The following is a 55023-nucleotide window of genomic DNA, read 5'->3' as shown; positions in this document are numbered from 1 at the left end:
AACGAGCCCATGGAGGCGGCGAAGCCCATGCAGACTGTCGACACCGGACAGGAGATGTATTGCATGGTGTCGTAGATGGCGAAGCCGCTGGTCACCATGCCGCCGGGCGAGTTGATGTAGAGCGAGATCTCCTTGTCGGGATGGTCGGATTCCAGCGACAGCAGCTGCGCGCAGACCAGCGCCGAAACGTTGTCGTTGATCTCGCCGTTGATGAAGACGATGCGCTCGCGCAGCAGCCGCGAAAAGATATCGAAGGAACGTTCGCCGCGGCTCGATTGCTCGATCACCATCGGTACCAGATTGGCAATGCTCATGAGGGATTTCCTCTTATCAGGCCGCGTGCAGCATCATTAAGGGCGCATTGGCCGCGGTCGGGGTCTTACGCGCGTGAAGCGAGAGCCCGCAGCCGGCGCCGGCAAAGGCCAGAACAGGCCGCGCCACCGGCACGAAGCCGTCATGGACGATGCGAAGATGTGTGCCGCCGGACGATGTGCGGGCGAGCTTGAAGGTGACGATGCTGTCAAAGGCGGGAAGCTGGTCGGCATCCTTGTCGGCGGGCCGCTCGCGCCAGGAATAGCGCAGCAGCCTGCCGGGCTCGACCTCGATCACCTCGCATTCGATCGGCGCACCCGGTCCGGCAAAGGCAAAGCGGCCGCCGGCTTCAGCCTTGATGTCGTTCGGCATCATCCAGGCGGCCAGCAGTTCCGGCTCGGTCAGCGCCCGCCACACTTTCTCCGGCGGATCGGGAAGGTCGCATTCGAAGCTGAGCGGCGCCTCGGCCGCTGTCGGGTTCTCTGCCTTGGTCATTGGTCCATTCCCTTCAGAACCGTCTTCAACTTCTCGATGCGTTCCGGCCAGAAGGCGCGGTAGCGTTCGATCCAGCCGAGCAGGGGGTCGAGCCCCTGCGGATCGGCGCGGTAATAAGCGTTGCGGCCGGCGCGCCGCTCGATCACCAGGCCGGCGCCGCGCAGCACGGCAAGGTGCTGCGAGACCGCCGGCTGCGAAACGCTCATGCCGGCGCGCAGCTCGCTCACGCTCATCTCGCTGGCCGTCAGCCGCTCGTAGACGGTGCGACGGGTCGGGTCGGCGAGGGCCCGGAAAATCTCTGCTTCGATCATGTGAGAAGCATAAGTCGATACTTATTGGTTTGGCAAGTGCCGTTTTAAGGCGTCCAGCGTTTCACCGGCTCCGCGGCTCCGTCGAAGCTTGCCTCGAAGATCGGCGATGCGAGCACCGCTTGGATGTGCAGCATGCCGGAGCCGATGTTGCGAAAGCCATGCCTGCGGAGCGCCGGGACAATCAGCGAGTGGCCGGCGGCGAGCACTGTCCGTTGGTCGTCGATCCACATTTCGGCTTCTCCGGCAATCACCGTCAGCACTTCCTCGACCGAGTGCGAATGCGTCGGCGCGCCGGTTCCCGGTTCTACCCACTGCTCGAATATGCAGAGTTCGGCCGCGCCATTGGCGGCCGCAATGTGCATGCGGGTTTCCACTCCCGCCCGCCACGTTTCGCGCGGCTGATCCTTATGGGTGATGATCTTCATTGGATGTCCCCTTTGTTTCCAATGCAAGAAACACTACCTCTTGGTGACAATCCTTGACAGAAGTAGCGGTCAAGACTAGAACGAAAAGAGAACAAAAACCTTGTGGGAAAAGCCAGCCTTTACGGGCATGGGTGGCCCCAAGGCTGTAAGGTGAGCGACTTAAAATTTGTTTCGGATGAGCGCGGAGAAGTAAGATGGCGGGTAGCGTCAACAAGGTCATTCTGGTCGGCAATCTCGGGGCGGACCCGGAAATCCGCCGCCTGAATTCCGGCGATCCGGTCGTCAATATCCGCGTCGCCACCTCGGAAAGCTGGCGCGACAAGAATTCGGGCGAGCGCAAGGAAAAGACCGAGTGGCACAATGTCGTGATCTTCAACGACCAACTCGCCAAGGTGGCCGAGCAGTATTTGAAGAAGGGCATGAAGGTCTATGTCGAAGGCCAGCTGCAGACCCGCAAATGGCAGGACCAGACCGGCAATGACCGCTACACGACCGAGATCGTGCTGCAGAAATTCCGCGGCGAGCTGCAGATGCTCGACGCGCGCGGCGAGGGCGGCGGCGGCCAGGTCGGCAACTATTCCGGCGGCGGCAGCAGCCGCGGTTCCGATTTCGGCCAGTCCGGCCCGAACGAAGGTTTCAGCCGCGGCGGCGGTGGTTCCAGGGGCGGCGGTGGCGGCGGCTCGTCGCGCGAGCTGGACGACGAGATTCCGTTCTAAGCAGTTCGCAATGGTCGTTTGAGGGGGAGGCGCGATGTCGCTCGGACCGCTTCTGTCGGCGCCGCCTCCCATTCCATGGCATGCCTTTGCGGCCTTCGCCGCTTTAGCCATCGGCGGCGCGCAACTGGCGCTGCCAAAAGGTACCATGCGTCACCGTGCGCTGGGCTATACTTGGGTGGCGCTGATGCTGGTCATCGCCATTTCGAGCTTCTGGATCCAGCAGATACGGCTCATCGGTCCGTTCAGCCCGATCCATCTGTTGTCGATCCTGGTGCTGGTCACCGTGCCGCTGGCGGTCTGGCATGCGCGCAACCACCGTGTGGCGAAGCACCGCAAGGTGATGATCTCGCTCTATTTCTTCGCATTGATCGGCGCGGGCGTCTTCACGCTGCTGCCGGGGCGCATTATGCACGCCGTGGTGTTCGGCCAGTAACCTCGTAAGGAAGATCAACGTGAAAGCACGCGTCAAATGGGTCGAGGAGCGCACCTTTGTCGGCGAGTCCGGCAGCGGGCATAAGGTGGTGCTGGGCACGGCACATGGGTCGGACGGCAAGACGCCTGGACCGAGCCCGATGGAACTGGTGCTGATAGGCACCGGCGGCTGCTCTGCCTATGACGTCGTGCACATCCTCGAGAAGGGTCGCGAGGCGGTCGAGGATTGTGTGGTCGAGCTCGACGCCGACCGTGCCGAGACCGACCCGAAAGTGTTCACGCGTATCCACATGCATTTCATCGTCAAGGGCCGAGCTCTCTCGCACGACAAGGTGAAGAGGGCGATCGACCTTTCGATCGAGAAATATTGCTCGGCCTCCGCGATGATGGCGAAGACGGCGACGCTCACGCATGATTTCGAGGTGGTCGAGACGATGGTGAAGTAGGGCAGTACGTGGGCTTCGCAGCAGCTTAAGCTGCCATCAATGCCCTGACGCCGTCGGCCACGAACTGCACCGCCAAGGCTGCCAGGATGACGCCGAGCAGGCGCGTCAGGATCGAGCGGCCGGTCTGGCCGAGGATGCGGTCGATGCGTTCCGACAGCACGAAAACCAGGTAGGTGATGACGAGGCAGAGGAAGATGATGCCGACCAGGGCTGCCTGGGCGGCAAAGCCTTCGAAATGTCCCGACAAAAGCACCGTCGCCGAGATCGCGCCCGGGCCGGCGATCAGCGGGATCGCCAGCGGGAAGGCGGCGATGTTGTGGATCATGTCCTTGGTGATGGCGACGTCGCCGATCTTCTCCTTGCGGTCCTGGCGGCGCTCAAACACCATTTCGAAGGCGATGAAGAACAAGAGAAAACCGCCGGCGACGCGGAAGGCCGGCAGCGTTATGCCGAACACCGACAGGATCGAGGCGCCGGCAATCGCAAACAGCGCCATCACCAGGAAGCCGATCACCGACGCGCGCACCGAGACCTGCTGGCGCTCCTCGCGGTTCATGCCGCGCGTGACGGCGAGGAAGAGCGGCGCCAGCCCCGGCGGGTCGATGGTCACCAAGATGGTGACGAAGGCGTTGAACAGGCTGTCGAAACTCGGCATCGCTGGTCCCCTCCCGCCGGGCGAAGCCCAGCCTCTGCATTGGTAGAGCAAAGCCCGGGCGGTGGAAACAGGCGGGAGGTAAATCAGTCGGCTTGATCAGGGCGATGTCTCGTTGAATCCTGATCCGGCTCTTTCCGGCGCGGGAGGAGGGAAGCCCAGGCGCCCATCACGCCGCCGATCGAGCTGATGAGGTTTGCCGTTGTTGGTCGGATACTCCGTCAATCCGATGTCGGCCCGCACCAGCCGGGCAGGTAATCCGCATCCTTGCCTTTGGCCAGAACCAGCGCCTGTTTCATCGCCTTGTCGAAGTTCTTGGCAACCGCATCCTTGTCGATGCGCCGGCGCAGGAAATCCGCCCAGATGAATTCGCTGAACGGCGTCGTGTCCTTGGCAAAGCCACCCTGCCGGCGCAGTTCGCCCGCCATGCTCCGGTAAGGATCGTCGACCAGTTCGCCGATGGTTTTTGGAATGGCCGAATAATCGCGTCGCCGGCCGTTCTCGTCGAAGGGGTGCATCCAGCCGCGATTGTCGAGCACAAAAAGAAACGCGTCCTTGTCGAGCGCGGACAGGTCGCTGATCACGGCCACCAGCACGTCCTTGACGCCTTCCTCGAGCAGGGCGCGGGCGAGATGATGGTGATCGGTGACGTAGCTGCGGTTTTTCGGACCGAGCACCACCGGCACCATGTGTCTGCCCAGAAAGACGCCGGTCTTCTTCTTGGCGTCCTGCACCCGGATCATCTGGCGCTTCAGCGCAACCTCCCGCATGCCAACGGTGATCTGCGTCGGCCTCAATTCCTCGACCGGGACCGGGGTGACTATGGGCTCTCGGGGGTCGATCATGGCACGCTATCCTGTTTCTTGAGCTGTGGTTTCCCCGGACCAAGTGTTTTGATCGCTGCGTCGACGCTGTGGAATATGCGCTCAGCGCCGACGATGTCAGCGATGCCGAACCGCTTGAGCGCGGCCTGGGCGCGCAGCGATTCCATGCGCGCGATAGCAAAGACCGCGCCTTTGTCGCGACAATGGCGGATGGTGTCGATCAGCGCCTGGGCGGCCGTATAGTCGATCTCGACGATGTTGCTGGCCTCCAGCACCACCAGCTTCACATCCTCGCTCCTGGCGTCGATCAGGTCGCTCAGGCCGCGTTTGAAACGGTCGGCGTTGACGAAGGAGAGCGGCGCCTGGAACGCCACCACCAGCACGCCGGGATCTCGCTCGCCTGTGCTGGAACCGCTCGGGGGCCACCAGACCGAAGTGCCCGGCACCTGGGCCAGCTCGATCGGCTCCGTGCGCGTCGAGCCCCAGATGCCGTGCAGCAGCGACAGGCCGATGCCGATCGCGACGCCGGTTTCGATCGGCAGCACGACGATGGCGATCATCGTGATCACGATCAGCGCGAACTCGATCTTCGCCTGGCGCCAGACCTTGGCGAATACCTGCCAGCGCAGGATATGCTGGGCCACGAACATCAGCACGCCGGCAAGGGCCGCCTGCGGCACATTGGCCAGCAGGGTGCCGCCGAAAGCGCCGAGCGCTAGCACGATGGCCGCCGCGATAAGACCCGAAAGCTGCGAGCGGCCGCCTGTCTGGCAGACGATGGCCGTGCGCGGCGGGCTGGCGTTGACGGCAAAGGCGCCGAACAGGCCGGCCAGGATGCTGCCCGCGCCGACGCCGACGAAATCGCGGTTGACGTCGGGCGCTTCGCCATCCCGCGGCGGGAAGGAGCGGCTGGTGGCCGCCGTCTGCACCATGACGACGATGGCGATCAGCAATGCCAGCGGGACAAGGGCCCGCGCGTCCTGGAAGTCGGCGGTCGGCATGCCGGGGACCGGCAAGCCGTTCGGCAAGGCGCCGAGCACCTCGACGCCCCGGCTCTTCAAGTCGAAGGCGACAACGCCAAGCGTCGCCAGGACCATGCCGATCAACGCCGCCGGGATCCGCGCGCTGACCTGTCCGGCGGCGAAGACGATGGCGAAGACGCCGAGGCCGATTGCCAGGCTCCAGGGATTGGTGAGGTGGAGATTGGCGGCGATCTCGCCAGCGCGCCGCACCGTCTCGCCGCTTTCGGCCGGCAGGCCGAGCAAGGAGGGCAGTTGCGAGACGATGATATGGACGGAAATGCCGGCGAGGAAACCGGTCGTGACCGGCACGGACAGGAGATCGGCAATCCAGCCGAGACGGAAAATGCCGCTGAGCGCCACCAGCAGCCCCACCATCAGCGCCAGCATGGCAGCCAGCGCCAGGTAATGCAGCGAGCCGGCGGTGGCGATCAGCGCCAAGCCGCCGGCGAACAGAGGCGTGATCGTCGAATCCGCGCCCGCCGACAACTGGCGGTTGGCGCCGACCAGCGCGAAGGCGACCGAGCCGGCGACGAAGGTGAAAAAGCCGATCTCCGGCGCGAAACCGCCCAATCGCGCCGTCGCCATCTGCTCGGGAATGGCGATCGCGGCCAGTGTGACGCCGGCCGCCAGATCGCCGTTGAGGTCTTTCGTCGTCCAGCCGCTCAGCGCCCGCAAGGGCAGCCACGAGGCCAGGTTCACAGCACTTGCGGTTTTTGCCCGATCCATCGCCGACCTTGCCGCATGACGGCGAAAACGACGGTGGCCATATCGTCGCAATCAGCGGTATCCATTTGAAATTACCATCAAAATTGTCTCTGGAAAAGTCTGGCCGACGTTGGAGTTTCGGCGAGGCTTCCTATATAAGCATGCAGTGATTCCCGACTGGATTGTGACCTGATTTGACCGACCAGAAGACACCGCGCGGGCCGGACGGCGGCCCCACCGGCATCGAGCCGATTTCGATCATCGAGGAGATGCAGCGCTCCTATCTCGATTACGCCATGAGCGTGATCGTCAGCCGCGCGCTGCCCGACGTGCGCGACGGCCTGAAGCCGGTGCACCGGCGCATCCTCTACGCCATGCAGGAAGGCGGTTACCACTGGAACCGCAAGCATGTGAAATCGTCGCGCATCGTCGGTGACGTGATGGGTAAATACCATCCGCACGGCGACGCTTCGATCTACGACGCGCTGGTGCGCATGGCGCAGGACTGGTCGCTGCGCGTGCCGCTGATCGACGGGCAGGGCAATTTCGGCTCCATCGACGCCGACCCGCCCGCGGCCATGCGCTACACCGAGTCGCGGCTCACCAAGGTCGCGCACGAGCTTCTGGAGGATATCGACAAGGAAACGGTCGATTTCCAGGACAATTACGACGGCGCTGAACAAGAGCCGAAGGTACTGCCCGCGCGCTTCCCCAACCTTCTGGTCAACGGTTCGGGCGGCATCGCCGTCGGCATGGCCACCAACATTCCGCCGCACAACCTCGCCGAAGTGTGCAACGGGGCGATGGCGATCATCGACAACCCGGGCATCGACCTGCCGGCGCTGATGGAGATCGTGCCCGGCCCGGATTTCCCGACCGGCGGCATCGTGCTTGGCCGCTCCGGCATCTACAGCGCCTATTCCACCGGCCGCGGTTCGATCGTCATGCGCGGCCGCGTCGAGATCGAAAGGCGCGGCAATGACCGCGAATCCATCGTCGTCACCGAAATCCCCTATCAGGTGAACAAGGCGGCGATGATCGAGAAAATGGCCGAACTGGTGCGCGAGAAGCGCATCGACGGCATCTCCGACATCCGCGACGAGAGCGACCGCCAAGGCTACCGGGTCGTCATCGAACTGAAGCGCGAGGCCGTCGCCGACGTCATCCTCAACCAGCTTTACCGCTTCACGCCGCTGCAGACCTCGTTCGGCGCCAACATGGTGGCGCTGAACGGCGGCAAGCCGGAAGTGATGACGCTGATCGACATGCTGAAAGCCTTTGTCGGCTTCCGCGAGGAGGTGATCAGCCGCCGCACCAAATACCTGCTGCGCAAGGCGCGCGAGCGGGCCCATGTCCTTGTTGGCCTGGCGATCGCCGTCGCCAACATCGACGAGGTGATCAAGCTCATCCGCACCGCGCCCGATCCGCAGACGGCGCGCGAGCAGTTGATGGAGCGGCGCTGGCCGTCGCATGACGTCGCGCCGCTGATCAAGCTGATCGACGATCCGCGCCATCGCATCAACGAGGACGGCACCTACAATCTCTCCGAGGAACAGGCGCGCGCCATTCTCGACCTGCGCCTGCAGCGCCTGACCGCGCTCGGTCGCGACGAGATCGCCGACGAGTTGAACAAGATCGGCGCAGAGATCGTTGATTTCCTTGATATTTTGTCGTCGCGCGCACGCATCCAGCAGATCGTCAAGGACGAGCTGATCGCGGTCCGGGACGAGTTCGGCACGCCGCGCCGCACCGAGCTCTCCGAGGGCGGGGCGGACATGGAAGACGAGGACCTGATCCAGCGCGAGGACATGGTCGTCACCGTCAGCCATTCCGGCTACATCAAGCGCGTGCCGCTCTCGCTCTACCGGGCGCAGCGCCGCGGCGGCAAGGGCCGCTCCGGCATGTCGACCAAGGAAGAGGATTTCGTCACCCGGCTGTTCGTGGCCAACACGCATACGCCGGTCCTGTTCTTCTCCTCGCGCGGCATCGTCTACAAGGAAAAGGTCTGGCGGCTGCCGATCGGCAACCCGCAATCGCGCGGCAAGGCGCTGATCAACATGCTGCCGCTCGAGCAGGGTGAGCGCATCACCACGATCATGCCGCTGCCGGAGGACGAGACAAGTTGGGGCGAGCTCGACGTGATGTTCGCCACCACGCGCGGCACCGTGCGCCGCAACAAGCTGTCCGATTTCGTCCAGGTCAACCGCAACGGCAAAATCGCCATGAAGCTGGAGGAAGAGGGCGACGAGATCCTCGGAGTGGAGACCTGCACCGACAATGACGACGTGCTTCTGACGGCGAATTCCGGCCAGTGCATCCGTTTCCCGGTCTCCGACGTCCGCGTCTTCCAGAGCCGCAATTCCGTCGGCGTGCGCGGCATAAGCATGGCCGAGACCGACCGCATCATCTCGATGTCGATCATCGAGCATGTCGATGCGTCACCCGCCGAGCGCGCAGCCTACCTCAAGCGTGCGGCGGCCGAGCGCCGGCTTGCCGCCGGCGGCGCGGGCGAGGAAGAGGAGGTCGCGCTCACCAATGAGGAGGTCGGCGAGGAAGCCGAGCTTTCCGAGGAGCGTTACGAGTTCCTCAAGGCGCATGAGCAGCTCGTGCTGACGGTAACGGAATACGGCTACGGCAAGCGCTCGTCGTCCTACGACTTCCGCCTGACGGGCCGCGGCGGCAAGGGCATCCGCGCCACCGACGTGTCGAAGACGGCTGAGATCGGCCGCCTGGTCGCGACCTTCCCGGTCGGCAATGACGATCAGATCATGCTGGTTTCGGACGGCGGCACGGTGATCCGGGTGCCGGTCAACGGCATACGCTTCGCCAGCCGCGCCACCAAGGGCGTGACGATCTTCAACACGGCCGAAGGCGAAAAGGTGGTCTCGGTGGAGCGGATTTCGGAGCCGCAGTCGGACGAAGAGGCGGAAGACGTGGCCTCGAACGAGGCTGGGGCGGACGATACGGGCGGGGGCGAATAGGGTCTCGTCTGGCTCAACCGGCCCCTTGGGCCGGTTCGATCATGTTGGGATCAGTGGCGACGGTAGACGTTGCGGTGGGCGAAACCATCGAGGCGCTTGGTGTTGGCCTTGACGCGCACCCGCGCCGCTTCCTGGTGCAACCCGAACGCGGTCGCGATGAGCATCACGATGGTCATTGCTGCGGCAAGCATGTAGATCAGCATTTGCGTGTTCTCCTGCGCTTACAACGGGTGAAATGGTGATTTGGTTTCACCTCTTGAAGCGGCAACCTAGTGAACGCTGCGTGAAACGTTCGTGATTGTCGCATTCATGTGTCGTTCATGTCCGCGAAATGGTTCACGGATGCCCGCAATTAATCGGATTTGCCTTCCGTACGCTCGCCCGCTAGAAGCCTGCCATGACCGAACGCACCGCCCTTTACGCTGGCTCCTTCGACCCGCTGACCAACGGCCATCTCGATGTGCTGAAAGCCTCGCTGGCAGTGGCCGACACCGTCTATGCGGCAATCGGCATCCATCCAGGCAAGAAGCCGTTGTTTTCTTTCGAGGAACGCGTGCAACTGATCGAGGCCGCGACCAAGGCTGAATTCGGTAAGGATAGCGGTCGTATCAAGGTCGTTTCCTTCGACGGGCTGGTCATCGACGCGGCCCGCAAGCACGGCGCCTCGATCATCATCCGGGGACTGCGCGACGGCACCGACCTCGACTACGAGATGCAGATGGCCGGCATGAACGAGACGATGGCGCCGGAACTGCAGACGGTCTTTCTCCCCGCCAGCCCGTCGGTGCGCACCATTACCGCCACACTCGTGCGCCAGATTGCCTCGATGGGCGGCGACATCCGCCCATTCGTGCCGGCGGCCGTTGCCGGCGCGCTCAACGCCAAGTTCACCAAATAGGCTTTCCCGGAGATCCCCATGCAGCTGAAGAAGCTTGCTTCGTTCCTCGTCGTGCTTGCCGGCCTTTTCGCGGCATCCCTTTTTGCAGCATCCGGGCCGGCCGTCGCCGCCGACAAGGAAAACACCATGATCATCACTCTCAAGGATGGCGACGTGACGATTGCGCTGCGCCCCGACCTGGCGCCCAAGCATGTCGCGCAGATCAAGAAGCTGGTGCGCGACGGAGCCTATGACAATGTCGCCTTCCACCGCGTCATCGACGGCTTCATGGCGCAGACCGGCGACGTCAAGTTCGGCAACATGAAGAAGGGCTTCAACCCGCAAGCCGTCGGCACCGGCGGTTCCGATTTGCCCGACCTGCCGGCCGAATTCTCGCAGAGCGAGCAGTTCACCCGCGGCGTGGTCGGCATGGCCCGTTCGCAGGACCCGAATTCGGCCAACTCGCAGTTCTTCATCATGTTTGCGCCGGCGCCGAACCTCGATGGCCAGTACACGATCGTCGGCAAGGTGGCGAGCGGCATGGACCTCGTCGACAAGATCAAGAAGGGCGACGAGGCCGATAACGGCACGGTCACCGACCCGGACCGCATGATCAAGGTTCGCATCGCCGCCGACAGCAAATAAACCCCTCAATTTTCAAAAAGGATTTCTGACATGGCTGAGATCAAGGATCGCGAGAACGCGCTCATCATGGAAACGACCAAGGGCAAGGTCGTCATCGAAATGTATCCCGAACTGGCCCCCGGCCACGTCGCCCGCATCAAGGAGCTGGCGCGTGAGGGCGCCTATGACGGCGTCGTCTTCCACCGCGTCATCGACGGTTTCATGGCGCAGACCGGCGACGTCAAGTTCGGCAATTCCTCGAAGCCCACGTATGCGCCGTCCCGCGCCGGCATGGGCGGGTCCGACAAGCCGGACCTCAAGGCCGAGTTCTCCAACGCCAATCATGGCCGCGGCGCTTGCTCGATGGCGCGCGCCCAGAACCCGAATTCGGCGAATTCGCAGTTCTTCATCTGCTTCGACGACGCCGCCTTCCTCAACCGCCAGTACACGGTGTGGGGCCAGGTCATCGAAGGCATGGAGAATGTCGACAAGATCAAGCGCGGCGAGCCGGTGCAAGATCCGGACAAGATCGTGTCGCTGAAGGTCGCGGCCGACGTCAAGTAAGGGAATAACGATGATGGGCGCAGTCTGGTCCCTGCTTGGCATCCTGTCCGGCGCCTTCATCGCCATCCAGGCGCCGATCAACTCGCAACTGGCGCGCGGCCTCGGCCTTCCCGTGGCCGCCGCCGCGTTCTCCTTCCTGTCGGGCGCGATCGTGCTCGGCATCATTGCCTTCGCGGTGGTGAGGCTGCAGGGCATCTCGCTCGACTGGAAGGCGCCGGCGCCCTGGCTGTTCATCGCCGGCGGCATGCTCGGCGGCTTCTATGTCACGTTGTCGACCATCCTCACGCCGCGCATCGGCGCGGCGGCGCTCATGGCCTTCCTGGTCGCCGGGCAGTTGCTCGCCGGCATGTTGATCGACCGCGCCGGCTTCCTTGGCGTGGCGGTGCGCGAAATCTCGCTCGGCCGCGTCGCCGGCGCGGTAATGCTGCTCGCCGGGGCGCTGCTCATCCGGCTTTTCTGATGCGTGTCGACATGTTCGACTTCGACCTGCCGGAGGAGCGCATAGCGCTTCGTCCGGCGGAACCGCGTGACGGCGCCAGGCTGCTGATCGTCAAACCGGGCGAAACGCTGCAGGATTGCGTCGTCCGCGATCTGCCGTCGCTGCTTCGCGAAGGCGATGTGCTGGTGTTCAACGACACCAAGGTCATCCCGGCGCAGCTCAAAGGCATGCGCAAGCGCGGCGAGGCCGTGGCGCAGGTCGAGGCGACGCTGCATATGCGGGTTGCGCCGGACCGCTGGCAGGCGTTCATGCGTCCTGGCAAACGCATCGCCGCCGGCGACCGCATCCATTTCGGCCATGACGGCAATTCCTGCTTCCTCGGCCAGCTCGACGCGACGGTGATCGAAAAAGGCGAGGCAGGCGAGGCGCTGCTCGGCTTCGACCTTTCCGGGCCGTTTCTCGACGAGGCGCTGCATGCCGTCGGCCACATTCCGCTGCCGCCTTATATCGCCTCGAAGCGCGACGACGACGAGCGCGACCGCGCCGACTACCAGACCATCTACGCCAGGGAAGAGGGCGCAGTCGCTGCCCCTACCGCCGGGCTGCATTTCACGCCGGAGCTGTTTGCCGCGCTCGACGCCAGGGGCATCGAGCGCCGCTTCGTCACGCTGCATGTCGGCGCCGGCACCTTCCTGCCGGTGAAGGCCGACGACACCGCCGACCACAAGATGCATGCAGAGACCGGCTCGGTAAGTGCCGAGACGGCGGCGGCGCTCAACGCGGCCAGGGCGCGAGGAGGGCGAATCATCTGTGTCGGCACGACGTCACTGCGGCTTCTGGAAAGCGCGGCGCGTGAGGACGGCAGGATCGAGCCCTGGTCCGGACCGACCGACATCTTCATCACGCCAGGCTATCGCTTCCGCACCGCCGATATGCTGATGACCAATTTCCATCTGCCGCGCTCGACGCTGTTCATGCTGGTCTCGGCCTTCAGCGGGCTGGAGACGATGCGTGCGGCCTATGCGCATGCCATCGAGAACCGCTACAGGTTCTACTCCTATGGGGACGCCAGCCTGCTTTACCGGGCGGAGACGAGCGATGGACGATGATCTCGACGGCATGGACCGCGACACGCTGATCGCGGAAGTAAGGAAGCTGCGCGCCGGCATCCGCGTGCATCGCGATACGACCGGGCATGATCTGTGCTGGCATCACCCCGATCTCTGGGGTCTTTTGCCGGAAAAGACCGAGCCGTCGATCGCCGTGCCGCCCTGGCCGAAATTCATGCGCGGCTGCATCCGCTACCGGCAGTCGCTCGACGAGCAGGCGTTCGATGCGCCGGTGCACGACAAGGAATTCAATGGCTGAGACTTTTTCCTTCAAGGTGCTTGCCAGCGACGGCAAGGCCAGGCGCGGTCTTGTCTCGATGCCGCGCGGCGAAATCCGCACGCCGGCCTTCATGCCGGTCGGCACCGGCGGCACCGTCAAGGCCATGTATATGGACCAGGTGCGCGGCGTCGGCGCCGATATCATATTGGGCAACACTTACCATCTGATGCTGCGGCCCGGCGCCGAGCGCGTGGCCAGGCTTGGCGGCCTGCACGAGTTCGCACGCTGGCCGCATCCGATCCTGACCGACAGCGGCGGCTTCCAGGTCATGTCGCTGTCGAAGCTCCGGAAATTGACCGAACAGGGCGTCACCTTCCGCTCGCATATCGACGGCGCGCCTTACGAAATGTCACCCGAGCGGTCGATCGAGATCCAGGGACTGCTCGATTCCGACATCCAGATGCAGCTCGACGAGTGCACCGCGCTTCCGGCCAAGCCCAAGGAGATCGAACGCGCCATGGAATTGTCGCTGCGCTGGGCCGAGCGCTGCAAGATTGCGTTCGGCGACCAGCCGGGCAAGGCGATGTTCGGCATCGTCCAGGGCGGCGACAGCGCGCCTATGCGCGTGCGTTCGGCGCAGGCGCTTAAGGCGATGGACCTGAAAGGCTATGCCGTCGGCGGGCTGGCGGTCGGCGAGCCGCAGTCGGTGATGCTGGAGATGCTCGACATCACCTGCCCGGAACTGCCGGCCGACAAGCCGCGCTACCTGATGGGCGTCGGCACGCCGGACGATATCTTGAAATCGGTGGCGCGCGGCATCGACATGTTCGACTGCGTGATGCCGACGCGCGCCGGCCGCCACGGCCTTGCCTATACGCGCCGCGGCAAGGTGAATCTCCGGAATGCCCGCCATGCCGACGATCCGCGGCCGCTCGACGAGGAGAGCGACTGCCCGGCGGCGCGCGACTATTCGCGCGCTTATCTGCATCACCTGGTGCGCTCGCAGGAGTCGCTCGGCGCGATGCTTTTGACCTGGAACAACCTGTCCTACTATCAGAAGCTGATGCAGGACATCCGGGCGGCTATCGAGGCGCAGGCTTTTGAAGCGCGCGCCGCCGGGATCACGGAAGGCTGGGCCAGGGGCGATATCCCGGCGATCTAGCTGTTGGTCCTGTCGATTGACGGACGTTCTGCTGGAGAGCAGAGTCACGTCTCGGGGATCAGCCATGGCTGTGACATTCGACTTTGCCGGCAAGACGGCGATCGTGACCGGTGGATCGAGGGGCATCGGCAAGGCCGTGGCCACGCAGCTGGCGCGGTCGGGCTGCGACGTCTGGATATGGGATGCCGATCCAGCACCACTCGACGGAACCTGCAGCCAGACGGTCGATGTAACCAAGGCAGGCGATATCAGAAATGCGCTGAGCGAGGTGATCGCCGGGAGCGGCCGGGTCGATATTCTCGTCAACAACGCGGGCTATCTTGGCCCATATCGAAGCTTCGAAGCGTTCGAGCCGACCGAGTGGCAGCGCATCATCGGGATCAATCTCATCGGGACGTTCGAGGTCACGCACCAGGTTTTGCCGGTGATGCGCAAGGCCGGCACCGGCCGTATCGTCAATATGGGGTCGTTGGCGGGCAAGGAGGGGTTACCCAAGCTGGCCGCCTACTCCGCGGCGAGCGCGGGCATCATCTCCTTCACCAAAGCCTTGTCGCGCGAAGTGAACGACACCGATATCCGCGTCAATTGTGTCGCGCCCGGGCCGATCGACACCGACCTCATCAGGCGGCTTGGCAATGAAGTCGTCAGCGACATGATCGGTGCCAGTCCGCTCAAGCGCCTTGGGGCCGTCGACGAGGTCGCGGCGCTGGTGCTTTGGCTTTGCTCGGACGCCGTCAGTTTCAACACAGGGGCGGTGTTCGACATGTCGGGCGGCAGGGCACGCTACTGAAAGCTGCTCTATGTGCTCACTGAAGTCGAGGCGCGCAGGCTGCAGCCGGTGATCTTGAAACTGCCGTCCGCCTGCTGCTGCAGCGTATAGACCGCCTCGTAGTCCTTGCCGTCGGGTCCGACGATCAGCACCTGCTGGACGATTGAACCAGGGCCCGTCTGCTCGGCCCTGCCGAAGGAATAGGATTGGGGCTTTCGCACCGGCGCGTAGCCGTTCGTCACCATGTTCATGAAGGTGTCGACGGTCGGAAAGATCTGTTTCACGTTCGGTGCGGCGAAACTATAGGCGGCGGCGCCGTCATTGGCGATGAAGGCCTTCAGCTGGCTGTCGATAACCGTCTGCGCGGCCTTGACCTCCGCATCTCCGGCGAAGGCAAGCGAGGTCATCAACATCGGAACAAGAGCTATTGCGAACAATGCGCGGCGCATGGCTGCCTCCCGGGAAATCGCCTGGCGAACGACTCTAACATACGCGTCGCGGCAGGGCTCGGTTTCACCGACCTGCGAAGATTTCGTCATTTCGGCGTCGGGGGGGTGGGATCAGGTGCTCTTTGAGCTGCTCGGCGCGTGAAGCTTGAAAGCCGGGCGGCAGTCTGCCACAAGGGCCGCTTATTCATGATGCAGGCGGCAGGACCGGGCAATGAAGGCATTTTTCGTGCAGATTAAATGCGATCTGGGCAAGGCCTATGAGGTCGCCAGCGCGCTTGCCGACGCCGAGATCGCCTCCGAAATCTACTCGACCGCCGGCAATTACGACCTACTCGCCAAATTCTACGTCGACGACGAGGAGGATATCGGCCACTTCGTCAATGAGCGGGTGCAGATCCTTCCCGGAATCAAGGACACCTTCACCATCGTCACCTTTCGGGCGTTCTGACCGGCCAGGCGATGCCCGGGCTGGAAGCAGGAGCTGACCCGGTCCTGCTGCTCGTGCCTTAAAATTAGGCAATTTCCATAGAGCGGCCCTCATCGCTTCTTAAATCACCGATTGCGCTTGATTTTCTCCGGCTAGGCCAGTGAAATGGTTCTCAGAGGGGAGTACGCGATTGGCAGCGTTTGACGAAATGCTTCCGGAAGTTTCCGGACTGAGAAGACCTTATGAGGCTTACGATCGCTGGCTGAAGGAGCAGGACCCGGCCAGGCTTACCCAGAAGATGCAGGACGCGGAGCGCGTCTTCCGCAAGACCGGCATCACCTTTGCCGTCTATGGCGAGCAGGAAGCTTCCGAACGGCTGATCCCTTTCGACATCGTGCCGCGCATCCTCTCCGGCCAGGAATGGCGCCGGCTGACGCAAGGCATCGAGCAGCGCGTGCAGGCGCTGAACGCCTTTCTCGACGATATCTATCACCGCCAGGAGATCCTGCGGGCCGGGCGCGTGCCGAGGGAGCTTGTCGCGAAGAACGAGGCCTTCCTGCCCGAGATGATCGGGGTGAGGCCGCCGGCGGGCGTCTACACCCATATTATCGGCGTCGACATCGTCCGCATATCGGAGAACGAGTTCTACGTGCTGGAGGACAATGCCCGCACGCCGTCCGGCGTCTCCTACATGCTGGAGAATCGCGAGACGATGATGCAGCTCTTTCCGGAGCTGTTCCAGAAGATCAAGGTGCGGCCGGTCGAGAACTATCCGCAGCTCCTGCGCCAGTCGCTGGCGGCGGTGCGACCGCAAAGCACCAAGGGCGCGCCGACCATCGCCGTGCTGACGCCCGGTTCCTACAACTCGGCCTATTTCGAGCACGCCTTCCTCGCCGACCAGATGGGCGTGCAGCTGGTCGAAGGGCAGGATCTGCGCGTCGTCGACGGCCACGTAGCGATGCGCACGACCGAAGGCTACAAGCAGATCGATGTGCTTTACCGGCGCGTCGACGACGCTTTCCTCGATCCGCTGACTTTCCGCCCGGACTCCGCGCTCGGCGTGCCGGGCATCATGGATGTCTACCGCGCCGGCAACATCACCATCGCCAATGCGCCGGGCACCGGCATCGCCGACGACAAGGCGATCTATTCCTACATGCCGGAGATCGTCGAGTTCTACACCGGCCGCAAGGCGATTCTCGGCAATATCCCGACCTGGCGCTGCTCGGAGCCGGACAGCCTCAAATATGTGCTCGAGCACATCAGCGAGCTGGTGATCAAGGAAGTGCACGGCTCCGGCGGCTACGGCATGCTGGTCGGCCCGGCCGCGACCAAGAAGGAATGCCAGGAGTTCGCCAAGAAGCTGCAGGCGAAGCCGTCGAACTACATCGCCCAGCCGACGCTGGCGCTGTCGACTTGCCCGATCCTGACCGAAAAAGGACTGTCGCCGCGCCATGTCGATCTGAGGCCTTATGTGCTGGTTTCCGATCGTATCCAGATCGTGCCGGGCGGCTTGACCCGCGTCGCGCTGAAGCAGGGCTCGCTGGTGGTCAATTCCTCGCAAGGCGGCGGCACCAAGGACACCTGGGTGTTGGATGACTGAGGCGGGTAGGGGGACGCAGAAGTTATGAAACGTATTCTTCCCTATTCGCTACTCGCTATTCGCTACTCGCTCGACACCGGAGCAAGCTGAGATGCTTTTGGGCCGCACCGCAAACGGTCTCTACTGGATGAACCGCTATATCGAGCGGGCCGAAAACATGGCGCGTCTCGTCGATGCCGGCCTGCGCATGGCGCTGACGCGCACGCAGAACGCGTCGGAGGAATGGAATTCGGTGCTGCTCAGCGCCGGCTCCGACTATGCGTTCTCGCAGAAATACCAGGACTACACCGCCGCCAACGTGTCCGACTTCCTGCTGCGCGACACTTCGAACCCGTCGAGCACGATGTCGTCGATCGAGACGGCACGCAACAATGCCCGCATGGTGCGAACGGCGCTGACGCGCGAGACCTGGGAAAGCATCAACGAAGCGTGGATGTCGCTGAAGCGCATGCTGGCGAGGCCGATCGACGAGCGCGACCTGCCGACGGTGCTCGATGCCATCAAGCGCGAGACGGCGCTGATCCGCGGTTCGTTCTACGGCACGATGCTGCGCAACGAGATTTTCGACTTCTCGCAGCTCGGCACCTATGTCGAGCGCGCCGACAACACGGCGCGCATCCTCGATGTGAAATATTATGTGCTCCTGCCTTCGCTGTCCTGGGTCGGCTCGACGCTGGACAACTACCAGTGGGAGTCGATCCTGCGCTCGGTGTCGGCGCATCGCTCCTATCGCTGGGTCTATGAGGCCGACTACAAGCCGACGAATATTGCGGACTATCTGATCCTGAATGTGCGCATGCCGCGCTCGCTGACCTTTTGCTATCGCTTCCTCGGCGAGCACCTGAAATTCCTCGCCGACGACTATGGTGAGCGTCATGCCTGCCACGCCACGGCCGAGAAGATCCAGGCGTTGCTCAAGAGGGGCTCGATCAAGGACATATTCGATCACGGCCTGCACGAGTTCCTGGCCGAGTTCATTCGCGACAACACCAGGCTGGGCGACGAGATCGCCCAGGATTACCGGTTCTATTGAGCGGGCTGAGGGCGGGCATCATGCGGCTCAAGATCACCCATCGCACCGAGTACCGCTACGATGCGCCGGTGCAATATCTGCTGCAGCGGCTGCGCCTGCTGCCCCTGAGCGGACGTACGCAGACCGTCGGCTCCTGGGCGATCAAGGTCGAAGGCGCGCGCGAGGAGGTGCGCTTTACCGATCATTTCGGCAACGACACGCGGCTGGTGAGCGCCGAGAGCGGCCACAGCGCTATCACCGTTGAGGCGGCGGGAGAGGTGACCACGCATGACACGGCTGGCGTGACGGGCCCGCATCAGGGCTTCGCGCCGCTCTGGCTGTTCGGGCAGCAGACACCGCTCACCACCGCGGGTGAGGGCATACGCCAGCTGGCGGGCGCGGTCGGGCACGGCACCGAGATCGAGCGGCTGCACGGGTTGATGGCCGCTATCCGCGAACGGGTCGCCTACAAGCCCGGCACGACCAGCGTCGTGACGCCGGCGGAAGAGGCCCTGGCGCTCAAATCCGGCGTTTGCCAGGATCACAGCCATATCTTCATCGCCGCGGCCGTCGCCCTTGGCTTTCCGGCTCGCTATGTCAGCGGCTACCTGATGATGGATGCGGCCGTGGAGCAGGCTGCAAGCCATGCCTGGGCCGAGGCCTATGTCGTGGGGCTCGGATGGGTAGCCTTCGACCCGGCCAACGGTATCTCTCCCGACGAACGCTATGTGCGGGTGGCGACGGGGCGCGACTATCGCGACGCCTCGCCGGTGTCGGGGATACTGCTGGGGCAGGCGCAAGAGAAGCTTGCCGTCACCGTCACGGTAGAGCAGTAATTTCCGACGAGATTCGCTGTTAAAGAAGAATCATGACTTATTGCGTCGGCCTCAAGATCGATCGCGGGCTCGTGTTCATGTCGGACACGCGCACCAATGCCGGCATGGATTCGATCTCGACCTTCAAGAAAATGCACATCTGGGAAGAGCCGGGCGAGCGCGTCATCGTGCTGATGTCTGCAGGCAACCTTGCCACCACGCAAGCCGTGGTCAGCCTGCTCGACGAACGCAACAAGACAGTAGGTGACCGCCATCCCAAGCTGCTCGAGACGCCGTCCATGTACCAGACGGTGCGGCTGGTCGGCGACACCGTCAAGGAAGTCATCGAACATGCCTCGCCGAACGGCGACAAGGCGGATTCCTACTTCAATGCCTCCTTTATCCTGGGCGGCCAGATCAAGGGCAGCCCGCCCAGGCTGTTCATGATCTACCCGGAAGGCAATTTCATCGAATCGACCGATGACACGCCCTTCTTCCAGATCGGCGAGACGAAATACGGCAAGCCGATCATCATCCGCGCCTATGACCGGACAATGGGCCTGGCCGAAACGGTGAAGCTGCTTCTGGTGTCGTTCGACTCGACGCTGAAATCCAACCTTTCGGTCGGGCTGCCGCTCGATCTGCTGTTCCTGGAGAAGGATAGCTTCAAGGTCGGGCTCAACAGGCGGATTGCCCAGGACGATCCCTATTACCGCACCATCTCCGACGGCTGGTCGAACGCCTTGAAGGCGGCCTTTGCCAGCCTGCCGGACTTCCCCGGCTAGGGTCCGCACTTCGCGGCCGGTTGCGCATTGATATTTAACATGTTAATCAATATCGAGGCTGGCCTACCGGCTGCATTGCGGCTGGGCCCGGGAGGATAGATGGAAAACGAGACATTCCGCGACTGGTCGAGGCGAGCGGCCGATTGGGGCGTCGATTACCGCGCCGGCCTGCGCGACCGTCCGGTGCGGCCGGCAATCGCGCCGGGCGAGATCTTCAGGAGCATTGAGGCTTCGCCACCCGAAATGCCCGAACCGATGGAGAAGATCTTCGCCGATTTCGAAGCCAAGATCGTGCCGGGCATGACGCATTGGCAGCATCCGCGCTTCTTCGCCTATTTCCCTGCCAATGCGGCGCCGGTCTCGGTCGTGGCGGAGTATCTGGTCTCGGCGATGGCCGCGCAATGCATGCTGTGGCAGACCTCGCCGGCGGCGACCGAGCTCGAAATGCGTATCGTCGACTGGATGCGCCAGGCGCTTGGCCTACCCGAGGGCTTTTCCGGCGTCATCCAGGATTCGGCCTCGTCGGCGACGCTTGCGGCGGTGCTCACCATGCGCGAGCGGGCGCTCGACTGGCAAGGCAACAAAAAGGGGCTGGCCGGACAGGGCAAGCTGCGCGTCTATTCCTCCGACCAGGTCCATACCTCGATCGACCGCGCTATCTGGGTCTCAGGCATCGGCGAGGAGAACCTCGTCCGCATCCCGGTCTCAGGACGCTTTCGCGCCATGGATACGGCCGCGCTTGAGGCCGCGATCGTCGCCGATCGAGAGGCTGGCCTCCTGCCCGCAGGTATCATCGCTTGTGTCGGCGGCACCAGCATTGGCGGCACCGACGACATCGCCGCGGTGGCCACGGTCGCAAAGCGGCACGGGCTTTACCTGCATGTCGATGCCGCCTGGGCCGGATCGGCGATGATCTGCCCGGAATACCGGCATTTTTGGGCGGGCGTCGAAGGCGCGGACTCCATTGTCTTCAATCCGCACAAATGGCTCGGCGCGCAGTTCGATTGTTCGATCCAGTTCGTGCGCCAGCCGGAAGACCTGGTGCGCACACTGGCGATCAAACCGGATTACCTGAAGACCCGCGGCCATGACGGCATCATCAACTATTCGGAATGGTCGGTGCCGCTCGGACGCCGCTTCCGCGCGCTGAAACTCTGGTTCCTGCTGCGTGCCCACGGCCTCGAAGGCCTGCGCACCATGATCCGCAATCATGTCGCCTGGAGCGAAGGGCTTGCCGCGCGGCTGGCCGGCGAAGCGGATTTCGAGCTCGCCAGCGAGCCGATGCTGTCGCTGTTCTCGTTCCGGCACAACGCGCCTTCTGGTACCGATCCGGACGAGCATAATTTGCGGCTGGTCGACGCCATCAACACCGATGGCCGCATTTACCTCACGCAAACGCGGGTCGACGGGCGCGTGGCGATCCGCTTTCAGGCGGGGCAGTTCGAGTCGACGGCAGCCGATGTCGACGCGGCGTTCGACGTCATAACCGAGATTGCGCGGCGCCTATCCTGAGGCGGCAGACGCATTCCGCGCTGGTTTGCCTTTTGCAATCAGGTGATTTTCGTTAGCCGGCTTATACCTTTTCTTCGCTTTCGTTTTCCGATATAGACGGAAAAAACGAAAATGGAGGAATGTCGGATGTTTCTTTCGCCACGCCACGCCGAGATCATCCAGATGGCGAAAGACCACGGCCGGGTTCTGGTCGAGGATCTGGCTACGCATTTCAACGTGACGCCGCAGACCATCCGCAAGGACCTCAACGATCTGTGCGACCAGCGGCTGCTCACCCGCATCCATGGCGGCGCGCTGTTCCCGTCCGGCATCGAGAACATGGAATATGAGGCGCGGCGCAAGATCGCGGCCGACGAGAAGGAGGCGATCGGCGGCGCGGCGGCGCGGCTGATCCCGGACAATGCTTCGCTATTCATCAATATCGGCACCACCACCGAGGCCGTCAGCAAGGCGCTGCTCGACCATAACGGGCTGATGGTCATCACCAATAACATCAATGTTGCCAATAGGATGCGCGTTTATCCTACGATAGAGGTGGTGATCGCCGGCGGCGTGGTGCGCGGTTCGGACGGCGGCATTGTCGGCGAAGCGGCCGTCGATTTCATCCGCCAGTTCAAGGTCGACTACGCCGTCATCGGCGCCTCGGCCATCGACCATGACGGTGCGCTGCTCGACTTCGATTTCCGCGAGGTGAAGGTGGCGCAGGCGATCATCGCCAATGCGCGCCACGTCATCCTGGTCTCCGACCGGACCAAATTCGAGCGCACGGCGCCGGTTCGGATAGGTCACCTTTCGCAGGTGAATACCTTCATCACCGATCGTTGCGATATCCCCTCGATCCGCCGGATCTGCGAGGAGACCGAAGTTCGGTTGATCGAAACGGCGCTCGAATAGCATGTATCACGGCTGCGCCACGCAGCGATGATAATTTCGTTTGACATTCGCTTTTAGTTCGAAATAATTCCGCCACGGTTTCGTAAAACACAAAAATGGTGCAATGCGAAATCGTTGGAGGACCCTGTGGACGCATCCCCGATCCATGACATTTTCGTCATCGGCGGCGGCATCAATGGCTGCGGCATCGCCCGCGACGCCGTTGGCCGCGGTTTTTCGGTTTATCTTGCCGAGATGAACGATCTGGCGAGCGGGACGTCATCCGGCTCGACCAAGCTTATCCATGGCGGGCTCCGCTATCTCGAATTCTACGAGTTCCGGCTGGTGCGCGAAGCGCTGATGGAGCGCGAGGTTCTTTGGAAGAACGCGCCGCACATCATCTGGCCGATGCGCTTCGTTCTGCCTTACGCCAAGGGCCTCAGGCCCGCCTGGCTGATCCGGCTTGGGCTGTTCCTTTACGATCACATCGGCGGGCGCAAACTGCTGCCGGCGACGAAGACGCTGGACATGGCGAGGGATCCGGCCGGCAAACCGCTGAAGCCATTGTTCCGCAAGGCTTTCGAATATTCGGATGGTTGGGTCAATGACGCTCGCCTGGTGGTGCTGAACGCTCGTGATGCCGCCGACCGGGGCGCCATCATCCGTACCCGCACGAGGGTCGTCAGCGCGCGCCGCGACGGTCCGACCTGGACCATCAAGGTGCAGAATGTGCTCACCGGTGACACAGACGAGGTTCGCGCGCGGCTTCTCGTCAACGCCGCCGGCCCGTGGGTCGATCACGTTCTGCAGACAGCCGTCGGCCAGAACGAAGTCCACAATGTCCGCCTCGTGCAGGGCAGCCACATCGTCGTCGCCAAGAAGTTCGACGATCCGCGCGCCTATTTCTTCCAGAACAAGGATGGCCGCATCATCTTCGCCATTCCCTACGAGGAAGAATTCACGCTGATCGGGACAACCGACCGCGACTATCCCGGCGACCCGCACGATGTGAAGATCTCCGACGCCGAGATCGACTATCTGTGCGCCGCGGCAAGCGAATATTTCGCGCAGCCCGTCAAGCGCTCCGACATCGTCTGGACTTATTCGGCGGTGCGCCCGCTCTATGACGACGGCGCCTCCAAGGCGCAGGAAGCGACGCGCGACTATGTGCTGAAGGCCGATGGCGGGGAGGGTGTCGCCCCGCTTGTCAACGCCTTCGGCGGCAAGATCACGACTTTCCGCCGGCTGGCGGAATCGATGCTTGAGAAGATCGAGGGCTTTCTCGGCAAGCGCGGCAAGCCTTGGACGCATGACGCGCCGCTGCCGGGCGGTGATTTTCCCGCGACGGGTTTCGATGCCCAGGTCGCCAGGCTGAAGAACAGCTATCCATTCCTCGACCAGCGCCTGGCGCGCCGGTTCACCCGTCTTTACGGCACGCGCGCGCAGAAGCTGCTCGGGCTCGCCAAGTCGAATGCCGATCTCGGCCGCAATTTCGGCGCCGATCTTTTCGAGGTGGAGGTTCGCTATCTCGCCGAGAACGAATGGGCGGTCACCGCCGAGGACGTGCTGTGGCGCCGCACCAAGCGGGGCCTGCATTTCAGCCGGGAGCAGACGGCGGCGCTGGAAGAATTCATGCGAGGACTGAGCAGCCGTCACGTCGCGGCGGCGGAATGACGATCGACCGCTGAAGCGCAAGGCCTGGGAGGAGGCGTGATGCTAGAACTGAGGAACGTGACGAAGACGATCGGTGCGCAGGAGCATATCCGCGACGTGTCGCTGACGCTTCAGCACGGGTCACTGAATGTTCTGCTGGGACCGACGCTTTCCGGCAAGACCAGCCTGATGCGGCTGATGGCGGGTCTCGACGCGCCGACTTCTGGCTCGGTCTGGTTCGACGGCAAGGACGTCACCGGACAGCCGGTGCAAAAGCGCAATGTCGCGATGGTCTACCAGCAGTTCATCAACTACCCGGCGATGACGGTTTACGAGAACATCGCGTCGCCGCTCAGGGTTGCAGGCGTCGACCAGGCAAGGATCGACAAGGAGGTGCGCAATGCCGCCGCCCTTCTCAAGCTCACGCCTTACCTCGATCGCACGCCGCTCAACCTCTCGGGCGGCCAGCAGCAGCGTACGGCGCTTGCGCGCGCCATCGTCAAGAACGCCAGCCTGGTGCTGCTCGACGAGCCTTTGGCCAATCTCGACTACAAGCTGCGCGAGGAATTGCGCGCCGAATTGCCGAAGATCTTCGCCGCCGCGGGCACGATCTTCGTCTATGCGACGACCGAGCCGCACGAGGCGCTGCTGCTCGGCGGCAATACGGCGACACTTTCGGAGGGTCGCGTTACGCAATTCGGTCCGACCGTCGACGTGTTCCGCAAGCCGGTCGACCTGGTGACGGCAAGGACCTTCGCCGACCCGCCGCTCAACACCATCGTGCTCTCCAAGAAGGGCTCGGACTTCCTGCTCGAGGGCGGCGTCAAGCTGCCGGTTCCGCAGGAGCTCAGCGGCATTGCGGACGCCAGCTACACGATCGGCTTCCAGCCGCATCACCTGTCGCTGGAGCGGCCGAACGCCAGCGCCGTGCCGGTGCGTGCCAAGGTCACCATCACCGAGATCACCGGCTCGGAAAGCTTCGTCCATCTCGACTTCGCCGATGCGCGCTGGGTGATGCTTGCCCATGGCATCCTCGATTTCGAGACGGACGACGTGGTCGAGGTGTTCATCGACCCGCGCCACATCATGGTGTTCGACCAGAACGGCCGCGCCGTGACGGCATCGAAGCTGGCGGCCTGAGGAGGATCAGATGGCGCGCATCGACGTCAACCATATCCGCCACTCCTACCTGCCCAATCCACGGAAGGATTCGGATTTTGCGTTGAAGGAAGTGCATCACACCTTCGAGGATGGCGGCGCCTACGCGCTGCTTGGGCCGTCGGGCTGCGGCAAGACCACCTTGCTCAACATCATTTCAGGATTGCTGCATCCCTCGCACGGCCAGCTTTTGTTCAACGGCCGCGACATCACCAATCTGTCGACGCAGGAGCGCAACATCGCGCAGGTGTTCCAGTTCCCGGTCATCTACGACACCATGACCGTCTACGACAACCTTGCCTTCCCACTGCGCAACCGCCGCGTGCCGGAGGCGGACGTCGACCGCAAGGTGCGTGAGACGCTCGACATGATCGATCTCGCCGGGCTGGCGAAGAAGAAGGCGCGCGGGCTCACCGCCGACCAGAAGCAGAAAATCTCGCTCGGCCGCGGCCTGGTGCGCTCGGACGTCAACGCCATCCTGTTCGACGAGCCGCTGACGGTGATCGACCCGCACATGAAGTGGGTGCTGCGTTCGCAGTTGAAGCAGCTGCATCGCCGCTTCGCCTACACCATGGTCTATGTCACGCACGACCAGACTGAAGCCCTGACTTTCGCCGACCGAGTCGTGGTCATGTATGACGGCGAGATCGTGCAGATCGGCACGCCGGCCGAACTTTTCGAGCGGCCGCGCCACACTTTCGTCGGCTATTTCATCGGCTCGCCGGGTATGAACGTGCTGCCGGTCGCGCTGGAAGGCAGGACGGCGAAGTTCGGCGCGTTGCGCATCGAGCTTCCGGGTGTACCGAAAGCGGAAGCCGGGGCCGTCGAGCTTGGCATCCGCCCTGAATATGTGCGGCTCGGCCGCGAAGGCATGGCGGTGCAGGTGTCCAAGGTCGAGGACGTCGGCCGCCATAAGGTCGTGCGCGCCAACCTGGAAGGCAGGGAAATTGCCGCGGTGATCGGCGAGGACGACGAGGTGCCTGCCGAGCCGAAGGTCCGCTTCGATCCGGCCGGCATCAACATCTATGCCGATTCCTGGCGCGTCGAGATGGGGGCGTAGATGGACAAGACCTGGAACAACAAGGCCTGGTTCCTTGTCCTGCCGGTGCTGGTGCTGGTGGCCTTCTCGGCCGTCATCCCGCTGATGACCGTCGTCAATTATTCGGTGCAGGACACGTTCGGCAACAACGTCTTCTTCTGGGCCGGCACCGAGTGGTTCGAGGAGTTGCTGCACTCCAACCGCTTCTGGGAAGCGATGGTGCGCAACCTGATCTTCTCCTTCATCATCCTGGCGATCGAGGTGCCGCTCGGCATCTTCATCGCGCTCAACATGCCCAAGAAAGGCTGGGGCGTGCCGGTCTGCCTGGTGCTGATGGCGCTGCCGTTGCTGGTGCCGTGGAACGTCGTCGGCACGATCTGGCAGGTGTTCGGCCGCAACGACATCGGCCTGCTCGGCTATTACATCAATGCGCTCGGCATCGACTACAACTATGTCCAGGACCCGTTCGACGCCTGGGTCACCGTCATCGTCATGGATGTCTGGCACTGGACCAGCCTGGTCGTTCTGCTCTGCTATGCCGGGCTGGTCTCCATTCCGGATGCCTTCTACCAGGCGGCCAAGATCGACGGCGCCTCGCGCTGGGCGGTGTTCCGCTACATCCAACTGCCGAAGATGCAGCGCGTGCTTCTGATCGCCGTGCTGTTGCGCTTCATGGACTCGTTCATGATCTACACCGAACCCTTCGTGGTCACCGGCGGCGGCCCCGGCAATTCGACGACCTTCCTGTCGATCGACCTCGTCAAGACGGCGCTCGGCCAATTCGACCTCGGTCCGGCGGCAGCCATGTCGCTGGTCTACTTCCTGATCATCCTGTTGTTGTCGTGGGTGTTCTACACCGTGATGACCAACTACGACGCGGAGCGCTGAGATGACAGGCGCCAATGAGACGACGCGCGTGAGCGAAACGGCGGTCACGGAAGTGGGCAGCACATTGTCGCAGGACGAGGTGGCGAAGCTGATGCGCCGCCGTGGCGAGGAATCGCGCTGGTGGTGGATCGTGCCGACGATCTACATCATTGTGCTTCTCCTGCCGATCTACTGGCTCATCAATATGAGCTTCAAGACCAACCAGGAGATCGTGTCCTCGCTGACGCTGTTTCCGCATCAGCCGACGCTGCGCAATTACAGGATTATTTTCACCGACGCGTCCTGGTATTCCGGCTACATCAATTCGATCACCTATGTGGTGATGAACATGGTGATCTCGGTGGTGGTGGCGCTGCCAGCGGCTTACGCCTTCTCGCGCTACCGCTTCCTCGGCGACAAGCACCTGTTCTTCTGGCTGCTGACCAACCGCATGGCGCCGCCGGCAGTGTTCGCGCTGCCGTTCTTCCAGCTCTATTCGGCCTTCGGTCTCATCGATACCCATATCGCCGTGGCGCTCGCGCACTGCCTGTTCAACGTGCCGCTGGCAGTGTGGATCCTCGAGGGCTTCATGTCCGGCGTGCCGAAGGAGATCGACGAGACCGCCTATATCGACGGCTATTCCTTCCCGCGCTTCTTCGTGAAGATCTTCATGCCGCTGATCGCGAGCGGCATCGGCGTCGCCTGTTTCTTCTGCTTCATGTTCTCGTGGGTGGAGCTCCTGATCGCGCGCACGCTGACCACGACAGACGCCAAGCCGATCGCCGCCACAATGACACGCACGGTCTCGGCCGCCGGCATGGATTGGGGGCTGCTTGCCGCCGCCGGCGTGCTGACGCTGATCCCCGGCGCTTTGGTCATCTGGTTCGTGCGAAATTATATCGCCAAGGGCTTTGCCCTGGGGAGGGTCTAAGCCATGAACCTCGACTTCTCCTGGATGGCATGGACGTGGCCGACGGCCGCCTTCTTCGTCATCATTGCGCTGATGCTCTGCGGCATGGGCTTTTGGGAATATGTCTCGCCCGGCGGCAATCCGCGCGTCGGCCTGCTGCGCTTCGAGACGACGCGCGGCGACCGCCTCTTCGTTTCGCTGCTTGGCAGCGCCTTCATCCATCTCGCTTGGCTGGGTCTGGTTGGACCCAACCTGTGGTGGGCTCTCGCTCTCTCGGTGGTCTACGCCATTGGCGTGTTCCGATACGTATAGAGGGGGAAAAAGTCGGAGCGGCCGCGTGCTGGCGGCCGCCCCGGATCGCACTTCACAACCTAAGACTGGAGGAGACACATGCGACGGCAATTTCTAACATCAACGACCGCCCTTGTCCTATTGCTCGGCGCCGGCCACGCCTATGCCGGGATGGACGAGGCAAAGGCCTTTCTGGATAAGGAGATAGGTCCATTGTCGACGCTCTCGCGCGCCGACCAGGAAAAGGAAATGCAGTGGTTCGTCGACGCCGCCAAGCCGTTTGCCGGCATGGAAATCAAGGTGGTGTCGGAGACCCTGACCACGCACCAGTATGAATCCCAGGTGCTTGCGCCGGCCTTCACCGCCATCACCGGCATCAAGGTCACGCATGACGTCATCCAGGAAGGCGACGTCGTCGAGAAGATCCAGACCCAGATGCAGACCGGGCAGAACCTCTATGATGGCTGGGTCAACGACTCGGACCTCATCGGCACGCACTGGCGTTATCAGCAGGCGCGCAACCTGACCGACTGGATGGCTGGCGAGGGCAAGGACGTCACCGATCCGATGCTCGACGTCGACGACTTCATCGGCAAGTCGTTCACCACGGCGCCGGACGGCAAGCTCTATCAGCTTCCCGACCAGCAGTTCGCCAACCTCTACTGGTTCCGCTACGACTGGTTCAACGACGAGAAGAACAAGGCCGACTTCAAAGCCAAGTATGGCTATGACCTCGGCGTGCCGGTCAACTGGTCGGCCTATGAGGACATTGCCCAGTTCTTCACCGGCCGCGAGATCGACGGCAAGAAGGTCTACGGCCACATGGACTACGGCAAGAAGGACCCGTCGCTCGGCTGGCGCTTCACCGATGCGTGGCTCTCGATGGCCGGCAACGGCGACAAGGGCATCCCGAACGGCAAGCCGGTCGACGAATGGGGCATCAAGGTCGACGAGAATTCGCGTCCTGTCGGTTCCTGCTCGGCGCGCGGCGGCGACACGAACGCTCCGGCCTCGGTCTATGCCATCCAGAAGTATCTCGACTGGCTGAAGGCTTACGCGCCGCCGGAAGCGCAGGGCATGACCTTCTCCGAATCTGGCCCGGTTCCCTCGCAGGGCAACATCGCCCAGCAGATTTTCTGGTACACGGCTTTCACCGCCGACATGGCCAAGCCCGGTCTGCCGGTCGTGAACGAGGACGGCACGCCGAAATGGCGCGTCGCGCCGTCGCCGCATGGCGTCTATTGGAAGGACGGCATGAAGCTCGGCTACCAGGACGCTGGTTCGTGGACGCTCTTGAAGTCGACCCCGACCGACCGCGCCAAGGCCGCCTGGCTCTACGCTCAGTTCGTGGTGTCGAAGACGGTCGACGTGAAGAAGAGCCAGGTCGGCCTTACCTTCATCCGCGACTCCACCATCCATGACAAGAGCTTCACCGAGCGGGCGCCGAAGCTCGGCGGCCTGATCGAGTTCTACCGCTCGCCGGCTCGCGTGCAGTGGACCCCGACCGGCACCAACGTGCCGGACTATCCGAAGCTGGCGCAGCTCTGGTGGCAGAACATCGGCGATGCGTCGTCCGGTGCGAAGACCCCGCAGGAAGCGATGGACTCGCTCTGCGCCGACCAGGAGAAGGTGCTCTCCCGCCTCGAGAAATCCGGCGTCCAGGGCGATATCGGACCGAAGATGGCCGAGGAGCACGATCTCGAATACTGGAACAAGGATGCCGTCTCGAAGGGCAACCTTGCGCCGCAGCTCAAGATCGAGAACGAAAAGGACAAGCCGATCACCATCAACTACGACGAGTTGGTGAAGAGCTGGCAGAAGTAAGACTGTCTATGCGGGTGTTCGCGCCCGTGTGAAATAAGGGGAGGCGGCGCATTGCCGTCTCCCCTGTTCGTATCAAGGCGGAGGAAGCTAAATGAGCGGTTTTGTGCTGGCGATCGACCAGGGAACAACCTCGACCCGGGCGATCCTGTTCGACGACAAGATGAAAGTCGCCGGCACCGGCCAGCAGGAATTCACGCAGCATTATCCGGCCTCCGGCTGGGTCGAGCATGATCCGGAAGACATCTGGACAAGCGTCGTCGCGACGGTGAAGGCGGCACTGAAGGCGGCCGGCCGTACCGCGTTGGATGTGGCCGCCATCGGCATCACCAATCAGCGCGAGACGGTCGTGGTCTGGGACAAAGCGACCGGCACGCCGATCCACAATGCCATTGTCTGGCAGGACCGCCGCACGGCGCCGCTTTGCCAGAAGCTGAAGAAGCAGGGGCTGGAGAAGAAATTCACCAAGAAGACCGGGCTGCTGCTCGATCCCTATTTCTCCGGCACCAAGATCGCCTGGATGCTGGACAAGGTGAAAGGCGCGCGCAAGCGCGCCGAGAAAGGCGAACTGCTCGCCGGCACGATCGACAGCTTTCTGATCTGGCGGCTGACCGGCGGCAAGGTGCACGCAACCGACGCGACAAACGCCTCACGCACGCTGATCTACAACATCGAGAAGAATGTCTGGGATGAGGAGCTGCTCTCGATCCTGAACATACCGGCCGCGATCCTGCCCGAGGTGAAGGACTGCGCCGACGACTTCGGCGTCACCGAAAAGAGCCTGTTCGGCGCCGAGATGCGCATCCTCGGCGTTGCCGGCGACCAGCACGCGGCGACCATCGGCCAGGCCTGTTTCGAGCCGGGCATGATGAAGTCAACCTACGGCACCGGCTGCTTCGCGCTGCTCAACACCGGTGCGGACCTTGTGCGCTCGAGGAACCGGCTTCTGACCACGATCGCCTACCGGTTCAACGGCAAGACCACTTATGCGCTGGAAGGTTCGATCTTCATCGCGGGCGCCGCCGTGCAGTGGCTGCGCGACGGCATCAAGGTGATCGGCAAGGCTGAGCAAAGCGGTGCGCTCGCGGCGACCGCCGATCCGGCGCAAGCCGTCTATCTGGTGCCGGCTTTTGTCGGCCTTGGCGCGCCGCATTGGGACGCGGAGGCGCGCGGCGCGATCTTCGGCCTGACGCGCAATTCAGGCCCGGCCGAGTTCGCGCGCGCCGCACTCGAATCGGTCGCATTCCAGACGCGCGACCTGCTCGACGCGATGCGCAAGGACTGGAAAGGCGCGTCGGCCAAGACGGTGCTTCGGGTCGACGGCGGCATGGTGGCGTCAGACTGGACCATGCAGCGGCTGGCCGACATTCTCGACGCGCCGGTCGATCGTCCGACGATCCTGGAGACGACCGCCCTGGGCGCGGCGTGGCTTGCGGGTTCGAAGGCCGGCGTATGGCCGAAGGCAAAGGACTTCGCGAGGAGCTGGGCGCTGGAACGGCGCTTCAAGCCGGAGATGGATGCGGCCACGCGCTCGGCGAAGCTGGCAGGTTGGCGCGATGCGGTGCGCAGGACGCTGAGTACGCAGTAACGATCTCTGGACCGGGGAAAGAATGCAACCGGATTGGTATCCTGCTTGGCGCGATGAGGCATTTGATCAGCTCGCAGCAAAGAACGCACGCCTGGAGCAGGATTTCCGCCTCGGCCACTGGATACGTTACAACTACGACCTGGCGGCTGGAAAGCTGATTTTCTCCGACAAAGCGGGCGCCAAGGTCATCTCGGAAATCCAGATTGCGGGCTCTACCAGCGCCAAGGCGGGCAATTGGCTCTGGGCTTGGGCCAATTCGAACTTACCGGGCGACCTTCTCGGCGACGCGAAACTGGTGCGGGCGTTCGGGGAGAAAAGGGCGTGCACGACCTGGCCCAGGCTTATGTGGATGATACGAGCGGCGATTTGGATGCGCTCGGCTGGGAGCTGACGGCAGCGATGGTTCGGGTTTGCAACGCGCTTGGAGCTTATCGCTCCTCCCGAGGGGAGGGCGGCGCTCTCTATCTGGTCTTCAAGAACATACGATGGGCGAACTGACGCATCCATCGCCGCGAGACATAGCGAGAGAGCCCGCGCCTCTCGAGGTGCGGGCTCGGTCAACCATCAAAATATGTGCTTTCCGCAATTCCGGACGGAAAACCGCCACGCACTTTTCCTGGAATTGCTTTGGTACTGACCGGAGGCCGTCAGTATGGCGACACGCACTGCCGTCGCGGACCGCTGTTAGGTTGGAATGTGTTGTCCGAGGCTCGATACGAACGATACCGGTCATAGCACCACTGCACATGCGCATCGCCGCGATAGACACGATTGTTCTCGCTGTTGACGATGGCGCCGGTGATCAATGCTCCGGTGGCGAAAGCGGCCAGCGGGAACCAATAGTCGCCATGGCGGCGATAGCCGTGGCGATATTCGCGATAGCCGCGATGGCCGTTCCAGTAGACAGCGTCGCCACGACGCGAGAAATCCCGGTTGAAGCCGCGGTGCCTTCTCCAATCCCGGTACTGCACGGTCTGGACATCCGACAGGGCCTGGGGTTGCGGCACATAGTTTGGCTGAGCGTTTACCGGCACCATCTCCGCCGCGATGAATGACGCCGAGAGAGCGGTTGCCAGCAGGCCCGATGCGATCCTGTTCATTACTCTTCTCCTTGAGGGTTTGATGGAACGTCCCTGTTTGGCGAAACGCGTCGGGGTTGCAATGGTTCCCCATTCCGCCATCAGCCCATTGTTATTGTAGGGATTTCTGAAGCAGTCCGGAGCCGGGCGATTGGCCATCGGCATCGAAAGCCGCTCGCAAACAACCTCTCGGCGTCCCTTCGAATCCGTTCAAAAAATCCGCCTTGGAAGCCCATCTTTTTCCGGTTGACCGGCCGCGGCACTCTCCCTATGTTCCGCGCAATTTCGAGGGCGGCGTTTCGAGCCCGCGGGAGCGCGTAGCTCAGCCGGTAGAGCAACTGACTTTTAATCAGTAGGTCATGGGTTCGAATCCCATCGCGCTCACCAAAAACTCAAGAAAATCAAGACTTTGTGAGAGGTGAGGGCGGTTCTCTGTGTCCGCAGAATTTCGTGCCCGCACTGTGTCCGAAAAAATGAAGTGCGCAACCATGTCCTACACTTAGGCTTCAGATGCTTGTCGGCCGGCTTCTGTGAGCCTTACCCCGCCAGTGATCCTGGCAACGAGTCCGCGCCGCTCCAGAAGCGCCAGAGTGCGAGACGGGTTAAGATGGTGCTCCAGCCATTCAGGGGCGCGGCGCTTTCGGTCGTGATGTTCGCCCACATCCCATCTGCGGTGGACGCCTAGCGCTCTCGTCAACGACATAAGCAGTTTGGCGCGCTGATCGCCTTCAAGAGCTAACTGCTTAATACGGGCATCGCTGGCCGCTGCCGCTTCATTGCGGCGCCTCTCGATCTCTTGCAGTTCGGTCGAAAGCGCAAAGGCCTGCTCCATAACTGCCGAGGTGCGCCAGAACGAATCTCTATCGGTTTGCTCTATCGAGCGGATCGCCTTGAGGAATAGGATTTGCTTGCTACCGAGACCGCGTGACATGGTTTTAAGTGTAGGACATGGTGGTCACAAGGGAAGGCCCGCCACCGTGAGGCAGCGGGCCACCTTCTGCAAATTTGCGAAAGGTCAGCGCAATACCATCGTCACGTACCGACGTTCGTAGCTGACCAAGACCTGAAAAGGCACGCCGTGAAGGTGTTCCATCTTGTCGGCGATGATGTGAACCAACACCTCTATCTCCAGCATGGTCTTTTCCGCCTCTGTCTCCGCCTCGACGGCGATCTTGTGGAAGATGTCAGTCGCCATAGGCCAGCACCTCCGCCATGTCGCCAGCGTCTTCCTCTCGGTCGCTTCTGCTGCCGGCCGCCCATTTGATCTGGCAATGATGTGTGTTCGGTGCGCCAAGGCTAGGCTCCGCATTGCCGTCGTCCTCATCGTCGCACCTGTCCAACTCCAGGTCGAGCGTGTCTCCCGGCCCGTAACCGGTGCACCAGCCTAGCGACGGCTCATCGTCGGCGCCGTCCTCGTAATCCTCGCTGCCCGCGTCCATGACATCCAGGGCCGTTATTAGGGCGGTCGCTTTGTCGAAGAGCGCGTTCAGTTCTTTCTCGATGGTCTGGCGCCATGTGCGCGGGTTCATTCCTTTCGGCATGCCGTAGGGCTTCAAAGTTCTGACGTGTGCAGTCATTGGGGTTTCTCTGGATTTGCCGGCTTGTCACGGCCGGTTGCCAGCGGGCAGCACTGGCGCCGGGAGTGTGACAACATGGCCAGAGACCATGCGCGACGGCCTTCCCCTTTCGGGTCTTGTATTGCCGCCACTCTCCCGGCATAGTGTGCCGGTTCGCGCCGACGGCAAATCGGCACGTTCTTTTCGGTGGCAAATAAGATCCCGGCAAGGATCGCCTCGCCACCGCTCTGGTTGCTTAGGCCCGGCAAAGGCCATCAGCGGGAGTTGTCACGCTCCGCCGTCCACCATGCTCTCAATCAGTTAAGAATTCAAGCACGCCCTGCGAGGGGCGGAGCTATTGAGGAAGTCTGGCATGACGTGGGCGGCTGTAGGCTTGGCCTTGTTTTACGGCTTGGTGGCTTGTGGCGTGTGGGAGGTAGTTCGCGACATTCGCGGCTACATGGAACGTCGCTTCGACAGAATCGAGCAACGGCTAGAGGTGATCCGCCAAATACTCGTTGAGCCGAGGCGCCGTCAGCTTGAGGAAGATGACCACTGGCGACCGTAAGCCCGTCACCAAGGCAGGTGTTGTTCAGTTAGCGTATCTGCCAGGGTACGGCCGGTTTCGTCTTTTTCGTCAATGGATCGAAGATCGAATGTCTCATATTCTCGATAGTGTCGGCTCACGAATGCTTCGGATTGCGGGGTAAGCTCGTCAACCCGAGCCTGCCCTTCGAGCACTGCCAATACCATGTCTGCAATCACATCATCCCTGACCCAGCGCGGGAGCCGCTTCGGGGCGGCGCGAGCGGCCGCCGAATGTAGCTCGTTCTGCCCCAATGCTCTGGCTAGGTTCTCGCTAACCCGCTGTGTGCTGGCCGTGCCAATCCGCCGACGGGCGTTTCGCTTCTCGCGCCAGTCCGCGTCAGCCTTCATGCGGTGGTAGTATTTACGCAGACAGGCGTTGCGCGCCTCGCGCCCGGCTGCGGTCTCCATGCGCCTGGCGAAATATCTTTTTTGGGTCTGCTTGTCCCGCTCGGCCTGTTCCGGTGTGCGCTTCGCCAACCACGCCTTTCGCGAAGCGCGGGCGCGCTCAATCAGCTCTGGTGAGCGTTTATCTCTCCACGCTTTGCTGGACGCGCGAGACTTTTCGATTTGCTCAGGCGTGCGCCGGGCTCGCGATGCCCTGTTAGAAGCCCGGGCGCGCTCCCTCGGCGACATTGCCGCCCAATGCTCCGGGGTGAAGCCGTGCATTTCTAAGCCTCCAGTTTTGCCGCATTGGAAGCTTGCTTGGCCGGCGCAGGAAGCGACAGGCTGGATTTTCGGCCATCACCGATAACCCCGCTGTGCAATGGAATTGGTGTGCAGAACGATCGCTAAGGACACGGCGTCCAACCCTTCCGCTGCTCTCTGGCGTCGCTTCGCGCCGGGCCGCCCGCCGGCACGGCATCCGGATAGAAAATTCAGTGGAATGTAACCAAGCGTGATATTCATGCAGTCTTGCTAATGTAACCTCTGCATCGGCCGACTCTCCCAGCCCGGAGTCGGCTAGGGCCCGGCGGTTCAACCAACGCTACCCCAACAGAGCGGAACTGTCGGGCCGCTACGACGGGCGTGCCCTTGCCTGGCCGCTCGTTGAGTTCGCTATCACGCAAATTGAACATCCTCCGAAATGATTACTTTAGCAAACACTGATATGTTGATACGCCTACCTGCGGCCGGGCTGACTCACAACATCCTGGCTAGGCCCGGCAGTCACATGGCCGCACACCCAAACGGCGGCTGTCGGGCCGCCACTAAGGACAAGGCGTCCAGGCCTTCCGCTGCTCCGGCGTCACCGCATGGTTGGTGAACTGTAGGTTCCGGTCGTCACGGCCGGGGGCGCGGTACTCGTGGCAGAAGATCACTGCTACAGACCAAGAGAGAGCGCCGCTTCTTCTGCATCAAGATATGCGCTTCCCGCAAAAGCGATGACCACTCATAGCCCAGAAGTGCGATCAACTCTTGCGCCTCCTCGACCGTGATTCCGGTCTCCTCCATCAGCCGCTGGACCATGTAGCTTCTGGCGTTTTCGGGTTTGCCGGGGGGTGTCAATCACGAGAAACCTCCTTCTGACATAACCCGGCACCAAAACCCTTGTTCCGCGAATTGACTCGTGGCTGCCATATTTCAGGAGTATCATTCTCAAGTCGTCCGCACCTAACAGGGCACGCGGACGCTGGAAGCCAATTTAGGTGCTCCCGCTGTTACGAACCAGGGAGACTCCTATGGCTGCTGCCCAGCGCGATTCGCGTTCAGCCTGGCTGGAAGTGGTCTCTTCACAACGCCCCGACCGTAGGAACCAAGCTCTGTCATGCGCCGCATACGGGAACCGTGTTGTCTGGGCATGGCGTTGTCGAATATGAGGATGGCACTCGTCTTGATCTGCTTCCGGGCACGGTTTTCCATATCACCTCAACCCCGCACGATAGTTGGGTAGAGGGAGATGCACCTTACGTTTCCCTGCATGTTTTGGCGCAATAGCATGCCCACCGGACCCAAAGGCCAGAAGCGACCCGCCGATGTGATCGGCAATGCCGTCCGCGTCATTTCAAACTGAGACACTACACTTGCCGCGTTGCCTTGTCCCTGGGCAAGGTCATGGTTAAACTCGGACCTCCGAGGGAGGCTCCAGGATGGCAATTGACCTTTCGGTATCTACCGCGCCCCCCAAGGCGGCAACGCCGCCCGGCAGATATCTCTTCGGCCCGGTCGCTGATTTTCTCATGCTCGGCGGCAGCGCGTTTCTGATCCTGCCCGTGCTGTTCTTCGTGCCTCGCGAATATGAAGGCCCGTTGGCCGCGACGATGGTTGTCGTGGCCTACCTGGTGAACTACCCGCATTTCGCCCATTCCTACCAGATCTTCTATCGCAATTTCGGTCGCAAGGCGCGCGGCGAGGGATACGACAGGAGTCTGCAGCTTCGCTACATTTTCGCCGGCGTCATCGTTCCGCTGATCATGGCGCTGTTCTTTGCCTATGGCGCGGCGACGTCGAACACGCGGTTGCTCGGCTTCGCGGCCAATGCGATGTTCTTCTTCGTCGGCTGGCACTACGTCAAGCAAGGCTACGGCATGCTGATGGTCGACGCCGTCTTGAAACGCAAATTCTTCGATGACCGGGACAAGAAGGTGCTGCTCGTCAACAGCTACGCGGTGTGGATCCTGGCCTGGCTGCAGACGAACACGGCGGTGACGCAGGGGCAGTATTACGGCCTTCAATATTACACCTTCGCGGCGCCGTCCTGGATCGCCGATATTGCCGTCCTGGCGGCCGTCGGATCGACGGCGGCCACGCTTCTGATGCTGATCAACCGCTGGCGACGGAATGGCGGCGGCCTGCCTTACAACGGCATCGTCGCCTATGTCGCCTCGTTATATCTCTGGATCCTGATTGCCAGGATAAACCCGCTGTGGCTGCTGGTGGTGCCGGCGCTGCACTCGCTGCAATATCTGGCCGTGGTGTGGCGCTACCAGACCAATGTCGAGCGTGACGTCTCGGATGCCGCGAGCGATCCGGAGCCGAAAATCCTATCGATGCTCGGGCCTCGCTACAAGCTGCGGGTGCTGGGGTTCATCATCGGGGGCGGGGCGCTTGGCTATCTCGGCTTCTGGCTGATCCCGTTCGTGTTGACCGCCCTGGTCCCCTACGACAAACAGGTGCTCGGTTCGTCGCTGTTCTTCTTCATCGTGCTGATCTTCATCAACGTGCACCACTACTTCCTCGACAATGTGATGTGGCGCCGCGGCAATCCGGAAGTGTCGAAATATTTGTTTCGATAGGGAAATTCGGGCCGGCAGGCGACGCGAGGTCACGCGATCAGCGATACATTTCCGCCGGCGTGACGCTCGAGCCGCCCGGCAAGGTCGAGTTCCAGGAGAACCATGGCGATTTGCGCGGCGCTCAGTCCGGTGTGGCGGATGATGTCGTCCACCGCGGTGGGTGTGGGCCCAAGCGCCTCCAGCACGTCGGCGCGGTCGTTTTCGCCGGGCGGCGGCATGGCCGACATGTCCGGCGCCTCGGCCAGCGGCGTGGGTCTTGGAGCGCGGGTGCCGGCAAGCGGTGCCAGGGCGCCCAGCACATCTGCGGCTTCGGTGACGAGTGTGACGCCGTCCTTGAGCAGGGCGTTGCAGCCGGCGGCGCGCGGATCGAGCGGCGAGCCGGGCACGGCGAAGACCAGCCGGCCCATTTCATTGGCAAGGCGTGCGCTGATGAGCGAGCCGGAACGTTGCGCGGCTTCGACCACCACCAGGCCGAGCGCCATGCCGGCGACAAGGCGGTTGCGGCGCGGGAAATCCTGGGCGCGCGGCTGCCAGGCGAAGGGCATTTCCGAAACGATGGCGCCGCCGCGATCGGCGATCTCGTCGCACAGGCCGGCATTCTCGGGCGGGTAGGGGACATCGAGCCCGCCGGCCAGAACGCCGATGGTTCCGGTCGAAACGCTGCCTTTGTGCGCGGCCGTATCGATGCCGCGCGCCAGGCCCGAAACGATGGCGTAGCCTTCACGGCCGAGGTCGGCTGCCAGCATGCGCGCCATCTTGATCCCGGCCAGCGAGGCGTTGCGGGCGCCGACCATCGCCACTGCCGGCAGACGGAACACCGCGCCTTCGCCTTTCACCGCAAGCAGCGGCGGCGGATTGTCCAAGGTTTTCAGCAAGGGCGGATAATCGGCCTCGCCGATGCCGACGAAGCGGGCGCCGGCGCGCCGGGCTGCGTCCAGCTCGGCTTCCGCCTCGGCGACGGAAGGGATGCGGACGATACGGTTGGCGCCGCCGGAGATCATCAATTCGGGCAGCATTTCGAGTGCTGCTTCGGCCGAGCCGAAGCGGTTGATCAGCTCGCGAAACGAAGCTGGACCGACATTGGGCGTGCGGATCAGCCGAAGCCAGGCAAGCCGCTGCCGGTCGCTGAGGCGCGGGCCGGCGGCCGGAGCGCTCATCCCTTCGCCCCGATCTTGCCCTCGGTGCCGGCCAGCAGCCGCGAGATGTTGGCATGGTGCTTGATGATGACGATCAGGCTCATCACGGCGAACAGGCCGGCGATCTGCGGCGTGCTGATGAAATAGAGCGCGATTGGTACGATGACCGCCGCCGTCAGTGCGGCCAGCGAGGAGTATCGAAACAGAAAGGCCATAGCGAGCCAGACGACGGCGAAGACGAGCATGCCTTGCCAGGCAAGGCCGAGCAGCACGCCGAGATAGGTGGCGACGCCCTTGCCGCCTTTGAAGCCGAGCCAGACCGGGAAGAGATGGCCGAGGAAGGCGCCGAAGCCGGCCGCCAGTCCGAAGTCCGGCGAAAAATGCCCGGCGACCAGCACCGCCGCTGTACCTTTCAGCGCATCGAGCAGAAGCGTGGCGGCAGCAAGCCCCTTATTGCCCGTCCTCAGCACATTGGTCGCGCCGATGTTGCCGGAGCCAATCTTGCGGACATCGCCGAGACCGGCAGCGCGGGTGATCAGGAGCCCGAACGGGATCGAGCCGAGCAGATAGCCGAAGACGAGCGCGATCGCGTAACCCATCGTTTCCCCCATATTCTCTCGTCCGGGCTCTCGCCTTGCGATTGATGCAATTTGCGTTATACAACCCTAGTTTGCAATAGTTGGCGTTGCTCCGGCATCACTCGGGCATAATGGTAGAGTCGGGAGGGTTCGCCAAGCAACCTGTGCCCGCAGGTTCGCCTGGGCCGAAGGGCGGTCTATGCGGAAAACACCGTGCGGCCCGCGACCAGCGTCTGCAGGACCTTGCCCTGGAGGCGCGCGCCTTCGAAACAGGTGTTCTTCGAGCGCGAGTGCAGACCGCCTTCACTGACGATCCAGGGTTCGTCGACGTCGATCACGGCGAGATCGGCCGGTGCGCCCGGTTGCAGCGTGCCGCCCGGCAGGCCGAACAATCTTGCCGGCGCCGTGGACAGCGTCTCGATCAGCCTGAGCAGCGGCACGTCGCCATTGTGGTAGAGCCGAAGTGCCGCGCCAAGCAGCGTCTCCAGCCCGACAGCGCCGGCGGCCGCGTCGGCGAAGGGCAGGCGCTTGGTGTCGACGTCCTGCGGGTCGTGCGAGGAGACGATGATGTCGATCGTGCCGTCCTTGATCGCTTCGATCATCGCCAGCCGGTCGTCCTCGGCGCGCAGAGGAGGGGTCAGCCGGAAGAAGGTGCGGTATTCGCCGACATCGTTCTCGTTGAGCGACAGATTGTGGATGGCGACGCCCGCCGTGACATTGGCGCCGTCCGTCTTGGCCCGGTTCACCGCGCCGGCCGCCATCGCGGACGAGATCTTGGCGGCGTGGTAGGCGCCGCCGGTCAGCCGGGCCAGCGCCAGGTCGCGCTCGAGCGGGATGAGCTCGGCCTCGCGCGGAATGCCCGACAGGCCGAGCCAGCTTGCGTAGAGGCCTTCGTTCATCACGCCAGACGAGGCGAGGTTCGCATCCTGGGTTTCGTGCGCGATCACACCGCCGAAATCGCGCGCATAGGTCAGCGCCCGGCGCATCACCAGCGCATTGGCGATGGTGTGGCGGCCGTCGGTGTAGGCGACGGCGCCTGCCTCGCGCAGCAGGCCGAATTCGGTCATCTCGCGGCCTTCGAGGCCCTTGGTGATCGCGGCCGCTGGGAAGACGTTGACGCTTGCGGTGTCGCGCGCCGTGCGCAGCACGAATTCGACCAGCGCCACATTGTCGATCACCGGATCGGTATCCGGCATCATGACGATGGATGTGACGCCGCCGGCCGCCGCCGCCACGCTTGCCGACGCGATGGTCTCGCGATGTTCGCCGCCGGGTTCGCCGATGAAGACGCGCGCGTCGACAAGGCCCGGGATGATCGTCTTGCCGGCGCAGTCGACCACGGTGGCGCCTTCCGGCACGCCCTGGTTCAGCGCGGCCTTGCCGGCCGCTGCGATCTTGCGGCCGTCGATGATGACGCTGCCGATCTCGTCCACGCCGCGCGACGGGTCGACGATGTGCGCCTTGCTGAAGACGGTCACGCTCATGCGCCGCGTCCCTCATGGTTGCGGCGCGGGTCGAGCAGCGCTTCCATGACCGCCATGCGCACCGCGACCCCCATCTCCACCTGTTCCTGGATGACGCTTTGCGGCCCGTCGGCGATCTCGGAAGCGATCTCTACGCCGCGGTTCATCGGCCCGGGATGCATGACCAGCGCATCGTCCTTGGCGGCTTTCAGCTTTTCGGCATCGAGGCCGAAATAGCGGAAATATTCGCGGATCGACGGCACGAAGGCGCCTTCCATGCGCTCGCGCTGCAGGCGCAGCATCATCACGACGTCGGCATCCTTCAGCCCCTCGGCCATCGAGCGCGCGACGATCACCCCCATCCTGTCGATGCCGGAGGGCAGCAGCGTCGAGGGCGCCACGACGCGCACCTGCGCGCCCAGCGCGTTCAACAGCATGATGTTGGAGCGGGCGACGCGCGAATGCAGGATGTCGCCGCAGATCGCCACGATCAGCTTCGACAGCGGGCCCTTGGCGCGGCGGATGGTCAGCGCGTCGAGCAGGGCCTGGGTCGGGTGCTCATGCGCGCCGTCGCCGGCATTGACCACCGAGCAGCCGACCTTCTGGGCGAGCAGGGCAGCAGCACCCGCCGACTGGTGGCGGATGATCAGGATGTCCGGCCGCATGGCGTTCAGCGTCATCGCCGTGTCGATCAGCGTCTCGCCCTTCTTCACGGAGGAACTTGCCACCGACATGTTCATGACGTCGGCGCCGAGCCTTTTTCCAGCGAGCTCGAAGGAGGACTGCGTGCGGGTCGATGCCTCGTAGAACAGGTTGATCTGCGTGCGGCCGCGCAGCGTCGAGGTCTTCTTCTCCGGCTGGCGCGAGATCGAAACAGCCCGGTCGGCGCGATCGAGCAACAGCTCGATATCGGCCGGGGAAAGATCGCGGATGCCCAGAAGATGGCGATGGGGGAAGAGCGGCAGGGACGAAGCGTCGGTCATCTCAAGGCGCTGCTATAGGGTGCGGTCCGGCCTCCCGCAAGCGCCAGCTTTGGATTGCGGGCGTTCTCCCCGGTATTTTCGTCGCGCGTGCCGTAACGCTTGGGCTATAAGGCCGAATGGCCTCGGATTCGCAATCGCGGCCTTGGGATGTAAGGAAGACGCGTGACCGACGAGGTGATCAACCAGCCGCCGCCGCTGACGGGCGGCAACGCATGGCGAGGCGATCCGTTGCTCATCCAGCTTGCCGAGCGTTTTTCCGATCCCGTGCGCAAGGATCTCGACGGGCTTGGCCGGTTCGTGATGACGCAGGAGGCGCAGGAGCTTGCCCGCCTCGCCAACACCGACACGCCGAAATTGCGCACGCATGACCGCCAGGGCCGGCGCCTCGACCTCGTCGAATACCATCCGGCCTATCACGCCTTGATGCGCCGCTCGATCGCCGGCGGCCTGCATTCTTCCGTCTGGGAGAACGGCGATGCCGAGATCGGCCGCCGGCATCAGGTGAGGGCGGCGCGCTTCTATCTGACCGCCGAGCTCGAGACCGGGCATCTGTGCCCCATCACCATGACCAGCGCCTCGCTGGCGGCGCTGATGGCGAGCCCAAAACTTTTCCGCGAATGGGCGCCGCGCGTGACGACGCGCAAATACGACCAGACGCAAAAGCCGCCGGTGCAGAAGACCGGGCTGACGCTCGGCATGGGCATGACCGAGAAGCAGGGCGGCACGGACGTGCGCGCCAACACCACCAGGGCGGAGCGCACCGGCAGCGGCTTCTATCGGCTCACCGGCCACAAATGGTTCATGTCGGCGCCGATGTCGGACGCCTTCCTGGTGCTCGGTCAGGCGCCTGAGGGGCTGTCCTGCTTCCTCGTCCCACGCATTCTTGGCGATGGTTCCGGCAACGGCTTCCGCTTCCAGCGGCTGAAGGACAAGCTCGGCAACCGCTCGAACGCCTCGTCGGAGGTGGAGTTCGTCAATGCGATCGGCGAGATGGTCGGCGATCCGGGCGCGGGCGTGAAGACCATCATGGACATGGTGACGTTGACGAGGCTCGACTGCGCGGTCGCTTCCTCGGCGCTGATGCGGGCGGGCCTTGCCGAAGCCGTGCACCACACGCGCCATCGCCAGGTGTTCGGCTCGAACCTGATCGACCAGCCGCTGATGCAGCGGGTTCTGGCCGATATGGCGCTCGACGTCGCCGCGGCCACGGCGCTGTCGTTCCGGCTGGCGCGCTCCTTCGACGAGGCGGCGAGCGATCGCGGCGAGGCGGCCTTTGCCCGCGCCATGACGCCTGTGGTCAAATACTGGGTCTGCAAGATCGCGCCGGCGCTGCTCTACGAGGCGATGGAGTGCCTCGGCGGCAACGGCTATGTCGAGGAAGCGCCGCTTGCCCGCTACTATCGCGAGGCACCGGTCAACGCGATCTGGGAAGGCTCGGGCAATGTCATGGCGCTCGACGTGCTGCGCGTGCTTGGCCGCGCGCCCGGCCTGTTCGAGGAAGTGCTGGCCGGCATCGACCGCGATCTCGGCACCGGCGGACGCGGCACGATCGGCGTGCTGAAGGCGGCGATGCAGGTCGCCGCGACCGACCAGGGTTCGGCGCGCCTGCTCACCGAACAGCTCGCGCTTTCGGCCGCCGCGGCGGAGCTTCGCAGGCTGGGAGCAGGGCGGATCGCCGACGCTTTCGTCGAAACGCGGCTCGGCGGCCAGTGGCGCACCACCTACGGCATGCTCGATTCACGCCACGATGCGCGCATGATCATCGATACGCTCTATCCGCCCGTGACCTGATCCGGCTCTGGCGATCGAGCATGATGCCATCCGCCAATTGCCGGCCTGTGGATAGCTGTTAACCTTAACAAATGGTTTCCATTGCGGCGGACCTTCGCAAAGCCCAATCTCCGCTTGCTGGAGTAGGGAACGGTTAACCATGGCCCGGGCTCCGCGAAGCAGGATGCAAATGCGGCATGTGTTGAGCTCAGTTCTGGCCTTGCATTGGGCGGTGGTTTTCGCCCTGCTTGCCTATGTCTGCATGGACGGCAGCCGGGGCATAGCAGCGGCGCTTGGCGTGCTCGGCCTCTCGATCCAGGGCGGCCGGTTTCCGCAGCTTGAAAATGTCGCCGTGGTCGCGCCGCTTTCGGTCGCGCTCCTGACCGTCGCGGTGTTGTTCTGCTGGGCTTTTGTCGAAACGCTGCTCAACGGCGCGGCAAGGCCGGACGCGGGTGAGAGCGTGGCGCGGGTCGCTTTCATCTTCGCGTCGTCCCTGCTTTCGCTGATTCTCATCGGCGGCGTGGCGCAAGGCATCGACGGCCTGTTCGTGATCGTCGGCATTCAGATGACGGCCCTGCTTGCCTCCTATGTCGCGGTGACGGCCGAACGCCGCTCAGCCTTTGCCGCCGCAATGAATTTGCCCCAGGGCGATGTTCGTGCCGCCTCGCGCATGGCGATGGGGGCTGCGCACAGCTCCTTGCTTTCGCGCATATCAGGCCGTCCGGAAAACAAGCCTGGAGGCAGTCGCTGATGCGCACGCTGTTCACACTCTGGGCTGCTCCGATGGCCATCTTCTGGGGATGGTTCTTCCTGTCGGCCAACGACATGAATTTCGGCTATGTGATGCTGAGCCGACAGGTGCACGATTTCGCCTTCCAGCTTTATGGCCAGATGCTTGGCGTCGACCCGGCCATCATCCCGGGCATGGTGGCGCGGACCTGCGTTTTCGACTTTTTCCTGCTCATGGGGCTGTGGGCCTTCCGCCGCCGGCGCAACATCGCCGAATGGATAAGGCAGCGCCGGCAGGGCGATATCAGCCCCGATCGGCTCGGCCGAGCGACTGAAGCCGGTCCAGGGCTCCCTGCAGAATAAAGGCGGCCGCCGCTGAATCGATCTTGCCGGCGCGCTTCTTGCGCGAGAAATCCATCTCGATCAGCGTGCGTTCGGCCGCGACCGTCGACAGGCGCTCGTCCCACAGCACGAAGGGCAGATCGGAAAGCGGCGCCATGTTGCGGACGAAGGCGCGCGATTTTTGCGCACGGGGCCCTTCCGAGCCGTCCATGTTGACGGGAAGGCCAAGCACGATGGCGCCGACATTGTCCTGCTCGAGTTGAGCGATGAGTTGGGCGGCGTCGAGCGAAAATTTCTTGCGCAGGATGACCGGGCGCGGATGGGCGAAAGACAGCCCGCGATCGGAGACCGCGACGCCGATCGTCTTGTCGCCGAGATCGAGCCCGGCGAGCGTCTTGCCGTTGGCGAGCCGCGCCGGCAGTTCGGCGATTGAAATAATACCCAATGGCTTCCCCTGACATCCGGGCGTCACATCCTTTTGACGTTTAGGAGTAGCGCGCCACTTTAAATTTGCCGCCAGCGTTCTATCCTTCGGCAACAGAAAAATCGAGGAAAGCATTGATGAAACTGACCTGGTACGGACATTCGGCGTTCCGCGTCGAGACCAAGGATGCCACCATTCTCATCGACCCCTATCTGGTCGGCAACCCGTCCTGGACGGGCGGCTGGGAAGGCCCGGCGGAAGGCGTCACACATGTTCTCCTGACCCATGGCCATAACGACCATGTCAGCGGCGCGGTCGAGGTGCTGAAGAAAAGTGGCGCCATGCTGGTCGCCAATTTCGAGATCTGCATGTATCTGGTCGGCCAGGGCGTCGGCGGCGACAAGATCAATCCGGGCAATATCGGGGGCACCGTCGACTGCGGACCGTTCACCACGACCTTCGTCCAGGCGCTGCATTCGTCTTCTTTCGGCGGCCAAGGCGGCACGAACACCTATCTCGGCAATCCGGGTGGGCTCGTCCTGCATTTTCCCGAAGACAAGACGCTCTACCACATGGGCGACACCGACATCTTCTCCGACATGGGGCTGATCAACGAGCTTCACGAGCCCAAGATCGGCATCGTGCCGATCGGCGACCGCTTCACCATGGGCGGCGCGGTGGCGGCCCTTGCCTGCCGCCGCTTTTTCGATTTCGACACCGTCATTCCCTGTCATTTCAGGACTTTCCCGATGCTCGACCAGACCGCCGACAAGTTCGTCGCCGGCTTGGAAGGCTCGGGCGTCAAGGTGGCGCTGCCCGAGGTGGGCAAGGCGATCACGATCTAGGTTGCCTCATCGACCGGCGGGGGCCAACGCGCGCGATCGATCCGGCATCATCCATGTTGCGCGCTGAGCGCCGCGCCGCTATAGCCCGCACTGGTTTTCCCGAGGCGAAAAGAACATGTCCGTTGATCTTCAGACCGTGAAGCGCGTCGCGCGCCTTGCCCGTATCGCGGTGAGCGAGGAGGATGCCGAGCGCATGACCGGGGAATTGAACGCCATCCTCGGTTTCGTCGAGCAATTGAACGAGGTCGATGTCTCGGGCGTCGAGCCGATGACCTCGGTCACGCCGATGGAGATGAAGAAGCGCCAGGATGTCGTCACCGACGGCAACAAGCCCGCCGACATCGTCGCCAACGCGCCGGCCACCGAAGAGAACTTCTTCCTCGTTCCGAAGGTGGTGGAGTAGGCCGTGGCTGTCGAGATCGCCGTCGAGACGCCTCTGCAGGACGACGTGCGCGCGCTGGTCGCTGAGCTCAACGAGGCGCTGCTCGAACTGACGCCGCCCGAGCATTGCTACCACCTCACCGTCGAGCAGATGGCGGGCTCGGATACGACGGTGTTCATCGCGCGCGACAATGGACTTGCCGTCGGTTGCGGCGCGCTGAAGCGCCACTGCGAGGCCATCGGCGAGGTCAAGCGCATGTACACGCGGCCGTCGCATCGCGGCCAAAAGATCGGTGCCGAGATCGTCGGGCGGGTCGAGGCGTTGGCTCGCCAGGAAGGGTTGACGCGGCTGGTGCTCGAAACCGGCGATCGGCATCCCGCCGCCTGGACCGTTTATGAGCGCGCCGGATTCACGCGTTGCGGACCGGTGCTGGATTATCCCGACTCCGAATGGTCGGTGTTTTACGAAAAGAGCCTTGCCTGATGAGCGATCTCACACATCTCACCATTTCCGAGGCCCGCGCCAAGCTGCGCGGCAAGGAGATCACCGCGGCCGAAATAACCGAGGCCTATCTCGCGGCGATCGAGCGCGCCAATCCGGTGCTGAACGCCTATGTGACCGTGACCGCCGACAAGGCGCGCGACATGGCAAAGAACTCGGATGCCGAGCTCGCCAAGGGCGAGGGCGGCGCGCTGGAGGGTATCCCGCTCGGCATCAAGGACCTTTTCGCCACCGAAGGCATCCACACCCAGGCCTGCAGCCACGTGCTGGACGGCTTCAAGCCGCGCTATGAATCGACCGTGACCGCCAATCTGTGGGCCGACGGCGCCGTCATGCTCGGCAAGCTCAACATGGACGAGTTCGCCATGGGCTCATCCAACGAGACCTCCTATTACGGCCCGGTGATCAATCCGTGGCGCCGCTCGCGGTTCGATACGGTGGTGATGCCGACGACGCATCAGGGCGATGGCGGCTTCGTCTCCGCCGGCGGCACCAAGACCCAGCGCACGCTCGACAACGCCCAGCTGGTGCCGGGCGGCTCGTCCGGCGGCTCGGCGTCGTCCGTGGCCGCATTCCTGTGCGCCGGCGCCACCGCAACCGATACCGGCGGCTCGATCCGCCAGCCCGCCGCCTTCACAGGCACGGTCGGCATCAAGCCGACCTACGGGCGCTGCTCGCGCTGGGGCATCGTTGCCTTCGCCTCGTCGCTCGACCAGGCCGGGCCGATCGCGCGCGACGTGCGCGACGCCGCGATCCTGTTGAAGTCGATGGCTTCGGTCGATCCGAAGGACACGACCTCGGTCGACCGCCCGGTGCCGGATTATGAGGCGGCGATCGGCAAGCCGATCAAGGGCATGAAGGTCGGCATTCCGAAGGAATACCGCGTCGACGGCATGCCGGAAGACATCGAGGCGCTCTGGCAGAAAGGCATTGCCTGGCTGAAGGATGCCGGCGCCGAGATCGTCGATATCTCCCTGCCGCACACCAAATATGCGTTGCCGGCTTACTACATCGTGGCGCCGGCCGAGGCTTCCTCGAACCTCGCTCGTTACGACGGCGTGCGCTATGGCCTGCGCGTGCCCGGCAAGGACATCATCGACATGTATGAGAAGACGCGCGGCGCCGGCTTCGGCCGCGAGGTCAAGCGCCGCATCATGATCGGCACCTATGTGCTGTCGGCCGGCTACTACGATGCCTACTATCTGCAGGCGCAGAAAGTGCGCACGCTGATCAAACGCGACTTCGAGAATGTCTTTGCCGCGGGCGTCGACGTCATCCTGACGCCGGCAACCCCGTCGGCCGCCTTCGGCATCGCCGACGAGGACATGGCCTCCGATCCGGTCAAGATGTATCTCAACGACATCTTCACGGTGACGGTGAACATGGCGGGTCTTCCCGGCATTTCCGTACCGGCGGGCCTCGACGGCAAGGGCCTCCCGCTTGGCCTGCAGCTGATCGGCCGCCCGTTCGACGAGGAAACGCTGTTCCAGACGGCCAACGTCATCGAGCAGGCGGCGGGCAAATTTCAGCCGGAAAAGTGGTGGTAGCGTCGTCCCCTCCAACAAGAGGGTGAGGGATGTTCTACTTACTGTCGAAAGTCTTCTGGTTCTTCGGCCAACCGATCAACCTGGCGATCTTCCTGCTGGTCGCCGGCCTGTTGGCAGCGCTGTTCAGGCGCCGTCGGCTGGCAGCGACAGGCAGTGTGCTCGGCATCGCGATCCTGGTTCTTTCGGCCTGGACGTCGGTCGGCGCGATGATGCTCAATCCGCTTGAAGAACGCTTCCCCAAGCCGCCATTGCCCGAGAAGGTCGACGGCATCGTCGTGCTCGGCGGCGGCTTCGAGGGCGCCATCAATCTGGCGCGCGGCGGTTATGAGCTGAACAGCAGCGGCGACCGCATGGTGGAGACCGCGATCCTCGCCAGGCGTTTTCCGCAGGCAAAAATAGTCGTGTCCGGCGGCAATGGCTCGCTTTTCCTCGACGGCGAGGGCGACGCCGACACGGCGCCGAGGCTGCTCGGGGCGCTCGGCGTCTCCGCCGATCGCCTGATCCTCGAGGACAAATCCCGCAACACTTACGAGAACGCCGTCTTCTCGCGAAAGCTGGTCGAGCCGAAGCCTGGCGAGACCTGGCTGCTGGTCACCTCGGCCTTCCACATGCCGCGCGCCAAGGCGCTGTTCGACAAGGCGGGTTTTGCGACCATTCCATGGCCGGTCGATTATCGCACCTCGGGCAAGGAAGGCGTCGGCTTCTATCGCGACAATCCGATGGACTCCATACAGGCGACCACCATCGCGGTGCGCGAATGGATCGGGCTTTTCGCTTACAGGCTGTCCGGCAAGATCGATCAGTTCTTTCCCGGACCGGGCGGCTGACCGAGCACCGCTTGTCGCGCCGCTGAAAAGAACTGGCGGCGCACCAGCACAGCCAGAAGCAGCAGCGTCGACATCACGAAGACGATCGGGTCGACGAACCAGCCGAGATAGCCGATCGAGAAGAAGACGGCGCGCAGGCCGGCGTTGAAGTGCTTGCCGGCGAGCACGTTCATGCGCGTCGCCCGCCACACCGCGGTTTCGCTGACCGGATTGCGCGAAGCCGGGCCATGCGGCGTCGGCACCGCGCCGATCAGGATCGAGCAATAGTTGAACAGCCGGTAGGCCCAGCCGAATTTGAAGAACGCGAAAGCCAGGATCAGCACAAGGCCGAACACCTTGGTCTGGAAGGCTTCGCGCGAGGAAGCAGCGCCGAAGGGCAGGTCGGCCAGGACTTGCAGCACGCGATCGGAAGCGCCGAGCAGGGCAAAGCAGCCGCCGAGCGCGATCAGGGAAGACGACGCAAAGAAGGCGGTGCCTTGCTGCAGGCCGCCCATGATGGCGGTATCGACGATGCGGATTTCGCGCTCGGCCATATTGCGCATCCAGGCTTCGCGCTGGGCGTTCATCGCGGTCGTCAGCGAGACGCGGCTGATCAGCTTGCCGTCGGAGGCGAGCGTGTGCAGCACCCAGACGACCATGAAGAAGGTCAAAGCCGCCAGATCTGCGATTGAAAGATGAAGTGAGTCGCCCATGCATTCTTGTAACACAGGCCGGGTCGGCGCTTCGACGGCGCCCAAGCTGTCGGCACTGCGATGTCGCTGGCGGAGCAAACAAGGTCGGCAGCCGCCGCGCCGCGACATGCAAAACAGCGGAAACATCCAGGGAATTCCTATATGTAAGTTTCTGACCGGCCCTCAGGAGACAACGGCCCGTGTTCCTTTCGGTTTTCGACCTGTTCAAGATCGGCATCGGCCCTTCGAGCTCGCACACGATGGGGCCGATGACGGCCGCGCGCCGTTTCCTCGACGAGATCCTGGCCGGTGACTGGCCGCGGCCGGCGGGCGTGAAAGTCGATCGTATCGGCGCCAGCCTGCATGGATCGCTTGCCTATACCGGCATCGGCCACGGCTCGGACCGCGCCGTCATCCTCGGCCTGGCCGGCCAGACGCCGCAGACGGTCGATCCGGACGAGGCCGACGGTATTGTCGAGCGCATCGGCGCGGAGAAGCGGATTTCGCCGCCGGGGCACCCAGCATACCGTTTCGATCCCGCCAAGGACCTCGTGCTCGACCGCAAGACGCCGCTGACCGGCCATGCCAACGGCATGGCTTTCTATGCCTATGATGCCTCCGACCGACTGCTGCTCAAGCGCATCTATTATTCGATCGGCGGCGGGTTCGTCGTTTCCGAGGAAGAGCTGCAGCGCATGAAGTCCAAGGGCTCGGTGACGACCGAAGGCAAGAAGGTGCCGTACCCGTTCAAGAATGCCGTCGAGATGCTGGCGATGGCGGCAAAGAGCAGGCTCTCTATCGCCGAGATGAAGCGCGCCAATGAGGAAAAACACATGTCGCGCGAGGAGCTCGATGCCGGGCTGGACGCGATCTGGAGCGCGATGAAAGGCTGCATCGACCGCGGCCTGTCGCAGGACGGCATCATGCCGGGCGGGCTGAAGGTGCGCCGCCGCGCGCGGCAGTTGCACGACAAGCTGCAGGAACAGTGGCAGCAGAACCGGCCCAATCCCTTGCTCGCCAATGACTGGCTGTCGATCTACGCCATGGCGGTCAATGAGGAGAACGCCGCCGGCGGCCGCGTCGTCACCGCGCCGACCAACGGCGCGGCCGGCACGCTGCCGGCCGTGCTGCGTTACTGGCTGCATTTCCATCCCGAAGCGGACCAGCCGAGCATCCGCGACTTCCTGCTGACAGCCGCCGCTGTTGGCGGCATCATCAAATCCAACGCCTCGATCTCGGGCGCCGAGGTCGGTTGCCAGGGCGAGGTGGGTTCGGCCTCGGCCATGGCAGCGGCGGGTCTTTGCGCCGTCATGGGCGGCACGCCCGAGCAGGTGGAGAACGCCGCTGAGATCGCGCTCGAGCATCATCTCGGCATGACCTGCGATCCGGTCGGCGGCCTGGTGCAGGTGCCCTGCATCGAGCGCAATGCGCTCGGCGCGGTGAAGGCAGTGACCGCCGCCTCCTTGGCCATCAAAGGCGACGGCACGCATTTCGTGCCGCTGGACGCAGCGATCGAGACCATGCGCCAGACCGGCCTCGACATGAACGAGAAGTACAAGGAAACCAGCCTCGGCGGGCTGGCCGTGAATGTCGTGGAGTGCTGAGGTCTTACCGAGACTCCAGGCTGGCCCTGTGGAGAAGTCGCTCGAGGCGTTGACGCGTCAACCCTTGCGGCTAAATCTGGGGGCATGTCTCTCAATCTCATCAAACTGTGCGTCGGCTGCGACAGCGTCGAGGATCTCGAAGAGTGGATCGCCTTCCGCCTCGATGAGCGGCGCCGTGCGGGCGAGCCGGCCGAGCATTGGCACACCACCCGTATGGTACCGACGCGCGGCAGCGAGATTACCGATGGCGGCTCGCTCTATTGGGTGATCAAGGGCAGCGTGCAGTGCCGGCAACTGATCACCGAGATCAGGCCCTTCACCGACGCTGAAGGTATTGGCCGCTGCCATCTGGTGCTCGATGCCGAGGTCGTGCGCACCGACTGGCAGCCGCGGCGCGCTTTCCAGGGCTGGCGTTACCTCAAGCCCGCCGATGCGCCGGCCGATCTCGGCAAGGGCAGGGCGGCACTCGCCGAAATGCCGCCGAAGCTGAGGCTGGAACTCGCCGAACTCGGCCTGCTCTAAAGCAGCTTGTGTATCGCCGTCCCGGCGCTGGCCCTTCGGCTCGGCCAGCGTGGGGCTTGCAAGCGCCGGACCTAGGTCCCATCCTATTTCCATGCTCAGTCATTCGTATGGCGGCGCAAACCGATGGGTGTGATCCTCGCATTGGCGGCAATCCTTGTGGTGCTTTTCGGCGCCGCGTTGCTCTTTGTGCGCGCGGATCCGGCAAGGATGGCGGATAGTCTCAGGTCGCTTGGACCGGCCTTGCTGGGCCTCGTCGGCGCGCCCATGCTGATCTTCGGCCGCAGCCTCATTGGCGGACTGCTTTTGCTCGCGGCGCTCGCCTGGGTTGGCTGGATTCGCACGAGGCGGCCTCCGGCGCGGGCCGCCGCTTCCAAGCATTCGACGGTGCGCACCGCCGCACTCGAAATGGACCTCGACCACGACAGCGGCAGGCTCGAGGGGCTTGTTCTGGCCGGGCGCTATGAAGGCAAGATGCTTGGCGCGATGGGGCTGACGGATCTGCGCCAGCTTTATGGCGAGCTCAGCCCCGACCCGGAGAGCCGCCAGCTCTTAGAGACGTATCTTGACGGCCGTTTTCCCGTCTGGCGCAAGGACGCGCAGCCGCACGGTGGCGAAGGGCTGAGTGTTGCGCCAGGTGCGGGCGCCATGACTAAGGAGGAGGCCTACAAGATCCTTGGTCTTGAAGCGGGGGCTGCCGCGGCGGATATCCGCAAGGCGCACCGCCGCCTGATGCAGCGCCTGAATGCCGATGTCGGTGGCACGTCTGTCCTGGCGGCGCGAATCAATGAAGCCAAGGACGTCCTGCTCTCCAATCACGATTAGTCTCCTTCGACGCCGGTACCTTCCGGGAGATTTCAACAGCCGCCTATTGCTCGACGGCGTAGCACGAGATTTTCTTGCGTTTCAGCGCATCGCAGGCCTTCCAGGCAGCGTCCTTCGACCCGAAGCCGCCGAAGCGAGCGCGGTAGTAGGTGGTGCCGTCCTTGTCGAAGGCGACGGTGAAGCCGGACGCATCGGCCAGGACCTTCGGCGCCTGCTTGGCGGTCTGGTCGAGCAGGCTCTGAGCTCCGGATTTGGTGGGCGAGGAGGCGACCTGAACCACCCAGCCGGACGGCACCGACGACGTCTTCACCGGATCGATCGCCGGCGCGGCCGGTGCCGGTTCGGCATAGGCCGCGACCGCCTGCGACGTGGTCTCCTGCGGCTGAGGAGCCGGCGCCATGCCGGCCACGGCAACCGTCTTCACCTTCTTGACCTGGATCACGGGCTTCGTCTTTTCGGCGACCTGTTGGGTGTCGTCCTGGCTGTCATCAGCCGAGGCAACGACAGTGTCGTCCGTCGCCGGCTTTTCGTCCGGTGTCGGTGCGTCATGCTTGGGCAAGAAGACCTTGGCCAGCGTCTTGATCGGGTTGTCGTTGCCCTTGGCGATGAGATCGCCGCCGCCGCGCGTCGAGGCGCGCGGCAGATAGGTGTTGATCAGCGCTGCCATCTGGTTGTCGCGGCTGCGGCCGGAAGCGCCGCCCATCACCACAGCGACGAGCCGTCGATCGCCATCGGCGACGGAGGACACCAGATTGTAGCCCGAGGCGCGGGTGTAGCCGGTCTTGATGCCGTCGACACCCTTGATGCGGCCGAGCAGGCGGTTGTGGCCGTTGATGCGCTGGCGGCCGTACAGGAACGAACGCTGCGAGAAATAGCCGTAATATTGCGGGAAGTGCTCGCGCAGAGCGATGCCAAGCATGGCCATGTCGTGCGCGGTGGTGAACTGGCCGGGGTCGGGCAGGCCGTTGGCGTTGCGGAAGACGGTGCCGTTCATCCCGAGCTGGCGCGCCTTGGCCGTCATCATGCGGGCGAAATTGTCTTCGCTGCCGCCGAGCATTTCGCCAAGCGCGGTGGCCGAGTCGTTCGCCGATTTCGTCACGATCGAGAGAATCGCGATCTCGACCGGAACCGAGCCGCCGGGGCGCACGCCAAGCTTGGTCGGCGCCTCGGCGGAGGCATGCGCGGAAAACGGAACCGGCGTGTTCTTGCTGATCCTGCCCTTCGCCAGCGCCTCGAAGGTGAGGTAGAGGGTCATCATCTTGGTGAGTGAAGCCGGATAGCGCCTGCCATTGGCGTCGGCCGAATAGAGCACCTTGCCGGTCTTGGCGTCGACGACGATGGCCGCGGACTTGGCGGCAAGGGCCGACGCGACTTCGGCGGCGACAATCGTCACCGCGAGCGCGGCAACCATGATTGCCTTGAAGGAGAATGAAGATCTGGAGACGAAGCCCGACAACGCCTGACGCACCGTTACTTACCCTGAATTTTCGTTGCCCCGGAGGCGGCAAAGGGAGTGCCTGCCTCACTTCCGGC

General features: G+C 63.4%; 61 protein-coding genes and 1 tRNA gene (1 of these 62 only partly in view). 41 read left to right on the top strand and 21 right to left on the bottom strand.

Going from position 1 to position 55023, the window contains the following annotated elements:
- The 4 genes in view from DPM35_RS22125 to DPM35_RS22110 are tightly spaced (at most 44 nt apart) and all read right to left on the bottom strand, a layout consistent with a single transcriptional unit that may run on beyond the window.
- Nucleotides 1-314: the 5' portion of an ATP-dependent Clp protease proteolytic subunit gene (locus DPM35_RS22125; protein WP_112129358.1), read on the bottom strand. It extends 289 nt beyond the left edge of the window; only the first 314 of its 603 coding nucleotides appear in the window; its start codon is at nucleotides 312-314; its stop codon lies off the left edge, out of view.
- A 16-nt stretch (nucleotides 315-330) separates the two neighbouring features.
- Nucleotides 331-807 (bottom strand): SRPBCC family protein, encoded by a 477-nt coding sequence (locus tag DPM35_RS22120; protein WP_112129357.1) that lies wholly within the window; start codon nucleotides 805-807, stop codon nucleotides 331-333.
- Complete coding sequence (locus tag DPM35_RS22115) at nucleotides 804-1118, bottom strand: ArsR/SmtB family transcription factor (protein ID WP_112129356.1); 315 nt, start codon at nucleotides 1116-1118, stop codon at nucleotides 804-806. Before DPM35_RS22115 ends, DPM35_RS22120 begins: the two co-directional genes overlap by 4 nt.
- A gap of 44 nt (nucleotides 1119-1162) precedes the next feature.
- Entirely contained in the window at nucleotides 1163-1543 is a 381-nt protein-coding gene (locus DPM35_RS22110) for a cupin domain-containing protein (RefSeq protein WP_245431603.1), read from the bottom strand.
- Nucleotides 1544-1737: 194 nt separating this feature from the next.
- On the opposite strand from DPM35_RS22110, the gene DPM35_RS22105 reads away from it, so the two are divergent.
- Genes DPM35_RS22105 through DPM35_RS22095 form a run of 3 tightly spaced genes read left to right on the top strand, consistent with a single transcriptional unit; the run spans nucleotide 1738 to nucleotide 3137 of the window.
- Entirely contained in the window at nucleotides 1738-2259 is a 522-nt protein-coding gene (locus DPM35_RS22105) for a single-stranded DNA-binding protein (protein ID WP_040987154.1), read from the top strand.
- A gap of 34 nt (nucleotides 2260-2293) precedes the next feature.
- A complete protein-coding gene (locus DPM35_RS22100) occupies nucleotides 2294-2692 on the top strand; it encodes a DUF2306 domain-containing protein (protein WP_112129355.1) in 399 nt (132 codons plus the stop codon).
- Between the two features lie 19 nt (nucleotides 2693-2711).
- Complete coding sequence (locus DPM35_RS22095; protein WP_112129354.1) at nucleotides 2712-3137, top strand: OsmC family protein; 426 nt, start codon at nucleotides 2712-2714, stop codon at nucleotides 3135-3137.
- Nucleotides 3138-3162: 25 nt separating this feature from the next.
- Here the strand turns inward: DPM35_RS22095 and DPM35_RS22090 are convergent, their stop codons facing one another.
- The 3 genes from DPM35_RS22090 to DPM35_RS22080 form a co-directional block, all read right to left on the bottom strand.
- A complete protein-coding gene (locus DPM35_RS22090) occupies nucleotides 3163-3792 on the bottom strand; it encodes a MarC family protein (RefSeq protein ID WP_042642668.1) in 630 nt (209 codons plus the stop codon).
- 218 nt (nucleotides 3793-4010) lie between these two features.
- Complete coding sequence (locus DPM35_RS22085) at nucleotides 4011-4634, bottom strand: ParB-like protein (RefSeq protein ID WP_112129353.1); 624 nt, start codon at nucleotides 4632-4634, stop codon at nucleotides 4011-4013.
- Nucleotides 4631-6361, bottom strand: coding sequence for a SulP family inorganic anion transporter (locus DPM35_RS22080; protein ID WP_181592099.1), 1731 nt, complete (start codon nucleotides 6359-6361; stop codon nucleotides 4631-4633). The genes DPM35_RS22085 and DPM35_RS22080 overlap by 4 nt, the downstream gene beginning before the upstream one ends.
- Nucleotides 6362-6534: 173 nt before the next feature.
- Between DPM35_RS22080 and gyrA the strand changes: the two genes are divergently transcribed.
- Nucleotides 6535-9321 (top strand): DNA gyrase subunit A, encoded by a 2787-nt coding sequence (gene gyrA / locus DPM35_RS22075; RefSeq protein WP_112129351.1) that lies wholly within the window; start codon nucleotides 6535-6537, stop codon nucleotides 9319-9321.
- Between the two features lie 50 nt (nucleotides 9322-9371).
- Here gyrA and DPM35_RS22070 read toward each other — a convergent pair whose 3' ends face one another.
- The gene (locus DPM35_RS22070; protein ID WP_112129350.1) at nucleotides 9372-9524 is read right to left on the bottom strand and encodes a hypothetical protein; all 153 of its coding nucleotides are present in this window, start codon (nucleotides 9522-9524) and stop codon (nucleotides 9372-9374) included.
- 194 nt (nucleotides 9525-9718) lie between these two features.
- Between DPM35_RS22070 and coaD the strand changes: the two genes are divergently transcribed.
- From coaD to DPM35_RS22030, 8 genes are read left to right on the top strand one after another with little or no spacing between them, the layout of a single operon-like run.
- The gene (gene coaD / locus DPM35_RS22065; protein WP_112129349.1) at nucleotides 9719-10219 is read left to right on the top strand and encodes a pantetheine-phosphate adenylyltransferase; all 501 of its coding nucleotides are present in this window, start codon (nucleotides 9719-9721) and stop codon (nucleotides 10217-10219) included.
- 18 nt (nucleotides 10220-10237) lie between these two features.
- A complete protein-coding gene (locus DPM35_RS22060; protein WP_112129348.1) occupies nucleotides 10238-10843 on the top strand; it encodes a peptidylprolyl isomerase in 606 nt (201 codons plus the stop codon).
- Between the two features lie 30 nt (nucleotides 10844-10873).
- Entirely contained in the window at nucleotides 10874-11386 is a 513-nt protein-coding gene (locus DPM35_RS22055) for a peptidylprolyl isomerase (RefSeq protein WP_042642653.1), read from the top strand.
- Between the two features lie 10 nt (nucleotides 11387-11396).
- A complete protein-coding gene (locus DPM35_RS22050) occupies nucleotides 11397-11846 on the top strand; it encodes a DMT family transporter (RefSeq protein WP_112129347.1) in 450 nt (149 codons plus the stop codon).
- Nucleotides 11846-12934 carry a tRNA preQ1(34) S-adenosylmethionine ribosyltransferase-isomerase QueA gene (gene queA / locus DPM35_RS22045; RefSeq protein ID WP_112129346.1) on the top strand — a complete coding sequence of 363 codons (1089 nt, stop codon included), beginning with the start codon at nucleotides 11846-11848 and terminating at the stop codon, nucleotides 12932-12934. Before DPM35_RS22050 ends, queA begins: the two co-directional genes overlap by 1 nt.
- The gene (locus tag DPM35_RS22040) at nucleotides 12924-13193 is read left to right on the top strand and encodes a hypothetical protein (protein WP_112129345.1); all 270 of its coding nucleotides are present in this window, start codon (nucleotides 12924-12926) and stop codon (nucleotides 13191-13193) included. The genes queA and DPM35_RS22040 overlap by 11 nt, the downstream gene beginning before the upstream one ends.
- Complete coding sequence (gene tgt, locus DPM35_RS22035; RefSeq protein ID WP_112129344.1) at nucleotides 13186-14316, top strand: tRNA guanosine(34) transglycosylase Tgt; 1131 nt, start codon at nucleotides 13186-13188, stop codon at nucleotides 14314-14316. Before DPM35_RS22040 ends, tgt begins: the two co-directional genes overlap by 8 nt.
- Nucleotides 14317-14332: 16 nt before the next feature.
- The gene (locus DPM35_RS22030; RefSeq protein WP_245431602.1) at nucleotides 14333-15106 is read left to right on the top strand and encodes an SDR family NAD(P)-dependent oxidoreductase; all 774 of its coding nucleotides are present in this window, start codon (nucleotides 14333-14335) and stop codon (nucleotides 15104-15106) included.
- 8 nt (nucleotides 15107-15114) lie between these two features.
- Here DPM35_RS22030 and DPM35_RS22025 read toward each other — a convergent pair whose 3' ends face one another.
- Nucleotides 15115-15534 carry a DUF4864 domain-containing protein gene (locus DPM35_RS22025; protein ID WP_112129342.1) on the bottom strand — a complete coding sequence of 140 codons (420 nt, stop codon included), beginning with the start codon at nucleotides 15532-15534 and terminating at the stop codon, nucleotides 15115-15117.
- Nucleotides 15535-15745: 211 nt separating this feature from the next.
- On the opposite strand from DPM35_RS22025, the gene DPM35_RS22020 reads away from it, so the two are divergent.
- The 16 genes from DPM35_RS22020 to DPM35_RS21945 all read left to right on the top strand — a co-directional run bounded on the left by DPM35_RS22020 (nucleotide 15746) and on the right by DPM35_RS21945 (nucleotide 32279).
- Entirely contained in the window at nucleotides 15746-15982 is a 237-nt protein-coding gene (locus tag DPM35_RS22020; protein WP_059185676.1) for an Lrp/AsnC ligand binding domain-containing protein, read from the top strand.
- Nucleotides 15983-16151: 169 nt separating this feature from the next.
- The gene (locus DPM35_RS22015) at nucleotides 16152-17564 is read left to right on the top strand and encodes a circularly permuted type 2 ATP-grasp protein (protein WP_181592098.1); all 1413 of its coding nucleotides are present in this window, start codon (nucleotides 16152-16154) and stop codon (nucleotides 17562-17564) included.
- Nucleotides 17565-17655: 91 nt separating this feature from the next.
- Nucleotides 17656-18597, top strand: coding sequence for an alpha-E domain-containing protein (locus DPM35_RS22010; RefSeq protein WP_112129340.1), 942 nt, complete (start codon nucleotides 17656-17658; stop codon nucleotides 18595-18597).
- A gap of 20 nt (nucleotides 18598-18617) precedes the next feature.
- Nucleotides 18618-19412, top strand: coding sequence for a transglutaminase family protein (locus DPM35_RS22005; protein ID WP_112129446.1), 795 nt, complete (start codon nucleotides 18618-18620; stop codon nucleotides 19410-19412).
- A gap of 32 nt (nucleotides 19413-19444) precedes the next feature.
- Nucleotides 19445-20176, top strand: coding sequence for a proteasome-type protease (locus tag DPM35_RS22000; RefSeq protein WP_095818647.1), 732 nt, complete (start codon nucleotides 19445-19447; stop codon nucleotides 20174-20176).
- Between the two features lie 99 nt (nucleotides 20177-20275).
- The gene (locus tag DPM35_RS21995) at nucleotides 20276-21688 is read left to right on the top strand and encodes a pyridoxal phosphate-dependent decarboxylase family protein (RefSeq protein WP_112129339.1); all 1413 of its coding nucleotides are present in this window, start codon (nucleotides 20276-20278) and stop codon (nucleotides 21686-21688) included.
- A gap of 126 nt (nucleotides 21689-21814) precedes the next feature.
- The gene (locus DPM35_RS21990; RefSeq protein WP_112129338.1) at nucleotides 21815-22582 is read left to right on the top strand and encodes a DeoR/GlpR family DNA-binding transcription regulator; all 768 of its coding nucleotides are present in this window, start codon (nucleotides 21815-21817) and stop codon (nucleotides 22580-22582) included.
- 126 nt (nucleotides 22583-22708) lie between these two features.
- Entirely contained in the window at nucleotides 22709-24235 is a 1527-nt protein-coding gene (gene glpD / locus DPM35_RS21985; RefSeq protein ID WP_112129337.1) for a glycerol-3-phosphate dehydrogenase, read from the top strand.
- A gap of 39 nt (nucleotides 24236-24274) precedes the next feature.
- Nucleotides 24275-25354 (top strand): ABC transporter ATP-binding protein, encoded by a 1080-nt coding sequence (locus DPM35_RS21980; RefSeq protein WP_112129336.1) that lies wholly within the window; start codon nucleotides 24275-24277, stop codon nucleotides 25352-25354.
- Nucleotides 25355-25364: 10 nt separating this feature from the next.
- Entirely contained in the window at nucleotides 25365-26432 is a 1068-nt protein-coding gene (locus tag DPM35_RS21975) for an ABC transporter ATP-binding protein (RefSeq protein WP_112129335.1), read from the top strand.
- Nucleotides 26433-27299, top strand: coding sequence for a carbohydrate ABC transporter permease (locus DPM35_RS21970; protein ID WP_112129334.1), 867 nt, complete (start codon nucleotides 26433-26435; stop codon nucleotides 27297-27299).
- Nucleotide 27300: 1 nt separating this feature from the next.
- Nucleotides 27301-28209 (top strand): carbohydrate ABC transporter permease, encoded by a 909-nt coding sequence (locus DPM35_RS21965; RefSeq protein WP_112129333.1) that lies wholly within the window; start codon nucleotides 27301-27303, stop codon nucleotides 28207-28209.
- A 3-nt stretch (nucleotides 28210-28212) separates the two neighbouring features.
- Complete coding sequence (locus DPM35_RS21960) at nucleotides 28213-28500, top strand: DUF2160 domain-containing protein (protein WP_112129332.1); 288 nt, start codon at nucleotides 28213-28215, stop codon at nucleotides 28498-28500.
- A gap of 78 nt (nucleotides 28501-28578) precedes the next feature.
- A complete protein-coding gene (locus DPM35_RS21955) occupies nucleotides 28579-30303 on the top strand; it encodes an ABC transporter substrate-binding protein (RefSeq protein ID WP_112129331.1) in 1725 nt (574 codons plus the stop codon).
- A gap of 91 nt (nucleotides 30304-30394) precedes the next feature.
- Entirely contained in the window at nucleotides 30395-31888 is a 1494-nt protein-coding gene (gene glpK, locus DPM35_RS21950) for a glycerol kinase GlpK (RefSeq protein ID WP_112129330.1), read from the top strand.
- 22 nt (nucleotides 31889-31910) lie between these two features.
- Nucleotides 31911-32279, top strand: a complete 369-nt coding sequence (locus DPM35_RS21945; protein ID WP_245431601.1) for a DUF6882 domain-containing protein — start codon at nucleotides 31911-31913, stop codon at nucleotides 32277-32279.
- A 256-nt stretch (nucleotides 32280-32535) separates the two neighbouring features.
- Here the strand turns inward: DPM35_RS21945 and DPM35_RS21935 are convergent, their stop codons facing one another.
- On the bottom strand, nucleotides 32536-32988 hold the full coding sequence (locus DPM35_RS21935; protein WP_112129328.1) for a BA14K family protein: 453 nt from the start codon (nucleotides 32986-32988) through the stop codon (nucleotides 32536-32538).
- Nucleotides 32989-33278: 290 nt separating this feature from the next.
- Between DPM35_RS21935 and DPM35_RS21930 the strand changes: the two genes are divergently transcribed.
- Nucleotides 33279-33354 (top strand) — tRNA-Lys (locus DPM35_RS21930).
- A 112-nt stretch (nucleotides 33355-33466) separates the two neighbouring features.
- On the opposite strand, the gene DPM35_RS21925 is transcribed toward DPM35_RS21930, so the two are convergent.
- The 4 genes from DPM35_RS21925 to DPM35_RS21905 form a co-directional block, all read right to left on the bottom strand.
- Nucleotides 33467-33898: a hypothetical protein gene (locus DPM35_RS21925; RefSeq protein ID WP_112129327.1), complete on the bottom strand. Its 432-nt coding sequence runs from the start codon at nucleotides 33896-33898 to the stop codon at nucleotides 33467-33469.
- An 84-nt stretch (nucleotides 33899-33982) separates the two neighbouring features.
- A complete protein-coding gene (locus DPM35_RS21920; protein ID WP_112129326.1) occupies nucleotides 33983-34162 on the bottom strand; it encodes a hypothetical protein in 180 nt (59 codons plus the stop codon).
- Nucleotides 34152-34544: a hypothetical protein gene (locus tag DPM35_RS21915; RefSeq protein WP_112129325.1), complete on the bottom strand. Its 393-nt coding sequence runs from the start codon at nucleotides 34542-34544 to the stop codon at nucleotides 34152-34154. The genes DPM35_RS21920 and DPM35_RS21915 overlap by 11 nt, the downstream gene beginning before the upstream one ends.
- Before the next feature lie 552 nt (nucleotides 34545-35096).
- On the bottom strand, nucleotides 35097-35588 hold the full coding sequence (locus DPM35_RS21905) for a hypothetical protein (RefSeq protein WP_146767977.1): 492 nt from the start codon (nucleotides 35586-35588) through the stop codon (nucleotides 35097-35099).
- 1610 nt (nucleotides 35589-37198) lie between these two features.
- Between DPM35_RS21905 and DPM35_RS21890 the strand changes: the two genes are divergently transcribed.
- Nucleotides 37199-38344, top strand: a complete 1146-nt coding sequence (locus DPM35_RS21890) for a hypothetical protein (RefSeq protein ID WP_112129321.1) — start codon at nucleotides 37199-37201, stop codon at nucleotides 38342-38344.
- Nucleotides 38345-38373: 29 nt separating this feature from the next.
- Here the strand turns inward: DPM35_RS21890 and dprA are convergent, their stop codons facing one another.
- From dprA to DPM35_RS21870, 4 genes are all read right to left on the bottom strand, one after another.
- Nucleotides 38374-39501 (bottom strand): DNA-processing protein DprA, encoded by a 1128-nt coding sequence (gene dprA / locus DPM35_RS21885; RefSeq protein ID WP_112129320.1) that lies wholly within the window; start codon nucleotides 39499-39501, stop codon nucleotides 38374-38376.
- The gene (gene plsY / locus DPM35_RS21880; RefSeq protein WP_112129319.1) at nucleotides 39498-40079 is read right to left on the bottom strand and encodes a glycerol-3-phosphate 1-O-acyltransferase PlsY; all 582 of its coding nucleotides are present in this window, start codon (nucleotides 40077-40079) and stop codon (nucleotides 39498-39500) included. The genes dprA and plsY overlap by 4 nt, the downstream gene beginning before the upstream one ends.
- Before the next feature lie 176 nt (nucleotides 40080-40255).
- On the bottom strand, nucleotides 40256-41542 hold the full coding sequence (locus DPM35_RS21875) for a dihydroorotase (protein ID WP_112129318.1): 1287 nt from the start codon (nucleotides 41540-41542) through the stop codon (nucleotides 40256-40258).
- The gene (locus DPM35_RS21870; RefSeq protein ID WP_095818664.1) at nucleotides 41539-42504 is read right to left on the bottom strand and encodes an aspartate carbamoyltransferase catalytic subunit; all 966 of its coding nucleotides are present in this window, start codon (nucleotides 42502-42504) and stop codon (nucleotides 41539-41541) included. Before DPM35_RS21870 ends, DPM35_RS21875 begins: the two co-directional genes overlap by 4 nt.
- 162 nt (nucleotides 42505-42666) lie before the next feature.
- Between DPM35_RS21870 and DPM35_RS21865 the strand changes: the two genes are divergently transcribed.
- The 3 genes from DPM35_RS21865 (at nucleotide 42667) to DPM35_RS21855 (ending at nucleotide 45366) form a co-directional block, all read left to right on the top strand.
- Nucleotides 42667-44295 (top strand): DNA alkylation response protein, encoded by a 1629-nt coding sequence (locus tag DPM35_RS21865; protein ID WP_041007137.1) that lies wholly within the window; start codon nucleotides 42667-42669, stop codon nucleotides 44293-44295.
- Nucleotides 44296-44464: 169 nt separating this feature from the next.
- A complete protein-coding gene (locus tag DPM35_RS21860; protein ID WP_112129317.1) occupies nucleotides 44465-45025 on the top strand; it encodes a hypothetical protein in 561 nt (186 codons plus the stop codon).
- Nucleotides 45025-45366 (top strand): DUF6105 family protein, encoded by a 342-nt coding sequence (locus tag DPM35_RS21855; RefSeq protein ID WP_112129316.1) that lies wholly within the window; start codon nucleotides 45025-45027, stop codon nucleotides 45364-45366. The genes DPM35_RS21860 and DPM35_RS21855 overlap by 1 nt, the downstream gene beginning before the upstream one ends.
- On the opposite strand, the gene ruvX is transcribed toward DPM35_RS21855, so the two are convergent.
- On the bottom strand, nucleotides 45308-45790 hold the full coding sequence (ruvX, locus tag DPM35_RS21850; RefSeq protein WP_112129315.1) for a Holliday junction resolvase RuvX: 483 nt from the start codon (nucleotides 45788-45790) through the stop codon (nucleotides 45308-45310). The genes DPM35_RS21855 and ruvX overlap by 59 nt on opposite strands.
- A gap of 116 nt (nucleotides 45791-45906) precedes the next feature.
- On the opposite strand from ruvX, the gene DPM35_RS21845 reads away from it, so the two are divergent.
- The 5 genes from DPM35_RS21845 (at nucleotide 45907) to DPM35_RS21825 (ending at nucleotide 49871) form a co-directional block, all read left to right on the top strand.
- Nucleotides 45907-46614 (top strand): metal-dependent hydrolase, encoded by a 708-nt coding sequence (locus DPM35_RS21845; RefSeq protein WP_112129314.1) that lies wholly within the window; start codon nucleotides 45907-45909, stop codon nucleotides 46612-46614.
- A 115-nt stretch (nucleotides 46615-46729) separates the two neighbouring features.
- Complete coding sequence (gene gatC / locus DPM35_RS21840) at nucleotides 46730-47017, top strand: Asp-tRNA(Asn)/Glu-tRNA(Gln) amidotransferase subunit GatC (RefSeq protein ID WP_040987223.1); 288 nt, start codon at nucleotides 46730-46732, stop codon at nucleotides 47015-47017.
- A gap of 3 nt (nucleotides 47018-47020) precedes the next feature.
- Nucleotides 47021-47479, top strand: a complete 459-nt coding sequence (locus DPM35_RS21835; protein ID WP_112129313.1) for a GNAT family N-acetyltransferase — start codon at nucleotides 47021-47023, stop codon at nucleotides 47477-47479.
- Nucleotides 47479-49044, top strand: coding sequence for an amidase (locus tag DPM35_RS21830; protein ID WP_112129312.1), 1566 nt, complete (start codon nucleotides 47479-47481; stop codon nucleotides 49042-49044). Before DPM35_RS21835 ends, DPM35_RS21830 begins: the two co-directional genes overlap by 1 nt.
- Nucleotides 49045-49073: 29 nt before the next feature.
- Nucleotides 49074-49871: a YdcF family protein gene (locus tag DPM35_RS21825; RefSeq protein WP_112129311.1), complete on the top strand. Its 798-nt coding sequence runs from the start codon at nucleotides 49074-49076 to the stop codon at nucleotides 49869-49871.
- Here the strand turns inward: DPM35_RS21825 and DPM35_RS21820 are convergent.
- Nucleotides 49844-50563, bottom strand: a complete 720-nt coding sequence (locus tag DPM35_RS21820; RefSeq protein WP_112129310.1) for a DUF599 domain-containing protein — start codon at nucleotides 50561-50563, stop codon at nucleotides 49844-49846. The two genes, DPM35_RS21825 and DPM35_RS21820, sit on opposite strands and share 28 nt — an antisense overlap.
- 179 nt (nucleotides 50564-50742) lie before the next feature.
- Here DPM35_RS21820 and DPM35_RS21815 point away from each other — a divergent pair, with 179 nt between their 5' ends.
- From DPM35_RS21815 to DPM35_RS21805, 3 genes are all read left to right on the top strand, one after another.
- Nucleotides 50743-52146 carry an L-serine ammonia-lyase gene (locus tag DPM35_RS21815; protein WP_112129309.1) on the top strand — a complete coding sequence of 468 codons (1404 nt, stop codon included), beginning with the start codon at nucleotides 50743-50745 and terminating at the stop codon, nucleotides 52144-52146.
- Nucleotides 52147-52230: 84 nt separating this feature from the next.
- Nucleotides 52231-52668, top strand: a complete 438-nt coding sequence (locus tag DPM35_RS21810) for a DUF1489 family protein (RefSeq protein WP_112129308.1) — start codon at nucleotides 52231-52233, stop codon at nucleotides 52666-52668.
- Nucleotides 52669-52791: 123 nt separating this feature from the next.
- Nucleotides 52792-53490, top strand: coding sequence for a J domain-containing protein (locus DPM35_RS21805; protein WP_112129307.1), 699 nt, complete (start codon nucleotides 52792-52794; stop codon nucleotides 53488-53490).
- A gap of 43 nt (nucleotides 53491-53533) precedes the next feature.
- On the opposite strand, the gene DPM35_RS21800 is transcribed toward DPM35_RS21805, so the two are convergent.
- Nucleotides 53534-54958 (bottom strand): D-alanyl-D-alanine carboxypeptidase, encoded by a 1425-nt coding sequence (locus DPM35_RS21800; RefSeq protein WP_112129306.1) that lies wholly within the window; start codon nucleotides 54956-54958, stop codon nucleotides 53534-53536.
- Nucleotides 54959-55023 lie beyond the last annotated feature (65 nt).

The sequence above is a fragment of the Mesorhizobium atlanticum genome (assembly GCF_003289965.1).
Lineage (GTDB): Bacteria > Pseudomonadota > Alphaproteobacteria > Rhizobiales > Rhizobiaceae > Mesorhizobium > Mesorhizobium atlanticum.
This window is presented reverse-complemented; position numbering and strand designations above follow the sequence as displayed.

Excerpts from the sequence above, each read along its gene's own strand:
- DPM35_RS22120 (WP_112129357.1), bottom strand. The coding sequence starts at position 807 with ATGACCAAGGCAGAGAACCCGACAGCGGCCGAGGCGCCGCTCAGCTTC.
- DPM35_RS22115 (WP_112129356.1), bottom strand. The coding sequence starts at position 1,118 with ATGATCGAAGCAGAGATTTTCCGGGCCCTCGCCGACCCGACCCGTCGC.
- DPM35_RS22110 (WP_245431603.1), bottom strand. The coding sequence starts at position 1,543 with ATGAAGATCATCACCCATAAGGATCAGCCGCGCGAAACGTGGCGGGCG.
- DPM35_RS22105 (WP_040987154.1), top strand. The coding sequence starts at position 1,738 with ATGGCGGGTAGCGTCAACAAGGTCATTCTGGTCGGCAATCTCGGGGCG.
- DPM35_RS22100 (WP_112129355.1), top strand. The coding sequence starts at position 2,294 with ATGTCGCTCGGACCGCTTCTGTCGGCGCCGCCTCCCATTCCATGGCAT.
- DPM35_RS22090 (WP_042642668.1), bottom strand. The coding sequence starts at position 3,792 with ATGCCGAGTTTCGACAGCCTGTTCAACGCCTTCGTCACCATCTTGGTG.
- DPM35_RS22085 (WP_112129353.1), bottom strand. The coding sequence starts at position 4,634 with ATGATCGACCCCCGAGAGCCCATAGTCACCCCGGTCCCGGTCGAGGAA.
- DPM35_RS22080 (WP_181592099.1), bottom strand. The coding sequence starts at position 6,361 with ATGGATCGGGCAAAAACCGCAAGTGCTGTGAACCTGGCCTCGTGGCTG.
- DPM35_RS22070 (WP_112129350.1), bottom strand. The coding sequence starts at position 9,524 with ATGCTGATCTACATGCTTGCCGCAGCAATGACCATCGTGATGCTCATC.
- coaD (WP_112129349.1), top strand. The coding sequence starts at position 9,719 with ATGACCGAACGCACCGCCCTTTACGCTGGCTCCTTCGACCCGCTGACC.
- DPM35_RS22060 (WP_112129348.1), top strand. The coding sequence starts at position 10,238 with ATGCAGCTGAAGAAGCTTGCTTCGTTCCTCGTCGTGCTTGCCGGCCTT.
- DPM35_RS22055 (WP_042642653.1), top strand. The coding sequence starts at position 10,874 with ATGGCTGAGATCAAGGATCGCGAGAACGCGCTCATCATGGAAACGACC.
- DPM35_RS22050 (WP_112129347.1), top strand. The coding sequence starts at position 11,397 with ATGATGGGCGCAGTCTGGTCCCTGCTTGGCATCCTGTCCGGCGCCTTC.
- queA (WP_112129346.1), top strand. The coding sequence starts at position 11,846 with ATGCGTGTCGACATGTTCGACTTCGACCTGCCGGAGGAGCGCATAGCG.
- DPM35_RS22040 (WP_112129345.1), top strand. The coding sequence starts at position 12,924 with ATGGACGATGATCTCGACGGCATGGACCGCGACACGCTGATCGCGGAA.
- tgt (WP_112129344.1), top strand. The coding sequence starts at position 13,186 with ATGGCTGAGACTTTTTCCTTCAAGGTGCTTGCCAGCGACGGCAAGGCC.
- DPM35_RS22025 (WP_112129342.1), bottom strand. The coding sequence starts at position 15,534 with ATGCGCCGCGCATTGTTCGCAATAGCTCTTGTTCCGATGTTGATGACC.
- DPM35_RS22020 (WP_059185676.1), top strand. The coding sequence starts at position 15,746 with ATGAAGGCATTTTTCGTGCAGATTAAATGCGATCTGGGCAAGGCCTAT.
- DPM35_RS22010 (WP_112129340.1), top strand. The coding sequence starts at position 17,656 with ATGCTTTTGGGCCGCACCGCAAACGGTCTCTACTGGATGAACCGCTAT.
- DPM35_RS22005 (WP_112129446.1), top strand. The coding sequence starts at position 18,618 with ATGCGGCTCAAGATCACCCATCGCACCGAGTACCGCTACGATGCGCCG.
- DPM35_RS22000 (WP_095818647.1), top strand. The coding sequence starts at position 19,445 with ATGACTTATTGCGTCGGCCTCAAGATCGATCGCGGGCTCGTGTTCATG.
- DPM35_RS21995 (WP_112129339.1), top strand. The coding sequence starts at position 20,276 with ATGGAAAACGAGACATTCCGCGACTGGTCGAGGCGAGCGGCCGATTGG.
- DPM35_RS21990 (WP_112129338.1), top strand. The coding sequence starts at position 21,815 with ATGTTTCTTTCGCCACGCCACGCCGAGATCATCCAGATGGCGAAAGAC.
- DPM35_RS21980 (WP_112129336.1), top strand. The coding sequence starts at position 24,275 with ATGCTAGAACTGAGGAACGTGACGAAGACGATCGGTGCGCAGGAGCAT.
- DPM35_RS21975 (WP_112129335.1), top strand. The coding sequence starts at position 25,365 with ATGGCGCGCATCGACGTCAACCATATCCGCCACTCCTACCTGCCCAAT.
- DPM35_RS21970 (WP_112129334.1), top strand. The coding sequence starts at position 26,433 with ATGGACAAGACCTGGAACAACAAGGCCTGGTTCCTTGTCCTGCCGGTG.
- DPM35_RS21965 (WP_112129333.1), top strand. The coding sequence starts at position 27,301 with ATGACAGGCGCCAATGAGACGACGCGCGTGAGCGAAACGGCGGTCACG.
- DPM35_RS21960 (WP_112129332.1), top strand. The coding sequence starts at position 28,213 with ATGAACCTCGACTTCTCCTGGATGGCATGGACGTGGCCGACGGCCGCC.
- DPM35_RS21955 (WP_112129331.1), top strand. The coding sequence starts at position 28,579 with ATGCGACGGCAATTTCTAACATCAACGACCGCCCTTGTCCTATTGCTC.
- glpK (WP_112129330.1), top strand. The coding sequence starts at position 30,395 with ATGAGCGGTTTTGTGCTGGCGATCGACCAGGGAACAACCTCGACCCGG.
- DPM35_RS21945 (WP_245431601.1), top strand. The coding sequence starts at position 31,911 with ATGCAACCGGATTGGTATCCTGCTTGGCGCGATGAGGCATTTGATCAG.
- DPM35_RS21935 (WP_112129328.1), bottom strand. The coding sequence starts at position 32,988 with ATGAACAGGATCGCATCGGGCCTGCTGGCAACCGCTCTCTCGGCGTCA.
- DPM35_RS21925 (WP_112129327.1), bottom strand. The coding sequence starts at position 33,898 with ATGTCACGCGGTCTCGGTAGCAAGCAAATCCTATTCCTCAAGGCGATC.
- DPM35_RS21920 (WP_112129326.1), bottom strand. The coding sequence starts at position 34,162 with ATGGCGACTGACATCTTCCACAAGATCGCCGTCGAGGCGGAGACAGAG.
- DPM35_RS21915 (WP_112129325.1), bottom strand. The coding sequence starts at position 34,544 with ATGACTGCACACGTCAGAACTTTGAAGCCCTACGGCATGCCGAAAGGA.
- DPM35_RS21890 (WP_112129321.1), top strand. The coding sequence starts at position 37,199 with ATGGCAATTGACCTTTCGGTATCTACCGCGCCCCCCAAGGCGGCAACG.
- dprA (WP_112129320.1), bottom strand. The coding sequence starts at position 39,501 with ATGAGCGCTCCGGCCGCCGGCCCGCGCCTCAGCGACCGGCAGCGGCTT.
- plsY (WP_112129319.1), bottom strand. The coding sequence starts at position 40,079 with ATGGGTTACGCGATCGCGCTCGTCTTCGGCTATCTGCTCGGCTCGATC.
- DPM35_RS21875 (WP_112129318.1), bottom strand. The coding sequence starts at position 41,542 with ATGAGCGTGACCGTCTTCAGCAAGGCGCACATCGTCGACCCGTCGCGC.
- DPM35_RS21870 (WP_095818664.1), bottom strand. The coding sequence starts at position 42,504 with ATGACCGACGCTTCGTCCCTGCCGCTCTTCCCCCATCGCCATCTTCTG.
- DPM35_RS21860 (WP_112129317.1), top strand. The coding sequence starts at position 44,465 with ATGCGGCATGTGTTGAGCTCAGTTCTGGCCTTGCATTGGGCGGTGGTT.
- DPM35_RS21855 (WP_112129316.1), top strand. The coding sequence starts at position 45,025 with ATGCGCACGCTGTTCACACTCTGGGCTGCTCCGATGGCCATCTTCTGG.
- DPM35_RS21845 (WP_112129314.1), top strand. The coding sequence starts at position 45,907 with ATGAAACTGACCTGGTACGGACATTCGGCGTTCCGCGTCGAGACCAAG.
- gatC (WP_040987223.1), top strand. The coding sequence starts at position 46,730 with ATGTCCGTTGATCTTCAGACCGTGAAGCGCGTCGCGCGCCTTGCCCGT.
- DPM35_RS21830 (WP_112129312.1), top strand. The coding sequence starts at position 47,479 with ATGAGCGATCTCACACATCTCACCATTTCCGAGGCCCGCGCCAAGCTG.
- DPM35_RS21825 (WP_112129311.1), top strand. The coding sequence starts at position 49,074 with ATGTTCTACTTACTGTCGAAAGTCTTCTGGTTCTTCGGCCAACCGATC.
- DPM35_RS21820 (WP_112129310.1), bottom strand. The coding sequence starts at position 50,563 with ATGGGCGACTCACTTCATCTTTCAATCGCAGATCTGGCGGCTTTGACC.
- DPM35_RS21810 (WP_112129308.1), top strand. The coding sequence starts at position 52,231 with ATGTCTCTCAATCTCATCAAACTGTGCGTCGGCTGCGACAGCGTCGAG.
- DPM35_RS21805 (WP_112129307.1), top strand. The coding sequence starts at position 52,792 with ATGGGTGTGATCCTCGCATTGGCGGCAATCCTTGTGGTGCTTTTCGGC.